Origin of the sequence: Sphingobacterium suaedae (assembly GCF_042684625.1) — a bacterium.
In the GTDB taxonomy this organism is placed as follows: Bacteria; Bacteroidota; Bacteroidia; order Sphingobacteriales; family Sphingobacteriaceae; genus Sphingobacterium; species Sphingobacterium suaedae.
Window position 1 is genome coordinate 103614 of record NZ_JBHULR010000020.1, and the last position, 57671, is coordinate 161284.

General features: G+C 45.3%; 58 protein-coding genes and 1 pseudogene (1 of these 59 only partly in view). 34 read left to right on the forward strand and 25 right to left on the reverse strand.

The genetic code is table 11. The annotated features are described in order from the left end of the window. The 5 genes from ACFSR5_RS18655 to ACFSR5_RS18675 all read right to left on the reverse strand — a co-directional run. The coding region (locus ACFSR5_RS18655; protein ID WP_380905988.1) for a hypothetical protein at nt 1–587 on the reverse strand (587 nt) is incomplete at its 3' end. Between the two features lies 1 nt (nt 588). After that, nucleotides 589–1299, reverse strand: a complete 711-nt coding sequence (locus ACFSR5_RS18660; RefSeq protein ID WP_380905989.1) for a hypothetical protein — start codon at nt 1297–1299, stop codon at nt 589–591. A 151-nt stretch (nt 1300–1450) separates the two neighbouring features. Further along, a complete protein-coding gene (locus tag ACFSR5_RS18665; RefSeq protein WP_380905990.1) occupies nt 1451–2014 on the reverse strand; it encodes a hypothetical protein in 564 nt (187 codons plus the stop codon). 19 nt (nt 2015–2033) lie between these two features. Continuing rightward, nucleotides 2034–2609, reverse strand: a complete 576-nt coding sequence (locus ACFSR5_RS18670) for a hypothetical protein (RefSeq protein ID WP_380905991.1) — start codon at nt 2607–2609, stop codon at nt 2034–2036. After that, nucleotides 2600–3028: a DUF3592 domain-containing protein gene (locus tag ACFSR5_RS18675; protein WP_380905992.1), complete on the reverse strand. Its 429-nt coding sequence runs from the start codon at nt 3026–3028 to the stop codon at nt 2600–2602. The genes ACFSR5_RS18670 and ACFSR5_RS18675 overlap by 10 nt, the downstream gene beginning before the upstream one ends. Before the next feature lie 301 nt (nt 3029–3329). Here ACFSR5_RS18675 and ACFSR5_RS18680 point away from each other — a divergent pair, with 301 nt between their 5' ends. The 13 genes from ACFSR5_RS18680 to ACFSR5_RS18740 all read left to right on the forward strand — a co-directional run bounded on the left by ACFSR5_RS18680 (nt 3330) and on the right by ACFSR5_RS18740 (nt 17769). Further along, nucleotides 3330–4391 carry a tellurite resistance/C4-dicarboxylate transporter family protein gene (locus ACFSR5_RS18680; protein WP_380905993.1) on the forward strand — a complete coding sequence of 354 codons (1062 nt, stop codon included), beginning with the start codon at nt 3330–3332 and terminating at the stop codon, nt 4389–4391. Nucleotides 4392–4505: 114 nt separating this feature from the next. Beyond that, entirely contained in the window at nt 4506–5576 is a 1071-nt protein-coding gene (locus tag ACFSR5_RS18685) for an MFS transporter (protein ID WP_380905994.1), read from the forward strand. A 37-nt stretch (nt 5577–5613) separates the two neighbouring features. Further along, on the forward strand, nt 5614–7830 hold the full coding sequence (locus ACFSR5_RS18690; protein WP_380905995.1) for a molybdopterin oxidoreductase family protein: 2217 nt from the start codon (nt 5614–5616) through the stop codon (nt 7828–7830). Nucleotides 7831–7848: 18 nt separating this feature from the next. Beyond that, on the forward strand, nt 7849–8415 hold the full coding sequence (locus tag ACFSR5_RS18695; RefSeq protein WP_380905996.1) for a 4Fe-4S dicluster domain-containing protein: 567 nt from the start codon (nt 7849–7851) through the stop codon (nt 8413–8415). Nucleotides 8416–8418: 3 nt separating this feature from the next. Beyond that, nucleotides 8419–8940, forward strand: a complete 522-nt coding sequence (locus ACFSR5_RS18700) for a QcrA and Rieske domain-containing protein (protein WP_380905997.1) — start codon at nt 8419–8421, stop codon at nt 8938–8940. Further along, nucleotides 8937–9170, forward strand: a complete 234-nt coding sequence (locus ACFSR5_RS18705) for a DUF6755 family protein (RefSeq protein WP_380905998.1) — start codon at nt 8937–8939, stop codon at nt 9168–9170. Before ACFSR5_RS18700 ends, ACFSR5_RS18705 begins: the two co-directional genes overlap by 4 nt. Before the next feature lie 196 nt (nt 9171–9366). Next, nucleotides 9367–9669, forward strand: coding sequence for a hypothetical protein (locus tag ACFSR5_RS18710; RefSeq protein WP_380905999.1), 303 nt, complete (start codon nt 9367–9369; stop codon nt 9667–9669). Nucleotides 9670–9980: 311 nt separating this feature from the next. After that, the gene (locus ACFSR5_RS18715; RefSeq protein WP_380906000.1) at nt 9981–11591 is read left to right on the forward strand and encodes a fucose isomerase; all 1611 of its coding nucleotides are present in this window, start codon (nt 9981–9983) and stop codon (nt 11589–11591) included. Next, nucleotides 11588–13162, forward strand: a complete 1575-nt coding sequence (locus tag ACFSR5_RS18720; protein WP_380906001.1) for a sodium:solute symporter — start codon at nt 11588–11590, stop codon at nt 13160–13162. The genes ACFSR5_RS18715 and ACFSR5_RS18720 overlap by 4 nt, the downstream gene beginning before the upstream one ends. Before the next feature lie 7 nt (nt 13163–13169). Continuing rightward, nucleotides 13170–14099, forward strand: coding sequence for a dihydrodipicolinate synthase family protein (locus tag ACFSR5_RS18725; RefSeq protein ID WP_380906002.1), 930 nt, complete (start codon nt 13170–13172; stop codon nt 14097–14099). Nucleotides 14100–14133: 34 nt separating this feature from the next. Further along, nucleotides 14134–15408, forward strand: a complete 1275-nt coding sequence (locus ACFSR5_RS18730) for a DUF3748 domain-containing protein (protein WP_380906003.1) — start codon at nt 14134–14136, stop codon at nt 15406–15408. 45 nt (nt 15409–15453) lie between these two features. Beyond that, nucleotides 15454–16668, forward strand: coding sequence for a hypothetical protein (locus tag ACFSR5_RS18735; protein ID WP_380906004.1), 1215 nt, complete (start codon nt 15454–15456; stop codon nt 16666–16668). Between the two features lie 150 nt (nt 16669–16818). Further along, nucleotides 16819–17769, forward strand: coding sequence for a hypothetical protein (locus ACFSR5_RS18740; RefSeq protein ID WP_380906005.1), 951 nt, complete (start codon nt 16819–16821; stop codon nt 17767–17769). 88 nt (nt 17770–17857) lie between these two features. Here ACFSR5_RS18740 and ACFSR5_RS18745 read toward each other — a convergent pair whose 3' ends face one another. Continuing rightward, nucleotides 17858–20092 carry an ATP-binding protein gene (locus ACFSR5_RS18745; protein ID WP_380906006.1) on the reverse strand — a complete coding sequence of 745 codons (2235 nt, stop codon included), beginning with the start codon at nt 20090–20092 and terminating at the stop codon, nt 17858–17860. Nucleotides 20093–20593: 501 nt separating this feature from the next. Here ACFSR5_RS18745 and ACFSR5_RS18750 point away from each other — a divergent pair. Beyond that, nucleotides 20594–21100, forward strand: coding sequence for a hypothetical protein (locus ACFSR5_RS18750; protein ID WP_380906007.1), 507 nt, complete (start codon nt 20594–20596; stop codon nt 21098–21100). 14 nt (nt 21101–21114) lie between these two features. On the opposite strand, the gene ACFSR5_RS18755 is transcribed toward ACFSR5_RS18750, so the two are convergent. Together ACFSR5_RS18755 and ACFSR5_RS18760 are read right to left on the reverse strand one after the other, a co-directional pair. Continuing rightward, entirely contained in the window at nt 21115–22944 is a 1830-nt protein-coding gene (locus tag ACFSR5_RS18755) for a hypothetical protein (protein ID WP_380906008.1), read from the reverse strand. Nucleotides 22945–23025: 81 nt separating this feature from the next. Beyond that, on the reverse strand, nt 23026–24156 hold the full coding sequence (locus ACFSR5_RS18760; protein ID WP_380906009.1) for an MBL fold metallo-hydrolase: 1131 nt from the start codon (nt 24154–24156) through the stop codon (nt 23026–23028). A 169-nt stretch (nt 24157–24325) separates the two neighbouring features. Between ACFSR5_RS18760 and ACFSR5_RS18765 the strand changes: the two genes are divergently transcribed. Both ACFSR5_RS18765 and ACFSR5_RS18770 read left to right on the forward strand, forming a co-directional pair. Beyond that, entirely contained in the window at nt 24326–24736 is a 411-nt protein-coding gene (locus ACFSR5_RS18765; RefSeq protein ID WP_380906010.1) for an Rrf2 family transcriptional regulator, read from the forward strand. Between the two features lie 56 nt (nt 24737–24792). Then, a complete protein-coding gene (locus ACFSR5_RS18770) occupies nt 24793–25632 on the forward strand; it encodes an SDR family oxidoreductase (RefSeq protein WP_380906011.1) in 840 nt (279 codons plus the stop codon). Nucleotides 25633–25643: 11 nt separating this feature from the next. Here the strand turns inward: ACFSR5_RS18770 and ACFSR5_RS18775 are convergent, their stop codons facing one another. After that, nucleotides 25644–27095: an MFS transporter gene (locus ACFSR5_RS18775; RefSeq protein ID WP_380906012.1), complete on the reverse strand. Its 1452-nt coding sequence runs from the start codon at nt 27093–27095 to the stop codon at nt 25644–25646. Between the two features lie 116 nt (nt 27096–27211). Here ACFSR5_RS18775 and ACFSR5_RS18780 point away from each other — a divergent pair, with 116 nt between their 5' ends. Beyond that, entirely contained in the window at nt 27212–27556 is a 345-nt protein-coding gene (locus tag ACFSR5_RS18780; protein WP_380906013.1) for a winged helix-turn-helix transcriptional regulator, read from the forward strand. Nucleotides 27557–27783: 227 nt separating this feature from the next. Continuing rightward, nucleotides 27784–28635: an SMP-30/gluconolactonase/LRE family protein gene (locus ACFSR5_RS18785; RefSeq protein ID WP_380906014.1), complete on the forward strand. Its 852-nt coding sequence runs from the start codon at nt 27784–27786 to the stop codon at nt 28633–28635. 40 nt (nt 28636–28675) lie between these two features. On the opposite strand, the gene ACFSR5_RS18790 is transcribed toward ACFSR5_RS18785, so the two are convergent. Continuing rightward, nucleotides 28676–29047, reverse strand: a complete 372-nt coding sequence (locus ACFSR5_RS18790) for a hypothetical protein (protein WP_380906015.1) — start codon at nt 29045–29047, stop codon at nt 28676–28678. Between the two features lie 169 nt (nt 29048–29216). On the opposite strand from ACFSR5_RS18790, the gene ACFSR5_RS18795 reads away from it, so the two are divergent. Next, a complete protein-coding gene (locus ACFSR5_RS18795; RefSeq protein WP_380906016.1) occupies nt 29217–29897 on the forward strand; it encodes a DUF421 domain-containing protein in 681 nt (226 codons plus the stop codon). Between the two features lie 145 nt (nt 29898–30042). Here the strand turns inward: ACFSR5_RS18795 and ACFSR5_RS18800 are convergent, their stop codons facing one another. After that, on the reverse strand, nt 30043–31317 hold the full coding sequence (locus ACFSR5_RS18800; RefSeq protein WP_380906017.1) for an ATP-binding protein: 1275 nt from the start codon (nt 31315–31317) through the stop codon (nt 30043–30045). Nucleotides 31318–31555: 238 nt separating this feature from the next. Continuing rightward, complete coding sequence (gene xth / locus ACFSR5_RS18805) at nt 31556–32323, reverse strand: exodeoxyribonuclease III (protein WP_380906018.1); 768 nt, start codon at nt 32321–32323, stop codon at nt 31556–31558. A gap of 217 nt (nt 32324–32540) precedes the next feature. Between xth and ACFSR5_RS18810 the strand changes: the two genes are divergently transcribed. The 4 genes from ACFSR5_RS18810 to ACFSR5_RS18825 are packed head-to-tail and all read left to right on the forward strand — an operon-like array spanning nt 32541 to nt 41291. Further along, complete coding sequence (locus ACFSR5_RS18810) at nt 32541–36443, forward strand: response regulator (RefSeq protein WP_380906019.1); 3903 nt, start codon at nt 32541–32543, stop codon at nt 36441–36443. Between the two features lies 1 nt (nt 36444). Then, on the forward strand, nt 36445–36801 hold the full coding sequence (locus tag ACFSR5_RS18815) for a response regulator transcription factor (RefSeq protein WP_380906020.1): 357 nt from the start codon (nt 36445–36447) through the stop codon (nt 36799–36801). A gap of 9 nt (nt 36802–36810) precedes the next feature. Next, nucleotides 36811–37878 carry a HEAT repeat domain-containing protein gene (locus ACFSR5_RS18820; protein WP_380906021.1) on the forward strand — a complete coding sequence of 356 codons (1068 nt, stop codon included), beginning with the start codon at nt 36811–36813 and terminating at the stop codon, nt 37876–37878. After that, nucleotides 37872–41291 (forward strand): sulfatase-like hydrolase/transferase, encoded by a 3420-nt coding sequence (locus ACFSR5_RS18825; protein ID WP_380906022.1) that lies wholly within the window; start codon nt 37872–37874, stop codon nt 41289–41291. The genes ACFSR5_RS18820 and ACFSR5_RS18825 overlap by 7 nt, the downstream gene beginning before the upstream one ends. Here the strand turns inward: ACFSR5_RS18825 and ACFSR5_RS18830 are convergent. The 5 genes from ACFSR5_RS18830 to ACFSR5_RS18850 form a co-directional block, all read right to left on the reverse strand. Beyond that, nucleotides 41288–42529 (reverse strand): YaiO family outer membrane beta-barrel protein, encoded by a 1242-nt coding sequence (locus ACFSR5_RS18830; RefSeq protein WP_380906023.1) that lies wholly within the window; start codon nt 42527–42529, stop codon nt 41288–41290. The genes ACFSR5_RS18825 and ACFSR5_RS18830 overlap by 4 nt on opposite strands. A 172-nt stretch (nt 42530–42701) precedes the next feature. Next, nucleotides 42702–43640 (reverse strand): DUF5777 family beta-barrel protein, encoded by a 939-nt coding sequence (locus tag ACFSR5_RS18835; RefSeq protein WP_380906024.1) that lies wholly within the window; start codon nt 43638–43640, stop codon nt 42702–42704. A 15-nt stretch (nt 43641–43655) separates the two neighbouring features. Then, nucleotides 43656–44204 carry a YceI family protein gene (locus ACFSR5_RS18840; RefSeq protein ID WP_380906025.1) on the reverse strand — a complete coding sequence of 183 codons (549 nt, stop codon included), beginning with the start codon at nt 44202–44204 and terminating at the stop codon, nt 43656–43658. Between the two features lie 11 nt (nt 44205–44215). Next, on the reverse strand, nt 44216–44617 hold the full coding sequence (locus ACFSR5_RS18845) for a c-type cytochrome (protein WP_380906026.1): 402 nt from the start codon (nt 44615–44617) through the stop codon (nt 44216–44218). Between the two features lie 33 nt (nt 44618–44650). After that, a complete protein-coding gene (locus tag ACFSR5_RS18850; RefSeq protein ID WP_380906027.1) occupies nt 44651–45499 on the reverse strand; it encodes a hypothetical protein in 849 nt (282 codons plus the stop codon). A 161-nt stretch (nt 45500–45660) separates the two neighbouring features. Here ACFSR5_RS18850 and ACFSR5_RS18855 point away from each other — a divergent pair, with 161 nt between their 5' ends. Together ACFSR5_RS18855 and ACFSR5_RS18860 are read left to right on the forward strand one after the other, a co-directional pair. Then, nucleotides 45661–46245 (forward strand): RNA polymerase sigma factor, encoded by a 585-nt coding sequence (locus ACFSR5_RS18855; protein WP_380906028.1) that lies wholly within the window; start codon nt 45661–45663, stop codon nt 46243–46245. Continuing rightward, on the forward strand, nt 46245–47426 hold the full coding sequence (locus tag ACFSR5_RS18860) for a hypothetical protein (protein WP_380906029.1): 1182 nt from the start codon (nt 46245–46247) through the stop codon (nt 47424–47426). Before ACFSR5_RS18855 ends, ACFSR5_RS18860 begins: the two co-directional genes overlap by 1 nt. On the opposite strand, the gene ACFSR5_RS18865 is transcribed toward ACFSR5_RS18860, so the two are convergent. From ACFSR5_RS18865 to ACFSR5_RS18885, 5 genes and pseudogenes are all read right to left on the reverse strand, one after another. Further along, nucleotides 47427–47879: a hypothetical protein gene (locus tag ACFSR5_RS18865; RefSeq protein ID WP_380906030.1), complete on the reverse strand. Its 453-nt coding sequence runs from the start codon at nt 47877–47879 to the stop codon at nt 47427–47429. It abuts the gene before it with no gap. A gap of 104 nt (nt 47880–47983) precedes the next feature. Next, nucleotides 47984–48313, reverse strand: coding sequence for a hypothetical protein (locus ACFSR5_RS18870; RefSeq protein WP_380906031.1), 330 nt, complete (start codon nt 48311–48313; stop codon nt 47984–47986). Between the two features lie 181 nt (nt 48314–48494). Further along, nucleotides 48495–48629 carry an iron dependent repressor, metal binding and dimerization domain protein gene (locus ACFSR5_RS18875; RefSeq protein WP_380906160.1) on the reverse strand — a complete coding sequence of 45 codons (135 nt, stop codon included), beginning with the start codon at nt 48627–48629 and terminating at the stop codon, nt 48495–48497. Nucleotides 48630–48686: 57 nt separating this feature from the next. Next, nucleotides 48687–48794, reverse strand: a pseudogene (locus ACFSR5_RS18880) (hypothetical protein); the annotation flags it as partial. A gap of 115 nt (nt 48795–48909) precedes the next feature. Then, nucleotides 48910–49653, reverse strand: a complete 744-nt coding sequence (locus ACFSR5_RS18885) for an SDR family oxidoreductase (RefSeq protein WP_380906032.1) — start codon at nt 49651–49653, stop codon at nt 48910–48912. A 104-nt stretch (nt 49654–49757) separates the two neighbouring features. Here ACFSR5_RS18885 and ACFSR5_RS18890 point away from each other — a divergent pair, with 104 nt between their 5' ends. After that, complete coding sequence (locus ACFSR5_RS18890; RefSeq protein ID WP_380906033.1) at nt 49758–50234, forward strand: hypothetical protein; 477 nt, start codon at nt 49758–49760, stop codon at nt 50232–50234. 5 nt (nt 50235–50239) lie between these two features. Here the strand turns inward: ACFSR5_RS18890 and ACFSR5_RS18895 are convergent, their stop codons facing one another. Next, a complete protein-coding gene (locus ACFSR5_RS18895; RefSeq protein WP_380906034.1) occupies nt 50240–51715 on the reverse strand; it encodes an aminotransferase-like domain-containing protein in 1476 nt (491 codons plus the stop codon). Nucleotides 51716–51740: 25 nt separating this feature from the next. Here ACFSR5_RS18895 and ACFSR5_RS18900 point away from each other — a divergent pair, with 25 nt between their 5' ends. Together ACFSR5_RS18900 and ACFSR5_RS18905 are read left to right on the forward strand one after the other, a co-directional pair. After that, a complete protein-coding gene (locus ACFSR5_RS18900; RefSeq protein WP_380906035.1) occupies nt 51741–52640 on the forward strand; it encodes a DMT family transporter in 900 nt (299 codons plus the stop codon). Nucleotides 52641–52709: 69 nt separating this feature from the next. Then, the gene (locus ACFSR5_RS18905; protein ID WP_380906036.1) at nt 52710–53216 is read left to right on the forward strand and encodes a GNAT family N-acetyltransferase; all 507 of its coding nucleotides are present in this window, start codon (nt 52710–52712) and stop codon (nt 53214–53216) included. Between the two features lie 291 nt (nt 53217–53507). Here ACFSR5_RS18905 and ACFSR5_RS18910 read toward each other — a convergent pair whose 3' ends face one another. Then, a complete protein-coding gene (locus tag ACFSR5_RS18910; RefSeq protein WP_380906037.1) occupies nt 53508–53915 on the reverse strand; it encodes a hypothetical protein in 408 nt (135 codons plus the stop codon). A gap of 208 nt (nt 53916–54123) precedes the next feature. On the opposite strand from ACFSR5_RS18910, the gene ACFSR5_RS18915 reads away from it, so the two are divergent. The 6 genes from ACFSR5_RS18915 to ACFSR5_RS18940 all read left to right on the forward strand — a co-directional run bounded on the left by ACFSR5_RS18915 (nt 54124) and on the right by ACFSR5_RS18940 (nt 56891). Then, nucleotides 54124–54789, forward strand: a complete 666-nt coding sequence (locus tag ACFSR5_RS18915; RefSeq protein WP_380906038.1) for a hypothetical protein — start codon at nt 54124–54126, stop codon at nt 54787–54789. Nucleotides 54790–54807: 18 nt separating this feature from the next. After that, complete coding sequence (locus tag ACFSR5_RS18920) at nt 54808–55371, forward strand: hypothetical protein (RefSeq protein WP_380906039.1); 564 nt, start codon at nt 54808–54810, stop codon at nt 55369–55371. A gap of 146 nt (nt 55372–55517) precedes the next feature. Next, the gene (locus ACFSR5_RS18925; RefSeq protein ID WP_380906040.1) at nt 55518–55760 is read left to right on the forward strand and encodes a hypothetical protein; all 243 of its coding nucleotides are present in this window, start codon (nt 55518–55520) and stop codon (nt 55758–55760) included. Nucleotides 55761–55825: 65 nt separating this feature from the next. After that, nucleotides 55826–56389 carry a DUF4142 domain-containing protein gene (locus ACFSR5_RS18930; protein ID WP_380906041.1) on the forward strand — a complete coding sequence of 188 codons (564 nt, stop codon included), beginning with the start codon at nt 55826–55828 and terminating at the stop codon, nt 56387–56389. A 4-nt stretch (nt 56390–56393) separates the two neighbouring features. Continuing rightward, nucleotides 56394–56618 carry a hypothetical protein gene (locus ACFSR5_RS18935; RefSeq protein ID WP_380906042.1) on the forward strand — a complete coding sequence of 75 codons (225 nt, stop codon included), beginning with the start codon at nt 56394–56396 and terminating at the stop codon, nt 56616–56618. A gap of 84 nt (nt 56619–56702) precedes the next feature. Then, a complete protein-coding gene (locus ACFSR5_RS18940; protein WP_380906043.1) occupies nt 56703–56891 on the forward strand; it encodes a CsbD family protein in 189 nt (62 codons plus the stop codon). A gap of 80 nt (nt 56892–56971) precedes the next feature. Here the strand turns inward: ACFSR5_RS18940 and ACFSR5_RS18945 are convergent, their stop codons facing one another. Beyond that, on the reverse strand, nt 56972–57671 hold the 3' portion of the coding sequence (locus tag ACFSR5_RS18945; protein ID WP_380906044.1) for a DNA topoisomerase IB. It continues 365 nt past the right edge of the window; the window shows 700 of its 1065 coding nt (coding positions 366–1065); its start codon lies off the right edge, out of view — the gene reads right to left on this strand; it ends in the stop codon at nt 56972–56974.

Below are 57671 nucleotides of genomic sequence, written 5' to 3' on the forward strand. Positions count from 1 at the left end.
AGACTCGTTTCTTTATCGTTCGTGTGCGTATATTGAACCAACTGGTTTATACGTGCTTCTATTCCCAATCCCTTTAAGAATTGGTAGCGGCCACCTAGATGTAACCCAGATAAGAATTGTTTATGGTTGGCGAACGGATTTTGTATGGTAGCATTATTCGCTATAACCACTTCCGTTTTCGTTCCACCTTTTCGCGCATCTGCTTCGAGAAATAGGGCGAATTTTTCGCTATCGTACACCGCAGATTGCAGAAAAAGGCCAACATGATGTGTCATCGTTTTGGTCTGAGCTTCGAAGATAATGGTTTGATCACTAAAGTCGATTTGGCTTGTGTATTTTTGGTCAGACCGTCCATACTGATAAAGGGCTCCAAGACTAAACCGCTTGTGAAAACGGTAAGCAAACCGAGGTGTTAACTGTATGTTTTTGTTATCTATCATATTGGTGCCGTTGGTTATCAATCCGGGTTGAACCATGTTTTTGGAAAGGCTAACATCCGTAGAAAAAACAATTTTTTTGTACTGTGCACGTGCTACTCCACCGGAGAAAAGAGCGACGAGCAGAAGGAGATAGTAACTCTTTTGCATGCTATAGGCTGTAAAGAAACGAGATAAAGGAGTTGGACAACGGACTGACGAAGAGTTGAAACGAGGTTTTGTGCTCGTCGCCGGCATAATCTTTATTGGCAAACTTGTTGTGCAAGTTGGCCAGCGAATGCAGTGTAAACTGGGCGTGAACGCGTTTGGCAATACGATAAGAGGCCCCGATTTTTACATCTACGTCCAAGGCTTTCTGATCTGTTTTCCAGGTAGTGACTGTGTTCGAAAGGCTGTTCGATCCTCCATCATTCGATTGGTATTCCCGGCGAATATCGCTGCTGAATTGTATTTTTTGATAGCTTGGATTTAATTCTGCGAAGGCATTCCAACGGCTCTCACCGAACGGACGCACATAATACCGATAGAAGGCGCCAAAGCCATTGATTTTTTCGGAGAATTTGTTTTTGTTGCGCTCGATTGTGTTATACTGGTCGTATACTGTCTCTTGCAATTGGGTCTGTGCGGCCTTACTGAAGCGATAGCTGAAACCGAGAAATGCGTGTGATGAAACGCCTATACCTACTTGCGTATGAAGCTTCGGCGTTTTGAACGTTGAACTATTTGTGGTGTTCTCGTTGACTATATTACTCGTCGACGTGTTCCGATAGGCCCCGCCTATCTCGACCAATACCTTCGACTGTTGTGCATAGGTACAACAAAAATAACCTGCGGCAAGCAGGACGGTTAATAATTTCTTCATAATAACAAATTGATTTGAGGCGCAAAGATACTATATTTTCTCAATTTGTAGAATTTTTATCCTGTCGAATAGGATGCATGGGGACGGGGTGGCTATGACATCCTACTGAAGGGTAATGGGTAGTTTCATTATACCATCAGTTCGAGGTGTATCACCAAAATTTAGCATCGGGTAGCGCATAAAAAGTAGAATCTGCAGCTTTTTGCCAAGGTGCCTGATGGAATTTCCAGCACGCGTCCACGTTGTCGAACCGCTTCTCCATATTCATGCTGCCCCAGGGATAATAGATCGGATAGACGTGGCCGTCGGATCCGGTTAGGTGACCGAAAAGAATCGGCGTGGAAAAACCAGAGACGCCATTTGTATACTGTATCGCTTTTTCGAGCGTAAGGAGCGTGCCAGCAGGGAAGGATAGTATCTGTTGGAGGTCGAAGCTGCCGCTCGCCTGCCCCTCTGCAAGGGATGGCCAGTTGGGATGAAGGCTGTCGGATAGCAGATAAGAATATGCGCTGTTCGGGATTGCTTCGTTTTGCTCTTGAAACAGAACGACATCCCGGGTTAGGGATACGGTTTTTCCCACCCAGGTATCGAAAGGCGGGTAGGTGTCCAACCGGCTGGATTTTGTTTTTGTGGTGACAAAAAGAAGGAGAAGAAAAAGGCCAGCTCCGCCGATAATGACCAAGATGAATATTCCCATGATTTTTTTTGTTTTCATTGCGTTGCTTTTGTCGTGGCTATTGCTCGTTTTGCTGTCGTAAGATCTCTATGGCTCGCGTCAGATCCCGTTCGATCGGTGCCAACACCGCCGGATCTACCTCTAGGAGCAACTGATAGGGCTGCAGCACGGCCTGCTGGTCGTAAAAACTCAAATAAGCCATGACGGTGCGATTATCCCAATAAAAATCATAAAGTATAGCGAGACCGGTGTCGGACGTTGCTTGATAGGCAGCAAGGTCGTGCAGAAGGGCAAGCATGGGTATTATTTCCGTGTAGTTCTCGCTGAAGAACAGGACAGCGAATATCCACTGTGCCCTGGTGGAATCGTAACGCTCGAGGCATCCGTTGCGCGGGTCGTTGAGCAACTGATCGAATACGGCTCGGCGTGTGGGCGTATTGTACGCAGGTATGCGATCGAGATCACGCTTTCCGTACATTTCCCGGGTTTGCCACCATTCCAGCCAGGGGCCGGAGAGGGAATGAAGATTCGGTCTTTCTTGAAAAAACCGCTGCAGGCTATCCGCGGCGATCTGTACAGAAACATAAAGTGTGTTATATTCCGACATGGTATCTGTTTGTATGATTAAAGCCATCCATATTTGAACAGGAAGTATCCAGCGCCTAAAAGAAACATAGGCCATCCGAGGATGAACAAAATATTGCTCCCCAGATAGATGCCCCAAAAGGAAATAATCCGTGCATGTTGTGGATTTCTTGGGCTATAGACAATAGCGATGTGTTCTCCGATTGCATACGCAGGTGGGTTAGAACGCGCATTGGGAACGTAGGTGGTTTCTTTGCCGTTGACCTCGTAGGCCAGTAAGGGAGCATATAGGATTGATGTGCTATTTCTACTGTTTGACTCGAACGATAAATTGTCTCGAACCACTGCATGGGTTTTTATGCCGTTTTTTAGGAACTGCCGTGATGTCGCGAACAGGCGTACACCGAAAACCAGTAAGATCAATCCTAAGAGAACAAGCATGCCGTGAATCATATCTGCCATTTTCATGTCGTTAGTTTGTGCATACGATGTGATGGCCGGATTGCTAACCGGACGCATTCTGTGGGTAAAGATCGGTAAATCGCCAAACAATCGCTAAAAAATGGGTGCTGCCAATCATATACAATATGTTGACATATTGAGCTAACTTGCTGATTGACGTTAGATTAGGTATTTTGATGCAAGACCAAAAATGTCGCTACGATTATGCTGGATTTATTTCTAAAAACGTACAACTATTGCTTTTTTTATATGTTATATTCGTATAGTATTAACCATCTATACCTATGTTGCTTAGAGAACACTAACGATGAACGCACTACAACAACGGATAAAAGTTCTGCTGCCCGCTTATTTTGCTATGGTGATGGCCACGGGTATTATATCGATCGCTTGCCTTCTGGTGGGGTTTAGCCTGTTGGGACAGTTGTTGTTTTACGTCAATTTGATTTTTGCAACTGGACTGCTGGGAGCCTTTTTATATCGATTTGTCGTGTACCGGAAAGAGCTGATCAAAGACTTTAAGAGCTATCAGCGGGGGCCGGGCTTTTTTACCTTGGTAGCGGCATTATGCATTATTGGCAATCAATTCGTACTTTTTGGTGGCTATATCGGGATGGCGGTCAGCATGCTTGCGTTGGCCACGCTCTTTTGGTTTGTGATTGGTTACGGTTTTTTCTTTAACATTACCGTGACCGACGATAAGAAGCCACTGAAAGACGGGATCAACGGCACGTGGCTTGTCATTATCGTATCAATACAAGGGCTGTCGGGACTGATTTCCCTGATTTGGGAACATTTGGATCGAAAGGCAGAGGTGTATTTGTTTGTGGCGCTGTGTCTGTTTTTGCTTGGCTGCGTTTTTTATATCTATTTCATGTCTTTGATCATCTATCGGATCTCGTTTTTCCCCTTAAATGCCATGGAATTTGGAGCGCCTTATTGGATCAATATGGGGGCAACTGCGATTTCCACGCTATCGGGGTCGCTGTTGATCCTGCATGGGCAGGATATTTATTTTCTCCATGAAGTGAGGCCGTTCCTAAAGGGATTTGTGTTGTTATTTTGGGCGGCAGGGACGTGGTGGATTCCTTTGTTACTCTTGTTAGGGGCTTGGCGACACCTGATCAAAAAAGTGAAGGTGCCGACCACAGCTGATGGGTATGATCCAACGTACTGGGCGATGGTATTTCCCTTGGGCATGTATGTGGTGAGTACATGGCGTCTGAGTGAAGCGCTTCAGATTTCGTTTTTGAAAATAGTACCTACTGGATTTATATATGTAGCGTTGTTCGCTTGGGCGGCTGTGATGATCGGATTTATCCGGCAAGCTTACCGTATTTTTATACAGCATAGGATGCCGAAACCGTGAGTGATCGAGTACATGTGCTGCGCTTGAAAAAGATCGCAAAAAAGTAAAACCGGAAGGCCAATCTACGTGTTGTATGTATAGATAAGATAACGTGAAAACCTAATACTTAATGCCATGTCTACCTCGAAACTCATAGATGGCAAAGCCTTTTCGATTGCCTTAGCGGCGACGCTATTTACGTTGATGTTGATCCTCGTCGGCTCGAGAAGGTTGCAAAATTTCGATGCTGCGCTAGTGGCCTATCTTTTTGGTACATTGTTCGCCGTGTTTGGTATTGTGTACCGTTATACGGTCTGGATACAGCGCCCACCTACCCGCGTGTATTTTATGAGTAGTTTCCGGACACTCTTTTCGAAGGAAGGGGCGCGTTTTGTAGGGTACACCTGTACGGATTTTGTGCGTCATATTGTGTTTCAACGATTTATTTTCAGACGTGGGCCGAAGCGAGGCATCGCGCACTTCCTGATGGCGGTCGGCTGTACAATGGCGTTTGCCATCACGATCCCGTTAACCTTTGGATGGATACATTTTACACTGGTGCCTGATTCGGGACTCGATCCGTCTGCTCCGGAAATATACACGGCTCATTTTTTCGGTTTTGCGGTCATGGACTTTCCCGTGAAATCTATTATCGGTTTTTTCACGTTTGGGGCGCTGAATTGGTGTTCGTTGCTCGTCATTATCGGTGCGACGTATTTTTTACAAAAACGATTGCGGCAACCGGGGCTGATTGCTACGCAGACATTCGAAGGTGATATCTTGCCTCTTTTGTTACTTATACTTGTATCCTTGACCGGATTGGGGCTGACACTGGACTACGAATTTATGCAGGGCAGGGCGTATGCGTTTATGGCGGTGACCCATGCATTTTTTGTGATTGTGTTTTTGATCTGGATGCCTTTTGGCAAGTTTTTCCATATTATACAACGACCGGCCCAGATTGGTGCGCATATTTATAAGGAAGCTGGAAAAGCGAAAGGTATGCAGGTGTGCAAATGGACAGGCAAAGAATATACTACGCAGTTGCATGTGAACGACTTAAAAAAAATAACCAAAGAAACGGGGTTTGACTTGGAAAACGAATCGGGCGACTCGATTTTGGATTATAGTCCGGAGGGTAAGCGTGACCTGTTGGCCATTGCGCATTTGAAAGCAAGGGAGGCCTCGGGCGAATTTTTTGGTTAACATACGGCGATTTAGAGACATTTAGATATCCATTTTCATGGCAAAACTACCCCTACCTGTACAGCAGATCATCGACCAATTTGGTCCGACACTTCATTTTCCGGAACCCGAGGGCATCGTGGGACGGGACGAACCTGATCGCGTGGTAGAAACGCACTGTTGCTTTTGTGGAATGCAATGCGGTATAAAACTGCTTGCAAAAGATAATCGGGTAGTGGGCTTTGAGCCGTGGATGGAATTCCCATTCAACGAAGGACGGTTATGTCCCAAAGGTGTACAGCGGTATATGCAGGACAACCATCCTGACCGTTTGACGACACCACTGCTGAACAAAATGGGGGTGGGTTACGTGCCTAGCTCTTGGGATGATGCGATGGAACATACGGTAGCAGAAATACAACGGATCCAGGCGACTTACGGACGTGACGCCTTCGCGATGCTGTCTGGGGTATCCTTGACGAATGAAAAATCGTATATGGTGGGTAAATTTGCCCGAACGGCATTGCGTACAAAAAATTTGGACTACAATGGACGTCTGTGTATGGTATCGGCCGGAGCCGGTAACAAAAAGGCATTCGGGCTTGACCGCACGTCCAATAATTATACGGATTTGGCGCATGCCGAAGTGATTATCGTGACTGGTGCCAACGTATCGGAAACATTCCCAACGCTAACCTATTGGCTGTGGCAGGCGAGGGACAACGGCGCCAAAATTATTGTAGTGGATCCGCGGATGATCCCGCTAGCACGGACTGCAGATATCCATTTGGATATTCGTCCGGGAACGGACTCGGCTCTTTTCGGGACGATCTTGAATTATATGGTCCAGCATGACATGCTGGACCATGCGTTCATTGCCAATCATACTTCGGGTTTTGAAGAGACAATTGCCGCGGTGAAGGACTATACCTTGGAGTGGGGGGCCGAAATCACAGGTGCGAAGAAGGAAAAGATCGAAGCAGCCGCCAAACTTTGGGGGAAAGCATCTACATCATTCCTGTTGCACGCTCGTGGTATAGAGCACCATACGAAAGGTGTAGAGAATGTATTGAGCTGTATCAATATAGTGCTGGCTTCTGGCCGGATTGGAAGACCTTATTGCGGTTATGGAACAATTACCGGACAAGGAAACGGACAGGGCGGTAGAGAGCACGGGCATAAATGTGATCAACTGCCTGGAAACCGGGATATCGAAAATCCGGAGCATCGCCAGTACATAGCGGATGTTTGGGGGATCGACGAGAAGGACCTGCCGGGTAAAGGACTCTCTGCTTACGAAATTATTGAGGCGATTCACCGGAATGAAATCAAGGGGTTAATCTCTATTTGTTTCAATCCGCTCGTGTCCCTGCCGAACAACAACTATGTCCGTGAGGCGCTGGAGAAACTGGAGTTTTACGTTGGCATAGACTTTTTTATGAGCGAAACCATGCGGCATTGTGATGTGATACTGCCCGGATCTTTACACGAAGAGGAAGAGGGTACAGTGACTACGGCGGAAGGACGTGTGGTGCGGATCCGAAAGGTGGTTGAACCGCCCGGACAAGCTCGAGCGGACTCGGATATCCTTATGGAACTTGCGCGAAGGCTGGGAGCGGGCGATAAGTTTGCGTTTGCAGACAGTGAGGCCGTGTTTAATGAGTTGCGCGTGGCCTCGAAAGGGGGAACAGCGGATTACTACGGTATCACTTACGAGAAAATCGAAAAAAATATGGGCGTTTTTTGGCCATGTCCCGACTTAGACCATCCTGGTACACCGCGTCTTTGGGAAGACCGCAAGTTTAAGACTCCCGATGGACGGGCTCATTTTAACCCTGTACAATACCATCCCAGCATGGATCCGACCGACGATGCTTATCCAGTGATTCTGACAACCGGTCGGGTGGTATCGCAATATTTGAGTGGAACGCAGACCCGGCGCATTGGCAAACTGGTGCAACAGTTTGCCCAACCATTTCTGGAGATCCATCCGATGCTGGCGGATAAGCTGGGGATACAACAGCATGAAGAGGTACAGGTAATCACAAAAAGGGGGGAGGCTACCTTTCCGGCCAATATTGTGGAAACCATTCGGGAGGATACGGTCTTCATTCCGTACCACTGGCCCGGCAGGAAGTCGGCGAACCAACTGACCAGTGGTTTTCTGGACCCGATATCTAAAATTCCAGAATTTAAAGTGAGTGCCTGTCGATTGGTGCCGACGGGCAAAATTGCGGACGTGACGAAGGAAGCAATCGATTATAAAAGTGTTTAACAGCTAAATAACGAACATATGATCCCGTACTACAATTTGCAAGAAGAATTTTTCGTGGATATGCAGCGCTGTATAGGTTGCCGCGCTTGCGAAGCGGCCTGTGCCGAATGTGAAACCAATGGACAGGAGTCTATGATCCACGTGAATTACGTGAACCGAAGTGCCAGCATACAGACTACCGTTCAGGTATGTATGCATTGTGAAGATCCGGTATGTGCGAATGTATGCCCAGCGGATGCAATCAGTAAAGATGAATTTGGTGTAGTACATACCGCGAATACCTCCCGGTGTATCGGTTGTTCAAATTGTGTGGTGGCGTGCCCCTTTGGGGTGCCTAAAAAAATGGAATCTTACGACCTGATGATGAAGTGTAATATGTGCTATGACCGCACAAGTGTGGGTAAAAAGCCTATGTGTGCGACGGTATGCCCAAGTGGTGCACTCTTTTATGGGACTCGGGAAGAGATCGCTGCAAAACGTCCAAATTCTAGTCCGGTGAACACGTTCCTGTTTGGAAGGGAGACGGTAAAAACGAAGGTGAATATCATGATGCCAAAAGGAAGTGAAGAACTTCGGGTATTGTAAGCAATGCGTATTATTTCTTTGATTATGAGTAATGAGGATAAACACTGGAAACGGGACTTTCCGATCAACCGATCCGACGCAAACCAGGTAACTCGACGGGATTTTGCCCGTATCTTGGCCGTGGTATCGGGGGGAATGGTCGTCGGAAACGGCGCCATTGCGGCACGGGCTTTTTTTTCCAAGGACAATGAGGTGCAAACGAAACAGCAGGTGTGTACGATCCGGGATATTCCTGTTGGCGGCACAAAATCGTTTGTTTTGGAGCATAGCAGTATTCCCTATATTTTGATACATACCGAAGACGGTCAGTATTTTTCGTACGAGCAGAAATGTACGCATTTGTCTTGTGCGGTCTATTATAAACCGGGAACCGGTAAAATAGAGTGCCCGTGCCACAACGGCTGGTTCGACGTGCAGACTGGCGAAGTGCTGCAGGGTCCTCCTCCCAGACCGTTGAAGAGGCTCGATGTAATCATTGAAGGGGAAGATATATTTGTGCAACAACCGAGAAAGGAACAGGGATGAGTAATTTTAGAACAGGACAAGAGCAAGCGCACCCCAAGAAAAAGACGATGATCATGTCGACACTGATCGTGGTGCTGCTGGTCAACCTACTGATACAGATATGGTTGTTGTATACGGCACTCAATAACGCGCTAGACGGTTATCCAGAAGTAGCATATAGCACCTTCTTTGCATCACTGGTGTTGTTTTTATCTGGCGCCATCTGGTTATATTTTCTGCCTAGAAAATAGATGTAGGTAGGCTTCTGTCTGAGGAATAGTGCACTAAATAGCATGTACGGAGTCCGCGGGGCCATTACGTGACATGGTGCGCCTGTACATGAAAACGAGCACGGCTGCGGCATGGGCTGGAGATAAAGGGACGCATGTTGGAGGAATATATCGGATAATACAGGGAGCACGTTGATTAAATAACTATATTGCTGCTATGAATAGAGAACGGGCGCGAAGACACTTGCAATTTTTGGAGAAACAGGTCCTGCCAACCATCATCGGAGAAACATTTATCTATGCAAAATCTAAATCGGGCAGGAAACGTAAACAAGGATCGGTAACGTTGCTGATTGAGGCCGCGGAAAAAATGGAAGCGTACGCGCAGCAAAATAAAGATCTGGTAGAATTATATGCATTAGCAACCGGCAAGTCGGTACACCTCTGCTATCACTTTCCGTACGAATCTGTGGAACGGGATGTCCAAGAAATGATTGATGTGCTGCATGTGATCCGCTAACTATCTTAGGTGATAATCTCCAGGTGATTGTTACGGCTCTGCTTTTAGGCTTTTCAGTATATCTGTGCCGCCGCTGATCACGGCGGCACGCATGATACGGATCGTCGTGTCTAGGCTTTTAAGCGCGACTCCAAATTAAACACCTCGGGTCTACGTCGAGGTGTTCGCATGCTCACCTATACGATATAAGCGAGATGGGAGTGGTGAGTGCACTATTTATGACAAGATGTTGGATTTTTTGGAAAAGTTATGCGGGAAATGCTCCTCCTTTCTGTTGCATATTTGTGTACCAAATATAAATCAGAAAGCAAATGGAAAATCAAACAGCCTTCCTTGTATCTAGCGGTGATTTGCGGCCATCAGCAAACTTAAGTTGCTGGGCAGCGCAGCAGGCGATGGAAGGGCAGCTAACGAAAGCATTCGAACGGCAAGGGTGGAAGATAAACCGCGCCCATCACGAGCGTCCCGAAAAAGGTCATGGTTTCATCGACTACCAATTTTACGGCATTGAAGTGTTTAAAGGAATAAATCCGGACGCTCCATTGGTGATAGCCGAGAGTGTTTGGCAATATAGTCATCACGTTCTAGCCGGTTTGTTAAGTCATCGCGGCCCCATTCTATTAGTGGCCAATTGGGATGGAACATACCCGGGGCTCGTCGGTGCGTTAAATTTGGTTGGCTCTATGGTTAAGGCCGGTGTGGCACATAGTTTTCTGTGGAGTGTAGATTTTACGGACGACTTTTTCGAGCGAGGGTTGCAGCAATGGTTGGAAACCGGAACAATTGTCCATGATCGTTCTCATGTGCGCCACTTTAATACCGCGGCGCTAACACCAACGGAACAGCAAACCATCGACGTATTTTTAGCGAAGCTAAAACGGGATAAAGTGGTCATGGGGGTGTTTGATGAAGGTTGTATGGGCATGTTCAATGCTATTTTTCCAGATCATCTTTTGCATCCGCTTTATTTTTTTAAAGAGCGGCTGAGTCAGTCGACCTTATATGCAAAGATGTTAACGGTTTCCGACGAAGAGGCCGAGCAGGTGGTACAGTGGTTATTACGTGAAGGTATGACATTCCATTGGGGACAGGCAGAGGACACCGAGTTGACAAGACGACAAACGCTCGAGCAATGTAAGATGTATATTGCTGTTCTGCGGTTGGCCGACGAATTTGGTTGCAACACCGTGGGAATACAGTATCAGCAAGGGTTAAAAGAGCTTACGCCAGCGAGCGATCTGGTGGAAGGACTTTTAAATAACACCCATCGTCCGCCGGTGTTCGACGAACGCGGTAAAGAGCTATATCCGGACGAAGCCTTGCCGCATTTCAATGAAGTCGACGAATGTGCGGCTGTCGACGGATACGTTACCTATCACTTGTGGAGAACGCTTGGCCTCGAGGGAGACAATACCTTACACGATTTGCGCTTTGGCGAAGATTTTCTTATCGATGGACGGAACGAGTTTGTTTGGGTATTCTTGATCTCCGGCGCTGCGCCAGCTTCGCATTTTAGGGGAGGATATCACGGTGCAGAAAGTTTGCGGCAGCCACCTATGTTTTTTAAACAGGGAGGAGGCACGTTACGCGGCATTAGCAAGCCCGGTAGAATCGTTTGGAGCCGTGTTTACATTCAGGACGATGCCGTACATTGCGATATTGGAACAGGGAAAGTGGTGGAACTTCCGCAGGAAGAAACAGAACGGAGATGGCAGATGACCAATCCGGAATGGCCGATCATGCACGCGGTGTTAGACGGCGTATCCCGAGATCAGATGATGAGCCAGCATAAAGCGAATCATATACAGGTGGTTTACGTTGCAGAATCGCACGATCTGCAGTCGGTGATGCGAACCAAAGCTGGTGTTTTAAATGCTTTGGGCGTTCAGGTGCATATCTGTGGTGAAGCATTGGGGCTATGAAAAATTTGCCTGTCATTGATGTCCTGATTATTGTAGCCTATTTGGTGGGCATGGTGCTGGTCGGCGTTTATTTTGCGAGACGCAACAAGTCGGCAGATGAGTACACACGTGCCGGGGGGCGTATTCCGGGGTGGGCAATCGGTATTTCCATCTACGCGACGTTTTTAAGTTCAAATACATTTCTCGGTGTTCCGGGAAAAGCCTATGGTGGAAATTGGAACGCCTTTGTCTTTAGCTTATCCATGCCGCTAGCCGCCTGGTTGGCTACAACGTATTTTGTACCCTTCTACCGAAGTACAGGGGAGGTGTCGGCTTACACGAACCTGGAAAGGCGCTTTGGTACGTGGGCCCGTACCTATGCGGTGGCTTGCTTTTTATTGACGCAACTTGCACGTATAGGCTCTATTTTTTTCGGTATCTCGCTTACGCTACAAGCGTTGACCGGATATGGTATGGAAGTGATCATGGTCGTAACGGGGATATGTATTGTCGTTTATACGGTTATGGGGGGCATTGAAGCGGTTATATGGACGGAAGTGGTGCAAGGCATCCTTAAAACGGTCGGTGCCTTGATCATCATTTATTTAGTCGTACGGGAAGTGCCCGGTGGTATCCCGGAAATAATTTCGCAAGCAAATACGGTGGATAAATTCAGCCTGGGAACTTTCCAGCTTGATTTTGTGCATTCTAGTTTTTGGGTGGTGCTGTTGTATGGCTTTTTTATCAACCTGAACAATTTTGGGATGGATCAAAATTATGTGCAACGTTACCATACGGCGACATCGGCACGAGAAGCCAATAAGTCGGTATGGCTCTGTGTGTGGATCTACGTTCCGGTATCGCTCCTTTTCTTTTTTATTGGAAGTTGCTTGTTCGTTTACTATGAGGCGCATCCCGAAATTATTAATGGCTTAAAAATACAGGCGGCAGCCGAGCGCTTAGGACTTGCGGCAACGGATAAGCAGGTTATTGCGTTGGCGGACCGGTTGACCGCGGCAGATTATGGAGACAAAGTCATGCCGCATTTTATGGTCGAAATGATTCCTACCGGATTGTTGGGGTTGATCGTTTCGGCTATTCTTTCCGCTGCGATGAGTACCATCAGTTCTGGAATGAATGCGTCGGCAACGGTGTTTACCGTGGATATCTACGAACGGTATATCCATCGGAAAAGCACACCTAGAAACAGCTTGAAGGTCCTATATATGGCTACGGTTTTGGTCGGTATTTTAGGCATGTGCTGTGGTATTGCCATGATTGGTGTCAAGAGCTTATTAGATATTTGGTGGACCTTATCCGGGATCTTCGCAGGGGGAATGTTGGGGTTGTTCCTATTGGGGATTCTTTCCAAGAAAGTAACGAATGGAGCGGCGATGATGGGGGTGAGTGTAGGCGTCTTAGTGATTTTATGGATGTCGCTTTCCTCGTTGATTCCAGCAGAAATGGACTACCTAAAGTATCCTTTACACGCGAATATGATTATTGTCATCGGTACCTTAACCATTTGTTTAGTTGGTTTAGCGTGGACCAAGCTGACCGGTGTAAAGGGTATCCAACATTCGAAAAATTAACGTAAAAATGAAAGATAAAAAGAAATTTATTCCTGTAATGCTCATGCCTTTCCACCCGGATCAGTCCATAGATTATCCAGCGTTGGACCGTTTGATCGATTTTTATTTAGACAGCGGTGCAGGTGGGCTTTTTGCCAATTGTTTATCGAGCGAGATGTATTTCCTCTCCAAAGAAGAGATGATGCATTCTGTGCAACATATCGTGGACCGTGTAGACGGAAGGGTTCCTGTTGTTGCGACCGGCTCATTTGGATCGACTGTGGAGGAGCAAGCGGCAGCGGTACGTGCGATTTACGCAACGGGGGTGTCTGCTGTTATTCTGATTTCTGGCTTATTGGCGGCAGAATCTGCTTCGGAAGCTGAATTTCGGGACAACGTATTTCAGTTGCTGGAATTAACGCCGAATATCCCAGTTGGGTTCTACGAATGCCCCATTCCCTATAAGCGGGTTATTTCTGCGCAGCTGTTGGGTGAATTGGTGAACACCGGTCGTGTTACCTATCATAAAGATACTTGTTTGGATATCAGCTTGGTAAAACGTAAACTTGAAGCAACACGGGAGGAAGGGTCATTCGGTCTCTATGATGCTTATATGGTGCACGCAGTGGATTCTCTTCGTGCTGGCTCGGCCGGACTTTCCTGTATTCAGGGAAACTACTTTCCGGAGTTGGTGGTTTGGTTGTGTGCGCATTTCGATGATACAGAAGCAGCTGAATACGTCGGGGAGGTGCAGGATTTTTTCCGCAGGAATATGGACGTTATGCACGATACCTATCCGGCGAGTGCTAAATATGTGCTGCAGAAAAGGGGCCTAGACATGGGGTCGACGTGCAGAAACGGAAGTGTGGTGCCCGACGGTACGGTGGCCGCCGCATTGGATCGTCTATTGGAAGATGCAGAAAACCTACTGGCGAAGCTAGCTGTTCATTCGGCATAAAAGCAGGCTCTTCACCGGAATAAAATTGAAGCTCGTGGATACACAAAAGCAACCTACGCGTTCCATTGTGACGCTTACGCACACTCCGCACGGACATACCTTGCATCATAACCGGATTTTTTCGAAGGATGGACAGTGGTTGGTATTTGACGGACGAAATGAGGAGACCAAGATTGGTGAAACGTCGCTGATCGGTATGGTTCATGTTCGGACAGGCGAAGAGCGGGTACTCTACACGACGGATAATCCATCCTTGTTCGGGCCGGGCGTAGGCGCTGCGTCATTCAGTCCGACACAGGATCGCGTGGTATTTATTCATGGATTAGTAGACGCAGATGAGACCAGTCCGTATGCGATAGGCCGACGTACCGGTGTGGCGGTGGATATTGAACAGCCTCAGCAACCTATTTACTTGGACGCACGCGACGTTAGCATACCGTATACCGCGGGAACCCTGCGAGGAGGTACGCATGGTCATTGTTGGAGCGGCGATGGGCGGTTATTGAGCTTTACGTACAACGATGAGCAAGTAGAGCCTGATTTACGTGTTGTCGGTGTGCTGGTGCCCAGTGAAGCCGATATGTCCGTGGATGAGGTCAAAGGCAATCAGCGGGGAACGATGTATGCCGCGATTGTTTCGGATGTTGTTGCAGATCCTCGACCAGGATCCGATCAGATACAAAAGGCGTTCGATGAATGCTGGGTTGGCGAACATGGCTACATTCAGGCTGATGGAAGTTGCGTTCCCTACGCGGTTGCCTTTCAGGGGAATACGGTCGACAAAGACGGGGCGTCGGTGACCGAAATCTTTATCGTGGATATAGACGTCGAACAGATCAAAGCTGATGTTGGGGCGGTCGGAAGAAAGGGAGAACGCCCAAGCGTACCACATGGCATACGCCAGCGTCGATTGACCCATAGCGGCGGTTTCTCTACTTTACGCTATTGGCTCCGCTCCAGTCGGGATGGCCAATATATTTTCGCGTTGATGAAAGATGTACAATTGTACAATCAGATCGTACGATGTGACGTGCTCAGCGGCGAAGTCGTCTTTGTCACACAACTTACCTCGTCAATATCTTCTCCGTTTAATGTGGATCAAGAAGGTGTTTTGTTTGTTTTTGTTGTTGATAACAAAATCGTTGTATTTGATTATTTAAATGATAACTACATCTATTTAACAGATGAAATGCATGGTTTGGTCGGTGCCCCGTCCTTCTCGCCGGACGGAACCACGGTGGTATTTAATCAATTCGTCCGGTCGGACAATGGCCATTCCTATATTCAAATTAAGCAGGTTAGCTGCTAAGGGCATCTCGTGGGCTTAATGGGGAATGTGGCTAACTACCCAATTTTGGATAGATTTTTGCAGGCTGTGGCTATGGTAAAAAAAGGGTGGCCGTATGGAATATTCCTGCTGCTTGTATCTGGTCAGATTAATGCCCAACAGGTGGACGGTATGTTGGATAAACAAAGACGGAAAACCCGGGAAGTTTTAGCGGCGTGTATAGCGAAGGTGGGCGATCAATTGACGGATACCTCGCGTTCCGCCGTGCAGCAGTTTGCCCTTTTCGCTCCCGTACGTGATTATGTAAGCAGCGACCAAGCGAATTATATCAAGATTCGCACACGGTACCTACAGGAGCTCGAGCCTCCGCCGGAAGCCCTTACACGTCTGACGTACACCGCGCTCCCGGATACGAATTTTGTAGCAAAGCTTTTTCTCAATGCCACCTACGCGGCGGTCACACTTTCCACTTGTTTGAAGGCGGAAGAAATCACAGGCGTTGTTCAAGGAATAGTGCAGCCTCAGCTATTTCAGTCATTCGGAATCAGTGCGTTGGAATCTAACGTTGCTTACGTGTTCGGTCGGCAAATCTTTGCCAAAAAATTGTCGGAAACCGCATGGCAGATCTGGTCGGCAAATAGGGCCTATGGATTCCGTTTTACGATTGACCTGCGTGAGCATGTGGTCAAGGATATAGCCTATTCCGCTTATATGGATCCCGCTTACATGCAAGCAAATTTGTCCTTCGTTGACCGTCGCACCGCTTACGGCTTAGAGCAACTCTACTTGGCGTTGGAACGCACGCGTTGGAATAGCTTCTCCTTCGACCTATTGCGTACTGATGGCGCGGACGCTTGGCAAGATACAGTTGATAGGAAGCTAGGCGATTATTATCAGCGTCATCAGAAGGCCTTTGTAAAGGCACGTCGGGCTGTTTTGGAACGGCTGTCTAGAGAGAAGGAAGAGCCGTCAAAAAGCTGGAATATCGTAGAGAATGTGGACACAGCCTCGTTTAAAGGAACGTTGACACCTTACGCCATACACCCGGACGAGATGGCTTGGCAGCTGTTTTCCCACTCGAATGGATTGGCACGCTTTCAGGTGGATGTGGAAGAGATTGGAAAAAATGCCCTAGTCGGTTTTATAACAACGGCACATCGTGAAAGGGAGAACCGTTGGCATGTCCAGTCTCTGGCATATTCCTTGGGTTTTGCGTATGTATGGGACATCCAGACAGGAGTCGTGTCGGAATTCAAGATGCTGAAGAGAGCAAGCTTGTAATTCCACGCATGCCTGTCTTACGGTGTCCAAATGAATCTTTCTAAAAAAGCTTGCATAAATCCGTTGTATTTTTTATATATTTACAAGTAAGATGTTCATTTTCAATGGATGTAGATGAACCGAACGACCTGTTAATTATAGATTATGCCTGTGTCCAAGACCGCTGTTATACTTCGACGATTTATCATCACGTGTGTTGTCAGCGTGTTATTGCTAGGACTTGGGGCTTGCTCGAAAGAGGAGCAGTCGGTCGCTTTGATCGCTGATAGCCACCGTGAAATAACCGCACATTCTGGATTCGCACAGGCATTGGTTGTTCTGGCGAACGACTGGCGGGTGGATTATGTTCGGAACTCGACAACAGGCGAGATGTTGCTGGATAGCAGCGGGAAAGAGATGTCGTTGATGACGCCCGGTACCAGCGAGGTGGCTGGAGGATGGATCGGCGTGCGGAAAACGGAAAACAGTGACAGCTTATCCATTTGGATGAAAGAGAACTTCTCGAAAACGCCTTTGTCCATTACCATTGGATTGTATGCCAACGGGCAGACGGATCAGATTCACATCACACAATATCGGGGGAAAAGTTATAAACTCGTCAAAAAAATTGTCGAGGAGGTAGAAGGATCAAAAAAGTTTATAGAAAGCACGGAAGGCTGTATCCCGATAACCATAACGAATCCAAGTCCCGACGAGAAATTCTTAAGTATCTCCAATATCTTCAAAGATGTAGAGGGCACCTCGACGTTTGAAAGCGCTGATTACGGGGCATTTGATTGGATCGACAACGAACAGCAAGTATTGATGATGATGCAATTGATGAAAGACGAGGCTGTCGTATGGCACGCTCCTGTACCGTATGCGGAAGGAACAACAACGACTCCTTATATCACGGAGCAGGGGGCAGAATCATCACATATGTTGGCGGTGCGTCCTTTCGGAAGCGTAGATTTGGAGGGGCGTATGACCTATGGCGAGCGGATATGTCGGTATGAATTTACTATTCAGAACGAGGATACGGGATATGTTTTCGATGTGACTGGGTATTGGACACAGCGTGTTCCACTCGTATCGCATACCATTATCAAGCGGGTATATTAACTGAGCTAACGGAAACCCTAAGATGTACAGTGGACGAGGTGCAGTTGCGTGACGGTCTATGTATGGGTAATAAGCCTGTCATGATCTCCTATTCGGAATAACTGCTTAATTGCAGTAGTTCTTCCGGGATATCGGCATTTGGAAAAGACAAATATATAGATGTACCTACCCCGAGTGTGCTGGATACGTCTATCTGTGCTTCCAAACGCTCTACAATGCGTTTGACAATCGCCATGCCTACACCTGCCCCCTCGAAGTCGACTGAATTGGACAGGCGTTTGAAGACCTCATAGATCTGAGAAAGTTCATTGGGGTGAATACCGATGCCATTGTCGGCGATGACGTAGATGACAGCACCGTCTTCAATGAAACTATCGATGCGGATTTGAGGTTTTTCGGCTTTGCTGCTGTATTTTACGGCATTGCTGACTAGATTACTGAAAAGTTGATAAAGAAGCGTCTTTTCGCCGAAGACGGGGAGTGGGTTACCCATCTGGATCGAATCCGGCGTGACTTGGTACCGATGGCTGCAACTTTGTACGATGTCGGCAAGGATACGGGACATGTCCACCCATTCGGGCGTATACTGATATACTTTTGCCCTGGAAAATTCCAAAATCTTATTCATCATTCCTTCCATATTGCTTACGGCATCCAGAATGTTGTCTGTTCCCTTAAGGACAATCGGATGTTCGGAACCTAGTTTCTGCTGAAGGAATTGCGCCATCAGTTTGATGGATGCCAGTGGGTTTCTCAAATCGTGCGTAACCGTATACGAATACGCATCGAGGGCATTGTTAAGTTGAATAAGTTCCTCGTTAAGTTTCGTAAGTTCGTCGGACCGCTGAAGCAAACTGTCGCGAACGACCTGTCGTACTTGTTCCAATGCATTTATCTCCATGGAATTCCAGGGGATACACGTTCCGTATACGGACTGTTTCCAAGCTTGGAATGATTGTCTTGGAGACGGCGTGTAAACTTGACGGGTATCGTCATAACGCATAATCTTTTCGGGGCGGCCTGCCCATTCTTCTTCGATGACGACTTCATTCCGAAAGACGTAGACGCTAAAAGTTTGGCTAGCATCCATATCGATTCGACAAAAGCCTGCAAAGGGAATGCTAAACCCGAATGCATCACCGTGTTCCTGATTGAACTGGTGGTTTTGGTAGACTGCTTGTTTGTGTGTTATGGCGCTGACATAGGTATGCAGTTCATTGACCAATTTGCTGTGTAACTTGGTTTTGAATACGACGGTCCGATCGGGGTGCACGATGGCGGCGCCATCAGCCTCCACCAATTCTAGAAGATCTGGAAGCGTAGTCGATAATGCTTGAAAAACATTGTTGTTCAGCAAGATGTTTTCCTTTATTTTAAGTTCTAGTGCAGCAACTCGCTTGCTGAATTCCAACGCGCGTTCTTTTACTAATGTGAGGTGCCGGTTTGCCGTAAATTCGGTCAAGAATAAACACAACGTTCGTTCCATATGATCCACATGTCTTTCTTGACTATGCTGACAGGCAACTAGTCCCCAAAGCTTGTCTTCTATAATAATCGAGAAACTGAGGCTGGAACGCGCCCCGGCATTTTCTAAATATTGTAAATGCACGGGTGACAATGCCCGTAGATTGCACCCCGATAAATCAAATTCCAACTGTTTCTTGCCGAGTATCGGATACGTTTCGGCGTGTATATCGGATGTTTGACGTGCGTGATGTTTAACGTATAGCGCTCGCGCTTGCTTGGGTATATCGAATTCGGGGAAGCGAAAACCATGATAGGAGCTGGCGTCAGGGATTTTGCTTTCCGCTATAACCTGACCACTTTCGTCTTCCAGAAATTGGTAAATCATGACCCGGTCGTATTTCGTTATCTCCCGGATGTTCGTACATAAGGCCTCCCACAATTCGATACCCGCTCGGTTAATACGTTTAGAGTACGATGAGAAGTTGAGTATCTGTGGTAATACCGCATTTTTTTCTTCGAATTCCAGATAAATATAGTCGTCTTGACGGTATATCCTGACGGTCACGAATTTATCCTGAAAGTTGGTTTCCAAAATCTCCTTGGTCTCCGTTGATTCGACGTATCGTTGTACCAATTCAGTCACCGGTACGCTGTCGGTAGGCGAACAATGTTTGACAAAATCAAAAATAGAACGTCCTAAAAATTGTTCAATGGAAGGAGAGAGCCATTGTTGACAATTGGAGCTTATGCCCACAATATGAAGATCCTGCGATAGTACAATAAGTTTTCCGAATTGCTGTATACGGCCAATTAAATGGATCGGTTCGTCTTCGCAAAGGATTTCGGTTGCTGCCATAAGCGTTGTTTGTAGTTAAATGTACGCTTTTTTTTTGGTATTCCACGCTTCATGCGTTTTATTGCGTGGTAAAATAGGGAAGTACGAATAAACGAGAGCCTTCGTGCAGCGTTGTCGGCGACTTCGTGTATGGGGCGTTACTGTAGGATGATATCCGGCGATTCATTGGATGCAACGTGTCGCTGTCAGGCCGAAACCGATAGCAGTTAATCACTTCGTGCTGAAGAAATGGTTTGGCGGAGGATAGCAGTTTATGGGCAATCGCTTCGTTTTTATTTACAGGCGAACAGGTTGATTCTTATATCTACGTAAAAAATGGAAATAAAATTTTACACGAAGCAAAACAAGTGAAAGATTTCGTCGTTATTACTATAACGCCAAATCTTCTAGCCGATACATGATCCTATCGCGTACGTTATAATACGATGTTGATTTTTGCTTGAGGATCCGTTGAAATAAGCGAGGATGAGCGGGGAGGTAACACATTAATCTAGTACTATTATGAAATGGGATTATAAGCTTAATTTATACCGAAATTATTTCGAATCCACGTATGGTTTGGTCAACTTGCAGTTTTCGGAAAATATAGACAAGCTTCTGGTACGCAACGAAAGCCTACGCGCTGGCCGCCGAGAACTCTATCTTTCTTTCCTACGGGATCATTATCCGCAGGACATTGGTCTGGAAATAGCGCAGTACGACCGCATTGTTTCCTCATTATTTTTGGTGGATCGCCACCGGGCGCAGCAAATCTTCGATCGCTTGCAGATTCGTCTTTTACAATCGGATATCTGGATAGAGGATGAAGACACTATTTTCCGGGCACTGAAAATGGATGAACGGGACGTGCTCCATCAGCTTGACCGGACGCTGACCGAATGGGTGACGGTTAATGTCCTGCCTCAAGAGACGCTTGGATATCCATATATTTGGTTAGACCTTAGCCAGTTTAGTGAGGAGTTGATTGCGAGTGATGTGTATTATAGTATCTTACAGTCGGCCTCGTAGGTGGTTTTGTTGTTTTACAGACCGATTTTCTGAATAAAATCGTCCAGGTCACTTTCTTTCGATAGACCAAGTTTTTGTTTGAGTCGGTACTTGAACATTCGTACGCTTTGTGGTTCAATATGAAGCGCTTGTGCGATCTGTTTTGTGTTCATTTTAAGGTGTATGTATGCACAGTATTTTAAATCTAATCCAGTCAATTTTTGTACCGCGTGCGCTGTAAGCTGATTGAAAAAATTAGGGTGTAATTTCTGAATCTGCTGTTTGATATCTTCGAAAGTTGCGGTATGCAGAAGATCCTCTTTAAATAATTTGTTAACTTGCGCCGGGTTGCTTCCTTTTAAGGAGGCGTGGATCTGCTTCAGCATCTCGTTTTTCTGTTCAAGGAGCAACGAGTTGGCTAACGCTTCTTTTTCCAATTGTTGTCGTTTCCACTCTAATAGCTCTTGTTCTGCTTTTAACCGCGCTTGTTCTTCCTTCTCTATTTGTACCTGTAGGAAGGCCCGCCGTTTCGCATCTTCTTTCTCTCTCTCCATCTTTTTTTCGCGTTCTTGGGCATAACGTAATCTAAAGTGATAGGTTGTAAATAACCCGATGGAGCTTAAAAGTAAGGCGATTGCGATGCCCCCGTATAGGAAGTTCTGTCTTCGGCGAAAGTCTGCAATTTCCGTAAGGTAGGCTACTTGCTCATTTTTTTTATCGGTTTCGTATTGAATTTCCAGCTTTTGTGCATAAAGCAGTTGTTCTTGATCAACAATCTTTTGCTGCAGGCTTTCCGATCGCCGCTGAAAGGTGTACGCTGATCGGTAATCGCCTTTGGCAAAGGCCGCCTCACCTAGAGCTTGGAAAAGACGATGTTCTTGTTTGTAAAGAGGCTGTTCACTTTTTTGAACCACGTTAAGCGCCTGTTGAAGAAGCTCTTCAGCTAGACGTGTGTCTCCCTCTTTTTTTGCAAAATCACTCTTGATGCCGTAAATGTTGATCCATTTTTCGGGCGATGCCTGTTTTTTTTTAAGCAAATCTTCCACGATGGTAAGATATATATTGGCTTTTTTTTTCCGATTTTCGACAGGACCTTCCGCGTATTCGAGAAAATAATTTGCAAGATTGACACATGTGATCGCGTAGGTGTTTCCACTAACGGCATTGCGATGATTACGTTGTATCAAGAACGAACGACGAAGACAGGCATAGATACTGTCCCGTGTGGAGGTCTGCCTACGTTCTTTGAAAGTTGTCGTGTACATGCTGGCCAGGCCGTTGTTGGCATTGGCTAATAAATTAGGTTTTTGAAGTGCATGTGCGATATTCATACACTTTCGGATATATTTCTCCATGTTGGGCCGGTTGTCCCATTTGCTATACGCACTGTATAAGATGTAATTTAAGTGGTACTCGGTGTCGAGATCCGTCATGCCGTTGTCGATATACGTTAAACCATGAAGTGCATCTCTAATGGCATCGCCGGGTTTATCGAGGTAGTTATTTAAGAATGCGCTTGCGCGGAAGGCGACTGCTTTTGCTTTTCTGCTTTGGGCATATGCCATGCTTAAGTCGAGCTTCTTCTTGCCCGCGACTAAACTGTCTTCCGAAACTAAAATACCACTTTGATGTGCATATAAATACGATAAGTCGTCGCCTGTATGTGTCTTCTGTTGTATCTCCACAGCCAATAATGCCAACGCTTCGTTTGGTTTATTTGCGAATTGTAGTCGCTCGACGCTATCCAAAATATTGGCCACACGTGTATTCCATGTTTGCGCAATACCGTTACGCGCCATTGAAAACCAACAAATCATGCCGAGCAACATGATGCTTACTGATCTCCCTTTTGCCTGTACCATCATGCAAAATAGGAAATTATTTGTGACAAATGCCGTGCTACCTTGCCGAATGCATAAAAAATGCAACTAGAATAAGCCGGTGGGTCAATCGTGCTGCCACCAAGGGCTGAAGGTCTGCGTGCTATCTGCCAAAAACACGACCTCCCCAATTTTTGGTGTCATCAGCTGAAAGTTATTATTTTTGGACGCTTGAACGACTTTCTCCATGGGTTCATACCACGGATGACGAGCCAATGCGTATTTCGAATGGTGTACGGTCAATACGTTTTTGGGAGAAAGTTCTTCTATTGCTTGGATTAAATCGTCGGGCATCATGTGTATGTAACGCCAATCTTCATGGTATTGGCCATTTTCTAGGATAGCTAAGTCGATAGTGCCAAACCTACGCTTGATTTCTTGAAAATGTGTATCGTATCCTGTGTCGCCGGATAATAGTATGTTTCCGAATGGACCTTGTACCATAAATCCCGACCATAGTGTCTGATTAGCGGTCAGCCCACGTCCAGAAAAATGCCGAGCTGGCAGCGCAGTTAACTGCATCGTGTCGTTTATCGTGCAGTGCTGATACCAATCTAATTCGTGTATCTTTGCAATCGAAAATCCCCAAGAAGCAAGGTGTGCGCCAACGCCTAATGGGCAAACGACCTTTCTTACCCGATCTTTAATCAATATCATCGTTTCGTAATCAAGATGGTCCCAATGATCGTGCGTAATCAGCAAAACATCAATCGGGGGAATATCCTCCGGCCGGTATAACGAAGTGCCCGGAAACGTTTGGTTGATAAATGATAACGGTGAGGCGGAAACCAAGACCGGGTCTACCAAAATTCGTTGACCATGTAAATGTGCATATAAGGACGAGTGTCCCAACCATACCAACAAATCCTTGTCGAGGGGAAGGTCGTTAAAATCCGTTTTAATAACCGGAATGTCCCGCCGTGGAATTAGGTCTGGGACGTCGATAGTTAGGAATTCCCAAATGCTGGTGAGCCTGGATTTGTCAGTAGCCATTATGGGCGTGTTTCGTTGATTTTGGAACTGTCCATCCCGGTAATTGGGTGATTGTTGAATGCGCGCTGCATGCGCCTGATCGGGAAGACTACCGAAAGCAGGACTGCGCAAAAATAGAAAACTGCCAATAAACACGACAATACATAGGCCAACGCATGCAAAACCTACCACTCGGATCCATCGTTTTGTTCGAGATGTCATCATAGTCACTCTGTTTAATTCCATGCCCACGTGCATGTTGTCACAAATATAAACGTACGGCAGGATATGGATTGATGAATGCAGAAAATAGACACCGGTATGACGAAACTGACGGAATTAATAGTAATAAAGATTATTACAATTAAAAAATAGCTGTATCTTTGTTCCCGAGATGAACAACACAAGGTTTGCGACGGCTATGCACATTTTGACGTTACTGGCTGACCAGCCGGGAGTCTGGTTGAGTTCCGAATTTATCGCGGGGAGCATTAATGTGAACCCTGTCATGGTGCGTAAGGAGTTAATCCATTTGAATGAGATGGGTTTGGTCGAAAGCCGCAAAGGAAAAGAGGGGGGCAGTGCGTTGCGGAAACCAAGTGAGGAAATTTCCTTAAAGGACGTGTATTTGGCGGTAAAAAATACCGAAGTGCTGGGCAAGAAAAACCAGCGGACAAATCCAAAATGTCCGATAGGCAAACAGATGAATGAGAAACTGGGAAACTTGTTTTCCGAAACAGATGATTTGGTACTTAAGTTTTTACAGGAACAAACGCTGGCCGATTTCGTGAGCAAGTTTCATTAGGATTTTTTTTGGATTAAAATGTAATATATTTTGTTACAATATATAGATATATAGTTATGAAAATTGGAATAACAGGAGCTACTGGACAGCTAGGCCGTTTAGTAGTCGGTAAATTAAAAGAACGTGTACAGACTGTTGAACTGGTCGCTTTGGTGCGTACACCGACCAGTGCTGTAGACCTTGGCGTAGAAACGCGCGCATTCGATTATAATGCTCCGTTAGCTTCGGCGTTGCAGGGAATCGATTATTTGTTACTGATTTCAGGTAATGAACTTGGTAAACGTGCGGAACAACATGCGCGTGTACTGGATGCAGCAAAGGAAGCGGGCGTAAAATGGATCGTATACACGAGCTTGCTTCACGCCGATCGTTCTTCATTAAGCCTAGCAACAGAACATATATTGACCGAAAAAGCGCTAACCACGTCTGGCATCCCATTTACTATCTTACGTAATGGTTGGTATACCGAAAATTATACAGCATCGATTCCAGGGGCGGTTCAGGGAGGCGCTTTTCTTGGTAGTGCGGGAAATGGACGTATTTCGTCTGTCGCTCGTGCAGACCTTGCAGAGGCTGCTGCCGTTGTCCTGACAACGGGTGAGCACAGGGGCCGTATCTATGAATTGGCATCCGATCAATCCTATACGTTGACAGATTTAGCTGCTGAATTGTCGAAACAGACCGGTAAATTAATTCCATACCACGACTTAAGCGAGGCGGATTATGCAGCTGCCTTGGTCTCGGCCGGATTGTCTGAAGAGCTGGCACAGGCATTTGCTAGTTTCGATGTAGGTGCTTCAAGGGGCGATTTATTTGACGATGGAAAAGAATTATCTGCTTTGTTAGGTCGTCCGACGACACCGCTGGCAGATGTTGTTCGACAGGCGCTCGTGTAAGGAACTGCCAGCTATGTTCTGTCGCGTACTGCGCGCGTATGGAACATGGCTGTTTTTCGTTGTTTTTGGTTTACGAAAGGTATGATGCTCATGAACAACATGACCAAAAGCAATAGCCCGACCGAGCAAATAGTCGAATAAACATATGCTTTGCTCACGTAATGATCGTGTGTTATAGGCTCTTGGCTGGCATATAGGTAGATTCCGACGACAAATGCGATGCCTAAGCAAATAGCTACTTGCTGAACGGTTAAATAGAGACCCGAAGCGATACCAATTTCCGCTGCATTCATATCCTGCAATGCCAATGTCATTAGCGCGGGTAGGACTGTTCCGCACCCCAGGCCGTAAAAAAAGAATAGGAAACAAATATGGACATAGCATGGATGGGGAGCATCAAATAAATACAAATGACCGATCAGTCCACAGACCATAACGAACAAGCCTATCAAAACCATATATTTTCCGAGTCGGGCCACTAGACGATTTACCGTGAGACTAGCGAGTACATAGCCTACTCCCTGAAAAACGAAAGCGACACCCGTATGGGTCGGCGTAAATCCGTGCATATCCTGCAAATGCAGAGAATTAATAATAAAATAAGCATCTTGCACCATGTAATAGCATACTGCAGTCAGCAAACCGATAAGGAATACTCTTTTTTGAAACGGTCTTAAGTCGAGAATTACATCTAACCCTTGTTTTGATCTTTTTTGTTGAAAAGCGAGGAAAATAAGCAACGACAGGATAGTGATGAAGAGCATGTATAATGTCCAGGATGGCCACTGATGCTCTGGCCCCAAGATGAGGGGAGTTAGCCCACCAATCAAGAGGAGGAACAGCGTCATCATACCGGTAACGTCCATGCACTGTGAGCGAACGCGATCTACTTCTGGTAGACGCTGATAAATAGCGATCCACGCGCCGATACCAATGGGTACATTAATCAGAAAAATAAGTCTCCAACTGTCTGGTATCCAAGTTACGTCAGGAAGAATACCACCCAAAAGCTGGCCAACAACAGAGGCGAGGCCGGCTATGCTTCCATAGAGGCCCATGGCCCAAGATCTACGTGCTCGATTGGTGAATAACACGGGGATAAACGAGATTCCTTGAGGAACCATGAAACCTGCGCTAAGCCCCTGTAACAATCGGCCGGTTAACAAGAGGACAATGGAGTTTGCGCACCCACATAGTAACGAAGAACATGTAAAACCAGCCATGCCAATTAGGTATATCTTTTTTCGTCCAACGTTGATTCCTAGTTTGCCGGCACTGATCAATACACTCGCATATCCGATTACATAAAGTATAATGACCCCTTGTGCCTCGCTATTAGACATACCCAACGCCTGCGTGATGGAGCGGAGGGAGACATTGACGATGAATAAATCAATAACGAATAGAAAAATGCCAGTCGAAAGTAAAAGTATATTAATCGTGTCTTTAAATTTGAGAAACATAAGAAAAAAATATAATTTTATGGTTCAAAGCTATTGTTTAATATGTTTATTATCAAGTAGTTGTGTTTTATGTACTTAGTTAGTTTTTATGAACTATTGATCATTATGAGGGTGTTATGAATGAATTAGAAACCAATATTTTTTACGGTAGCTGTGATTTGACCGGTATTTTTAAGGTAATCGGTGGAAAGTGGAAGGTTTTGCTAATTAGGGCTATCGCACAACAGTGTCCTAAGCGTTTCGGCGAGTTAAGGCGGCAAATGGAAGATTTGGCACAGACCACGTTGACGGTACAGCTTCGGGAATTGGAAAGAGACGGAATTATTTGTCGTACGATTTACGCTGAATCTCCTCCCAGGGTGGAGTATCATCTGAGCGAATTGGGAAAAACATTAATTCCAATCGTCGCCATGTTGGATAGCTGGTGGATCATGTATAAGAACGAAAAAGAGAAAGGTTAGATACCCGTTCGCACAAGTTTGCCATGTCAACGATTTGATAGAAGCTTTTTCTATTGGGCTAACCTTTGGCGTGGACATTATGGTATGCAATAGAAACATGGTGATCAATCTTTGGCTATTGTACAAGTAGAGTAGATTTTTTTTCTCTAGCCCTTAGCGACTGAAAACTGAGGTTTCGTCTATCTATTTTTTGATAGGCTGTTCCATACTATTGTTTATATTTAATCATGAAATATGTCTTATTGATGGTTGGTATATGGGCCAGCCTTGCCGTTGAGGCGCAAAAAAAGGGGGAGTTGCTGTTGGTCGGGGAACATTTTTCATTCACCGAAGGACCAGCAGCGGACGCTGATGGAAATATTTTTTTTACCGATCAACCCAATAACCGGATCTGGACATACACGACGAAAGGAGAACTCGCGCTATTTCTGGAGCCAGCTGGCCGATCCAATGGACTATATTTCGACAATGAAGGGGCGCTTATTGCCTGCGCCGATGAAGACAATCAACTATGGCGAATTTCTACCGAAACGAAAAAAAATACTGTGTTGTTTCGGCATTTTGAAGGTAAGTTACTAAATGGACCAAATGATATTTGGGTTTCCGGATCGGGGATTATGTACCTAACCGATCCCTATTATCAACGATCGTATTGGCAGCGCGGCGGATCCGAATTACCGAATGCCTTGTACAGATATGTGCGTGGCCGATTAGAACAAGTAGATCAGGACTTCGTGCGGCCAAATGGTATTGTCGGATCGCCGGATGGGAAACTGCTCTATGTGGCAGATATCGGAGCCGATAAGACCTTCGTCTATGATCTATCGGAAACTGGAATTCTGTCTAACCGTAGGCTTTTTTGCGCGCGAGGATCTGATGGTATGACCGTAGACAAATATGGGAATGTGTATTTGACGGGACAAGGTGTCTTTGTTTATAACGCGTCGGGAGAGTTGATACACCACCTTGAGATTCCGGCAACGTGGACCGCGAATGTCTGTTTCGGAGGGAAAGAACGGGAGTATCTCTTTATAACAGCGTCCGATAAAGTCTTCAAGATATATCCAACGTGGTGGTAGCCCGCCACATGTTTTGTTCGTTCATTCATGGAGTGGAGTGTTAATCGGCTAGATACATTTTTCGCAGCGCAACCAGGTGTTTGCTAGTTGTTAGGTGTTCCATTTGTTTTCCTTTAAAAGCCATGTATGCAGCTTTTCGTTCGTTTTCGCGCACGAAATATAAGAATAGACGAAAATTGTGTTCCCGTTCCGCTTTATCCGCGCTAGCCTTTTTACGGATATAGGTGGCTAAATCGTCGTCTAAACACAGTTGGATACGATTGTTTGGTAACTGAATAAACCAAAGAAGCGGTCTCTTTAGGCGATCGACGAATATGCCAAAACCTATATTTCCATCCACCATTTCGGTCAGGTATCCGTGAAACCCAAAATCGCCGATAGTAATGTGGTCGACCAATATGAGCTGTTTCATCACTTATGAATTACTTCATGATTTTTGTAGTAATTGTTCCGATCTCCATATGTTATCTAATCGAACAATAGTAAGAGCTTTTCGTTTTTCTTTAAATCTGGAATCAGCCGTTTTGGCCAACGAAAACTTTGTTTACCCATTTTTGTTCTGTACGAAATAGATTACAGGGATGGATTTCGAAAAAATATTTTTAGATGGAGTGGAATGGAATTTCGTCACAGAGATTGTCGGACGAACATTCGTTATGTTTTTGATTATTCTGCTCATCCTGCGGTTGTCCGGCAGAAGGGGGGTACGACAGTTGACCCTTTTTGAGGTAGCCATTATCATTGCATCAGGATCGGCAGCGGGGGATCCGATGTTCCAAGATGATATTCCCGTTGTTTATGCAATCGTGGTATTGGGATGTGTCATTATTGTTTATAAACTCGTGACGTGGTTAGCCTCACGCTTCACGTTTGTTTCGCATTTGTTGGAGGGGAAAGAGATGATTGTCGTGAAAGATGGCGTGTTCGACGTTAAACACGAAAATGACAATAGTTATTCTAAAATGGAATTCTTCGCAGAACTTAGAAATCAGTCGGTTGAGCATCTTGGACAAGTACGCATAGGGGTGTTGGAAGTGGATGGTACCTTGAGTTTGTTGTACTATGATGATGAAGAAGTTCGATACGGACTACCTTTATTTCCTGCGACCTTCAGAGAAGTGGAATCACTGGAGGGGGTAGGACCGTTCGCGTGTATGTATTGCGGATGTGTGGTGCCCCATTTGTCTGAAAAGAAGATGAAGTGTCGACGGTGTACACGTGATCGGTGGACGAAAGCAATCAATACAAAACGCATCCATTGAACCCAAGAGGTATTTCGTTTGATTTGATGCGGAGAACACGCTTGGCAAATAACTTTGGAAGGATTTACAGCGTAAGTGGGCAGACTTCCTTCGGATGATCCCTTTCATGCAGCCAGCACCGATTCGACGCCAACCCTCGTGTCGGTTATGTATTTGTGAGTAGGCGCAGGATATTTGACTTTTCGGTTTCGTCAAGATGTAAGGTATGATCAATGATGGATAATACCTCGACGCGTTTATCCGTTTGTAGGAGCAGGTCAATTAATCCAAGGTAGGCCTTTAAGTAGTCGGGTTTCATGTTTGTAAACAGTTTTGGCTCAGAAATACAAAGTTCTTTCAACAGGTTTATCAACTGTTGTTTACGAAGGTAATCCGATTCTTTTTCCTCGTATTTTGGTAATAACTGCTTTCGTTGAATCTGCGCGATCATTTCTTCGACAACATGTTCCCTTACGTACTTCTTTTGCTTGCGCTCCAATAAAGCGCGTAATTCAGCTGAAAGCTTTTTGAAAACGATATGTTGCCGTAAACCACTGAAGAGGTTCTCTTGTTCATCGAATACGAGTGGCTCGGTTTCGAAGGTGTTAAAAAAAGCAGATTCTACAAATACACTGTGGTGAAAATCTATACCATTATTGTTAAAGCTCGTCAGCTCTTTCGCTACTTCCTCTTGGTGTGTGTTGAGAAAATAGTAATAATAACGGTCTCCAATCGTTTCTTTCCAACGGATAAACGTTACTTTGAAGCGTTCTGAAGTATCCGGGGCGGTTGTCACGTTCCAACGTACGGTTTCATTCTCTAAAATGAGGTGATCGTATGGCAAAGCTTGCCCATTGATATTCAGTTGATACCCTTGATCTTTATTGAGTAATAAAAACCAACCAAATTCCAACGCAAGGAAGTCTAAGAAATCTTTTGACTCCAGTGCATATGCTTGTAGTCCAAATATACCTTCCAATAGTACAGACGTCCCCGTTTGCTGTTGTGGCGCCGTAATTCGGTAGGATTCTTCATAACTCTCTTTTTGGTGACGATCGATAATAATGTCGTATTCGAATACGGTGTCGCCTTCGCGATAACGGGTATTCCACGTAGCCCTGGTCGAAAACAGGGAAAACGAAAAGCGGCCTTTTCCTTTTCTGCCCCGCGTATAGGAACTGCGTTTTAAGGTCGTGCGTTTCATGGAATCGAGAAAGTTCCCAAATGACCGATCCAGGGTGCGAAAGTCGATACCTTCGCCGTCGTCTTCGATACGCAAGGCCGTGAGGTATCCCAGCTCGTTCTTCTCATAACGGATATCAATCTGTCTGGCACGTGCATCAAACCCATTCCATATATACTCGGCTATGGCGTGCTTGTAATCTTTCGGAAGCCCAGCGGATTCTATACTTGCATTGGTAAGATTCGCGTACTTTTTCATGAGATGTTTTTTGGAGTTGAAGTTACGGAATATCTGCGTTGTAAAAAATAGACGTATAAATAGTCCAATCCATCTTTTTAGTGATTCAAATCATTTTCTCTGGGGAGGAAGTTTTCTATGTTTGTGCGGTTAAATTTGGAGGCGGACTGTCGTTTCAGCTGTTTTCTGGGAGGGGGGATTTCCCCCTCTTTTTGTTTGGTTCCTCGTTTATGTCGTCGCAGGTTGCAGATAGAAAAGGCTAGATTTGAATCCACACCGGAGCGTGATCACTTGTTTTTTCCCACCCACGGACGTGACGGTCGATCCCTCCAGCGATTAACTTTTTAGCTAAAACCGGATTCAAAAGTGCGTGGTCAATCCGAAGTCCCGCATCCCGACCGTATGCGTTGCGAAAATAGTCCCAGAACGTGTATATTTTTTCATTCGGAAATAACGTGCGCAGCGCGTCAGTCCAACCTTGCTGGAGAATTTCTGTATACGCTTCGCGTACTTCCACACGAAAGAGGGCATCATGTACCCACTTTTCCGGCTTGTAGACGTCTAATTCGGTGGGAATGATATTAAAATCTCCGAAAATGACAACCGGATCGCTTTGTTCCACCAGCTCTGCGGTCCGTTTCTTGAATCTATCTATCCAATTCAACTTGTAATCGAATTTTGGACCGGGGTAAGGGTTACCGTTCGGTAAGTATATACAACAAACGTGTATTCCTTCTACTATAACTTCTAGATATCGGCTTTGTATATCATCTAGATTTCCAGCTAAGGTGCGGGAGACCTCGTGCATGGTGTAACCTTTGCTTAAGACGGCAACGCCGTTCCAGCTTTTTTGGCCATGCCAAATGGCTTCGTACCCTACGGCACGGATGGCGTCTTCGGGAAATTTTTCTTGCGGAGCTTTCAGCTCTTGTAAGCATACGATATCGGGCTGTTCTTCCGTCAGCCATCGAAGAAGTACGGGCAATCGGCCATTTACTCCATTTACATTGTACGTCGCAATTTTCATGATGATCTATTCTAGTCCCGTGCATTAAGTGCTATACAAATTAACAAAAAATGTTGCATAGATCATCCATTTTTGATTTTTGCAACGATTTTCTTTTACGATTGTTTAGGTAATAAAACGGGTTTGTAAATTCTACGGTTGTCGTTGTAGGACGTGATGAATGTTTTTACTAACTTCACCGGCAATACAAAACCTCATCTATCTAGGACATGCATTTATGAAAAACTATCCGGTTCCGAACCATGAATTGGAACGTATTAATAAGCTGAAGTCTTATGAACTTTTAGGGCTTGGGAAAGACCCTGAGTTAGACGTATTTGCACAGGCCGCTTGTTTGATTACGGACAGCCCTGCCTCCCTCATCGCTATGATGGAGGAAGATACGCAACGTATCCAAAGCTGTGTTGGCATCGAACTCGATCGTGTGGAACGTAGAAATACTATATGCCAGTACACGATCATGAGCAAAGAGGTATTGGTCATTGAAGATACTTTTCTAGACGAGCGTTCATCGTCGAATCCATTGATACGCGAGGGGGATATCCGGTTTTATGCGGGTGTTCCGCTATTGGACGATGAGGGCTATGCGTTGGGCACTATATGTGTCATTGATTTTCAGCCCAAGTCTTTGTCGGACAAACAGATTGATTCGATGAAGCAACTTGGGCGTGCGGTAACGAAGATCTTGCTCGGAAAGAAACGAAAGATTCAGGCTGGCTATTTCTCGGAGATTTTCCATCTTACAAAAAATATGATCTGTGTGTTGGATGATGATTTGCGTATAAAAGAAGTGAATCCTGCATTCGTTGATGTTCTCCGTATAACGCGCGCGATAGCACTTCAAGCATCTTTTTCCACACTGCTAAAGGTACCCGATGGAAGGTTGGAACGCATGTTGAACGACCTCGCTCAATCCGAACAGGGGGCGCAGGAAACGACGACGACGGAAGTCGAGGGTAGTGCGGTTATTATCGACTGGCATTTCAAGTATGATGTTGTCAATAGGGAGATTTTTGCATTCGGTAGGAATATAACGAAAGAAATTGAGGAGCGGGAAAAACTGGCCAGTTCCGAACGACGTTTTCGAAACTTTTTTGAGAACGCGATCGGGTTGATGAGTATGCATGATATGGACGGCAATATTCTGTCTGTGAATGAAAAAGGAAGAGCGCTTTTAAAATATCCGCGAGAAGAAGTAAAGAACCTCAATCTGCGAACGTTGGTGCCTAAGCATCATATCGGCCTGATCGATGATTACCTCCAACGGATACAGCGGCACGGGGAGGATTCGGGAATGATGGTCTTGGAAACCAAAGACGGTGAATCCATTTATTGGTTGTACCACAATATGTTAGAGACGGATGTAGACGGAAGGAAATATGTTGTCAGTACGGCGCTCAATATGACCGAACGGATACAATTGGAAAATGATCTGTTACATACCAAGCAAATCTTAGAGCAAACCAACGCCGTGGCGCAAGTTGGCGGTTGGGAAATAAATTTGGAAGAAGACAAGGTCTACTGGTCCGATTCCACCAAGTTGATCCATGGGGTAGATAAGGACTTCCAGCCCGATTTTGAGACAGCCATCAATTTTTACGAAGCTGAAAGCAGGCCGAAACTGAAAAACCTGTTTGATTCGGCGGTTAACGATGGGCGACCGTACGACGCCGAGTTGCGCCTCAAAAAGGCAAATGGGGAGTCCATTTGGGTGCGGGTAAAAGGCATTCCCGAGTTCGATAACGGCGTGTGCACGCGGATCTTTGGCATTATACAAGATATCGACCGTAGCAAAACCTTGTATGTAGAACTCGCAAAGAAAGAGGCCATGTTGCAAGCGTTTGTCGATTATGTTCCTGCTTCCGTTGCTATGTTCGACCGCGATTTTAACTATGTCTCGGTAAGTAATCAATGGGTAGACGACTTTCACCAAGGGAAAGCAGACCTGCTTCATAAAAATTTGTTCGTCTTATTTCCCGATATTCCTGATGATCGGAAAAAAATTTATGAAGACGCCTTAAAAGGGACATCATATAAGAACGTCGATGAGATTATTCAGGCGGGGGGCGTCGGTGAAGCCCAGCATTATAATTGGGAGGTGAGGCCATGGCACTTAGCGGACGGCAGCATTGGCGGCATCATTATTTTCACGCAAAACATTACCGACTCGGTACAAGTGAATGTAGAGTTGAAAAAGGCAAAAGAACTTGCGGATATGGCCAGTAAGGCAAAATCTGAGTTTTTAGCCAACATGAGTCACGAAATCCGCACGCCTTTGAACGGTGTCATCGGGTTTTCGGATCTTTTATTAAAGACGCCCCTAAATGATGTTCAAAAACAGTATTTAAATTATATAAATGAGTCAGGAAACAGCCTCTTAAATATTATTAACGATATCTTGGATTTCTCGAAAATTGAGTCTGGTAAGTTAGAGTTGTTTATTGATAAATTTAATATCTATGACTTGGCGAATCAAGTTATTAATGTCGTATTGTACCAAGCGCAACGCAAGGATGTAGAGCTCCTCTTGAATATACAGCAAGGTTTGCCTTCCTTTATTTGGATCGACGAAGTTCGTATTAAACAAGTTTTGATCAATCTATTAGGTAATGCGGTTAAGTTCACGGAACAAGGTGAAATCGAGCTGAAGATAGAACAACTGAAAACGGACAAGCCCGGTCATATACGTTTACGTTTCTCTGTGCGTGACACGGGAATTGGTATTCCTCTGGAGAAGCAGCAACGTATTTTCGACGCCTTTACGCAGGAGGATAGTTCCGTGAGTAAGCGGTATGGAGGAACGGGCCTTGGCTTAACGATCTCCAATAACCTACTCAAATACATGGGAAGTAAGCTGCGTTTGGAGAGCGAGGTGGGCGCCGGATCGACCTTTTTGTTTGACCTCGAAGTACCTTTTGAGGAAGGCAGTAACGAACAAAAAAATGATCTTCCTGTAGGTCGGGTGTTGATTGTGGACGATAACGCCAACAATCGCATGATTTTACAACACATGCTGGCCTATAAGGGAGTGGAGTCGGTTCTTGCGGAGCATGGCATGGAGGCCCTACAACTGTTGATGCGCGGAGAACGTTTCGATGTCATATTGATGGATTACCATATGCCTATCCTTTCCGGACTGGAGACTATTGACAAAATAAAAGAATTATTTCACAAACAGGGGGAAGGTATACCGCTGATCGTTTTGCATACCTCTTCCGAAGAACACGAAGTTATTTCTGCCTTTCAGCAAGAAGATCGCTCGTTTTGCCTGCTTAAGCCTATAAAATCGGAGGAGCTTTATCAGGCATTGAGGAAAGCTATACAGCATAATAAGGCAGAAAACGTAGAGACGATGTCATCTGGCATTTCAAACGATTCCTCGGTGTACGAACAGCCGGCTTGTGTGTTACTGGCAGATGATAATCCGGTTAACATGGCGTTGAATTTACGGATGATGGCGTCGATCATGCCTAATGCGCAACTTGTAGAGGTGTCAAATGGAGAAGAAGCTATTGCTGCTTGTTCACAGCAAACTTTTGATATCATCCTGATGGATGTGCAAATGCCACAAGTGGATGGGATTGAAGCGACAAAACAAATTCGGGCCATGGAAGGGTACGGTGATGTTCCGATTATTGGTGTGACTGCTGGGAATGTGCGGGGCGAAAAGGAAAAATGCTTGGCTGCGGGCATGTCGGATTTTTTACCAAAACCAATCCGTCAGCGTGATCTACACGAGGTTCTGCAAAAGTTTATATCGACATCGAATTCGCTTGAAGAAGATTTGGAAACAAACCAGCGCTTGGATCGAACCGCCTTAAACGAGCAGATAGGAGACGATCCGGCTTTTTTAACCTTTTTTTTGGATCTGGTAGTGCAGGAGATTAAAAAAGGACAGCAAAGTTTTCAGGAAGCAAAAAAGTCTGGGGACGTACCCCAGATGAAGCGGATTCTTCACAAGATGCGGGGAACGGCATCAACAGCGGGGCTGACGAAGTTGGCTGAAGTTGCCAGTGAGTTGGAAAATACGATAGAAACCGCACATACAGATACGGCTTTGGTCGAAAGAGAGATCAATATCGGTTTAAGCCTGATTTCAAAACTTTTAAATGCGCAATAATATGTTGATTTTGATAGCAGAAGACGACGAATTAATACTTCGAACTATTGAACATAAGTTGGTTAAAGAGGGACATGAAGTCATTTTAACCAGAAATGGTAAAGATGCGATCGAGACCATCCGCGACTCAGATGTGGATTTGGTGATCACCGACATTATGATGCCGTTTGCCTCCGGCATTGAGATTTTATCCGCCATACAAGGTTTCGAAAAAAAAATTCCCGTACTTGTTCTTTCCAGTATGGGACAAGAGGAGGTTGTGGTTGATGCGTTTGATATGGGCGCTTCCGATTTTATGGTAAAACCCTTTAGTCCGAACGAGTTGATTTTACGTATTAAGCGGTTGATTACTAAATAGCAACTTGTTATGCTGCAGCGGATTACTATTCATGAGCTTATCATTGCGATCGTTATCGTGCTTATTTTGGTGCTGTTGTTGATCATTTTCGTTTTGTTTTATAGTTTTCATAAGTATAAAATTTTACACGATCGGCAAGTGTGGACCCAAATGATTGAGCAGAAGGTTACCGAAGCAATTGTGGAAGGAAACGCCGTGGTTCGATCGGACACGTTGTTCCGGAAGTTCTTGCAGGAACCATCGTTTCGAAGCGTTTTCTTAGCGGTACTCGTCGCTTCGGAGCGAAAATTTTCTGGGGGAGCACGAACCGAGGTGAACCAGTTGTTTCACACGTTTCAATTGGAGGAGGAGGCCTGGAGGAAGATTCGCCAACGAAAAGCATACCTTATCGCTGGGGGCATACAGGAGCTGACCGCTATGGGGGTGAAAGACGCTATTTCGGACATAGCTAAGTTCGTGCATCACGCTGACAGACAGATTTACCAAGAAGCTCAGTATGCGTTGGTACGCTTTAATGGGTTTGACGGGCTATTATTTCTAGACACCGTTACCCGCCCCTTGTCTGACTGGCAGCAACTGCGTCTATTGCGGTCTATTGAAGGTATTCCGGATGAACACCTGAATCGTTTATCGGGATGGATATCCAGTTCAAACGAATCGGTTGTCGTATTTTCGCTACGCCTTATGCGGAAGTTTCGTCTGTTGACCTTTTACGATCAAGTCCTGACGTTGTTAACGCACGCGAAGACAACTGTTCGTGTTCAGGCTGTCCGTACGCTGCAAGCCTTGGAAAATGCGGCCACTGTAGGCCAGCTCATTGATTTGTTTCCTGAACAATCAGAAGAGGTACAGCTTGAAATTTTACGTGCTTTAAAGTTTTCCAGGAGCCGACTATCCATTCCATTTTTGCAACGGCAACTTGTGGAACACGCCTTTGTATCCATAAAAATTTCCGCCGCAGAAATATTGGTTTCTTTGGGACAGCAAACGTATTTGCGGGACATGGCAGCAAATGACGCTACCCCCCCTCAACTCATACATATTATTAAACACGCCCTGCAGGAAAAAACATGGTAGAATTTGCGCATCTTGTTTATGAAATTGTTATCTGGCTGTTTCTTTTGTATTCAGCCGCTATCTTTCTTATTTATTCCTGGGTAGGCCTTTATGCATACGGGGCGGTGTCACGCTATAAAAATGATAATACATTTACCGATTATACGCTTATCGCGACTAACGCCAACGCTCCTTCTTTTAGCTTGATTGCACCGGCCTATAACGAAGGTATGACCATCGTGGACAACGTGCGGTCACTCTTGTCTATTTATTACCATAACCTGGAAATTATCATTGTTAATGATGGAAGTCGTGACGATTCTATGCAGCGGCTCATTGATGCATATGCTTTGGTGCAAGTGCCATTTTTTGTCCAGGGTAATTTGGAGACGAAAGCAGTACGCGGCATTTATAAAAGCAAAAATCCAGCTTTTAAAAAATTAGTTGTCGTCGATAAAGAAAACGGGGGTAAAGCCGATGCCCTTAATGTAGGCGTAAATATTTCTTCAGGAGATTATATCGTTTGTATCGATGTAGATTGCATCTTGGAACAGGACGCATTGCTAAAATTGGCGAAACCGTTTCTGGAACAAATGGACAAACGCGTGATTGCTTGTGGAGGTGTTATCCGGCTAGCCAACAATTGTAAGATTGAAAATGGAAAGGTAGTGGATGTCAATCTTCCGAAAACATGGCTCGGGCGTACACAGGCATTAGAGTATATTCGAGCTTTCGTGTTAGGCAGAATGGCTTGGTCCAGGGCGTCCGGACTTATTTTAATTTCTGGAGCTTTTGGCGCATTTGATAAACAAATTGTTTTGGCATGCGGGGGGTATGACAAGAATACTGTCGGAGAAGATATGGAGCTTGTGGTCCGGATGCGCCGTTATATGGAGGAGCAGCAGGAGAAATACGAGGTTGTGAATATTCCCGATCCGCTGTGTTGGACGGAGGTTCCCGAAGCCAAAGAGATATTAAAAAGACAGCGAAATAGGTGGATGCGCGGGACAATGGAGACACTGTGGAAGCATCGAAAACTGATGTTCAATCCGAATTATGGCAGATTGGGGCTATTTAGCCTTCCTTATTGGTTCTTTTTTGAGTTTTTAGGCCCCCTGGTAGAATTTGCAGGCTACATCGTTTTTTTGATTTTTCTGCTCTTGGGAATTATCAATTGGCCGTTCTTTTTTGCTCTATTTGCTTTGGTCATCTCTTCCGGTGTTTTGTATTCGATCTACGCCATCTTGGTCGATTTGGTGAGCCACCAAGTATATAGTAAAAAGCAAGATCTTTCCAAGCTAGTTGCTACGGCCATTTTGGAACCCTTTTACTTCCACCCAATTGTGGTTTGGTCTGGCGTTCGCGGTGTGGTGGATTATTTCCGTAAGCAGCATGGCTGGGGTGAGATGACGCGTCAGGGCTTTCAGCAAACAGCCGCTGGTGAACCATTTTGGCGCCGCGTAGGAATGCAGTTGGGTGTCGCACTTCGTGCTTTTGGTAGTATTTCATTCGTTTTTCTAATATTGTTTATGTTGGCGGTAAGCGCTGAATGGTGGTGGTACGACCGTCGATTTATTCAGCTGTCCGATACAAATATTGGCGTACCACTTTTCATGGATAACGTGTGGTTTGCTTTTCAATTAATAGGGGTGACCGGACTGGTATTTTTAGTCACACAGTTTATCAGTTTGTTTTGGTCTAAGATACTGTTGAGCGTATGGTTCGGTATCGTGATTGTCGTGCAGTTTCTTCTGTTTCTGTATTTCGCCGAAACACGCAATATATTGGGGGCAGATGTCTTTTATTACTCAATGGCGGAAATACAGCAAATATTGCGGGCAAGCGGCATGCTGAATTTGACCAATTTGGCCTTTCTTTTGGTCGTGTTAAGCATCGTTAGCATACCATTTTGGTTAGTTAGTAAACGTTCGTTTACCCACCTTTATGTAGGCCTGGGCGTTATCTTTGTTGGAATAATCGGTTGCTTTGTTTCGAGGGCCACATCGATTCAGGCTGGCGAAGATGAATTTTTACGAGATGCCGGACGGAGTAAATGGCACTATTTTTTCCAATCGAATATGGCGAACTATGTGGACGAGCATCCTTGGCTGTGGACATGGTTCGGAGGCGAAGATGTGGACATATCGGAGAATCGGGAAGAGTTTCCATTTATGCGGGCGGAGAACACCAAGGATCTTTTAGGGGGGTATTTGCGTTCTTCGCCGGTGGTTCCGAATTTGATTATCGTTATTGTCGAAGGACTAGGCCATGCATATAGCTCATCCGATGGATATATGGGCAATTTTACCCCTTTCCTTGATTCATTGTCGAAGAAATCACTCCATTGGGAAAATAATATAAGTTCCTCGGGGAGAACATTTTCGGTGCTGCCGACCCTATTGGGTTCGTTACCGTTCGGTAGTCATGGCTTTCTGGAACTGGCGCATTTTCCGCCACATTTCAACTTATTTAATGTGCTCAAGAACAACGGTTTTTCTACCGGTTTTTTTTACGGCGGCGACGCTCGCTTTGATTACATGAAGAACTATCTGGAGTTTAGCGGGGTCGAAACACTGGTCGATGAAATGTCCTTTGCACCACCCTATAAGAAGCTGCCTGCACAGCATGGAGAAAGTTGGGGATATGAAGATCAAGCTGTGCTTACAAAGATGCTGGAGGTACTTGGTACGGGCACAGACCCTTATGTTCATGTGGCACTTACGTTATCTACGCATAATCCATTTTTGATTAACAATGCCCGGTATTACGAAAAACAGTTTGACCAAAAATTGTCCATCATGACATTAACCGCAGAACAGAAAAAGTGGGCACTAGAGAACCGAAAACAATTGGTGTCTGTTTTAAATCTGGATGACGCTTTGCGACAGTTTTTTTCCAATTATAAGAAACGCGCCGACTATCAACACACGATATTCGTAATAACCGGTGATCATAGTATGCCGGAAATACCTTTACAAAATAAAATAGATCGTTACCACGTCCCGCTCATGGTATACTCGCCTTTACTAAAGGAAGGGCGTACATTTCGGCACCCCGTCAGCCATTTTGATATTACGCCAACGTTATTGGCTTATTATCGGGCGAATTACGATGTACGTACGCCGAAAACCGTTACGTGGATCGGCCGAGGTTTAGCGGAAGGAATTTCTACAAAAAGTAATGGTGTGCCGTTAATGCAAAGTAAAAACCAACTCGTTGATTTCGTTTATGGAAATTATCATCTTTCTGATGGGCAGCTTTATAAATTAGACGCTCGTATGGAAGAAGAACCTATTGCGGATGCGTCTACGCAGGAGATAATTTTACATCGATTTAATGCTTTTAAAAGGAAGAACAAGCTCTTCGAACGGCAGATGAAACTTCTTCCAGATAGCGTGTTGTCACACTATTTTCAGGCTATACGAAAACCTTAGAAGGTTTTCGTATAGCCTACGATGACGTCAAGCTGGTTTCCCTTCTCATTTGGACGAAACTCTTGGCTATAATAGGTCGATGAAACAGAAAATAAGTTTGTCCTATTGATTGAAAAATTATATTCAGCACCGACCTTAAATGTTTTTAGTTTGTAAGGCGCATTGTCCAAAAGGTTGTTTCTGTTCTCTTCGGGACTCAATCCGCTACCGACGATAAAGCCTATATAATCATTTGCCCCTTTGGTATAGTAGCGCACCGTTCCTGTGTATGACTGCGAAATATTCTCTTCACCTGGTGTAAGATACGTTCGGAAATTGAACCAAAAGTTCTGAACGTACTTCCCGACCGATGCGGTATACATCCAAATGTGGTCATTGAAATAAAGTTGCCGATATCCTACTTCTCCCTCGAAGCTATGTGGTAAATTTGCGTATAGGGAGACACCGGTTCGGTACCTGGGAAATATCCCAACATTGTCCGAATATCCGGCACCTACGTAGAGATAAAACATATTTGACAGTCGGGGATACGCTTCAACCTCAAACTGTACGCCGTTTTCAGCGAACTTGTTGGCGTAATTCGCGCGCAGGATGACTGATCCGATAGGTGTCGTACGTCGGTAATTCAGTCCTACGATATGCCAGTTATGGTCAAATTGTTTGTCAAAATAAACAAAGTTATAGGTCAATCCGACGGCATTCTTGGCCGCATACTCTTGAATGGTCTTCGACAGAGCGCGGCCCTCGGTGTGTTTCGGGTTTAGCTGAAGCAACCGACCGATGGTCTTCTCTGCGTCTTGGAAATTATTGTTGCTATAGTTTACTTTCGTTTTTAAAAGCAAGAGGTCTTGCGAACTCTGATGTAAGACAAGACCGCTATCGATTAATGCGAGTGCTTTTGACGGTTGGTCATGCCAATATTCGAGGGATGCATAAGCCAAAAAGAAATCTTCGTCTTTGACCTGCATTTGTCGTAAATTTTCAAATACAGTCCGAGCAGAGTCAATTTGATCCGTCCAGGTATACAGACGTCCCAAAAAGATGCGGATGTCTGTATAATCAGGGGCTTTGCTCAGGGCTGCCTTGCTTAGTGTAATTGCTTGCGTATAGTCTTTTTGCTCAAAAGCCATATTACGCGCGCGAAGAAAAAGTTCGTCGGCGGTCAGGTCGCTTTCTTGAGCATTACTTATAAAAGGCGATACGAAGAAGCACAGCAAAAACAGGAAAAATTTATACATAGTAGATCGATAGTTAAATAGCGGTTTACGCTTCTAAGTAAAGAACTAAAATTAATAAAATAAGTTTGCATACGGAATGAGTTTGCATCAGTTGCGGGAATATTTTAACGCATTTTGAAAGGAGTGGGTTGGAGAAAATGAGCAGGAAATGTATTCCTGCTTAATTTATGATTTACGTGGATTTTGCGAATGAGAAACGTCGGGATATGCTGAATCCCCAGCGGAACTGACCTTTTCGCCAAGACGATGTGGTCTCGCTGATGAATTGAGATTCTTGAATCGCTGTGGCATTGGTAAAGTTCAGGTGGAAAATATGTCCTCCAGTTTCTAACTCCAGTCCGACCCCCAGTGCATGGTAGTATGGCTGACCTAGCACAGCCTCCCTATATTCTTTCTTTCGACGGTCTCGAAACGGGAAGAAGTAATCCGCAACGACCGCTATCCGGTTACTGATCCGCATGCGTCCGCCTAGGCCTACGGCGAAGAGGCTATTTTGATCGCCAAATGCCGTATAATTGCGGTGTATAAACGTAGGCAACATCGTAAACGAGAACATATGGCTGAAGCGGCGCGCAACGATAAGCTGGCTCACATAGGTCAGCCTATCCCCAAATTTGGCGAAGCTACTTGCTGCCGTTGGATCGTCTGATGCTTTCATCGCGGATGCAGTCACGCTACCGAAGAAAGCTATACTCACGGGCACAGTGTGGTCAAGCGTTTGTTGTAGAAATCTGTATTTGACATTTGTTTCGTACAACTGTGTGATTGAGGTAGCACCTTTGGCGCGGGCAAGGCCGACGTTTAGATTGTCTAAGATGCCATAATCAAATCCGATCCGTATATCGGTTGAGTTATCCAATCCGAAAAAGTTTTTCGCGCCACCTGCGCGGCCGGCTATATCGCCAAATCGATGGTCGACACGGAAATCTAATTCATTGCAATGGATCGTTTCCGGAGTTTTGGCGTTGATTAGATAGCCTGATTTAAACGTAGCCGTGACAGCTTCCGGAGCCGCCGCCGGGAGATCGACCAATGAGTCCAAATCTTGAGCTTGAGGCCGGTAGGGGATGCAGACCAAATTGGCTAGGAGAAGAATGATAGTTGTTTTCATAATGCATGCGGTACGTTAAAGAGAATAAGAAGCGGCAATGTTGATTGTAACGGTCTCCGCTATATTTTGCCCCACCACGGCAGGAATTTTGATGTGATGGTCGGCGAGTTTTATAACGAAATTTGTGGCTGCTTGCAGCGTACCATTCCGAACGATAAACTTTACTTTGGTCGAGCAGGGACGTCCGACACCATGTACATGTAACGTGCCTGTCACCAGCAATTCGTAAGAACCATCTGTCAGTAATTTTTGGGCGTCTGTTATTTTTCCTTTGAATTCAGAAATTGGATAGCGGTGGCTCTCCATGTAATTCTCGTTGAAGTGCTCCTGCATAAGCTTTTTGTCGAAAACGAAGGAATTGTTCCGCACTTTGACAATAATATCTCCGGTTATGATATGGAGAGCAGACACACCAGCCTGACTATGCGCCTCGATATTTTCTAGAGGTGCCTTACTAAAAAACGAAAGGCGTACGTCCTTGCAAACTCGTGTTTGATGTTGGGCGTAGATGTATGTTACTGACCAAAGCAGGAAACAGTGAAGTAGTATGCTTGTCTTTTTCATGAGCCGTGTTATTAATTTTCAGGCATGTTGCGTTCGAACCATGCGGCTAACAACTCTTTTTCTTTGTCCGAAATTGTTCCGCCGAGGGGCATGGTTTGGGCGACGAGTACCGCGTTTTGAATGCGTGCTTTATGATCGCGAATAGACTGCAGATCGGTGTAGGTCCACTTCGCGCTAGCGGACGAGCCAACGGAGTGACAAGAACTGCACTTGCTTTGAAATAGTTGCCTGGCGAAATTTGAAAAGCTGACATTAGCTGTGGTTATTGATTCGTTAGGCGTTTCGGGTGTAGGCGTCGTCGCCTGATCTTTGGTACAGCTAACAAGAGCAATGATAAAGATCATGATGGGCAGGCTCGTTGCGTATATCAGTTGCCAAGGCGAACCCTTCTGTTTTGATATTTTTGTTTTCACGGTATGTATGTCTGTAGTTGTACTAAATAGCTTTTAAGGTTGGAGCGCTGTAATCGTCTCTTGGTTGACAATTGGCCATACTCCGGGGCGAGGAACGCTTACGCCTTTGGTATCCCCACGTTGTTGATCTTGTCCAAAATAGTATAATGGCCATCCACGGTACACAAGTTGAGTTTTCCCATAAACTTGTATACTTCCCATGTCGTCAGCCGGAAATATAGTGGGTACAGGGCCTCCTAGCTGTTGATAAATGGGCCACACTGCGTCGTTACTGAAATCTGGCTTGGTATACGTATTGGTATTCGATCTGTCTGGTGCGAACGCATAGAGCGTTCTGCCGAGGTCATCCGTCATGTAAAACGTGTTTTCAACACCTTCCGTAAGGTCGGCTTTGTACGATTTGCCATCTGCTCCAATGAGCTGTCCGTGTGCAAGCATTACGATGTAGTCGGGCTTGGCTACATACCAGATTTTGTTTACTCCGTCTCCATTTATCGTGCCTGCGGTTTGATCGCCCGAAAAATAATACAGAGGCCAACCTTTATAAGTCGTTTGTTTTTTACCGTCGGCACGAACCGTTTCTCCGACGAAGGCGTTATCGACAGATGCATCTGTACTAATGTCTCCGTCGTAAAATATGGGCCAATTGATTTCACAAGCACCCGAACAAGTGGATTCGCCTTTGGTGTCGTTGGAGAAAAAGTATAGGGTGTTACCTTTCGAATCTGTCAGTATCCGGCCAAACTTACTATCCGTTTTTATTTGTATACCGGTTTTTTGATCAGGCTGTGTGGATTCATCCGTGTCTGAACACGATGATATCAGGGTTGCTAACGCGAGGAGCGAGACGCAAAGAAGTCGTTTTGTTGTGTTTCTTTTCATGACGTTTTTTTGTTTCCTTTGTTATGGTTACGAATGAGGTGGCAGCAAGGTTGCTTGGCCTTTTAAAAAAAAGCCGAAAAAAAAACTACTAACCGAGGCAACCTTTTCCGCACAAACAACGTATAGACAATCGACAAAAGAACGTTGAAGCAATAACACGCGTGGCAGAACAAGAGCTGGACGAAATAACCATACAACTTGTACGGGGATGTATTAATGGGGATAGACGATCTCAAAAAGATCTCTATCGGATGTATCATGCTTTTTCGTTGGCGATTTGTCTGCGCTACGCGAACAATCGACAAGATGCTTTAGGGATTTTAAATGAAGGATTCTTTAAAGCTTTTCACCACCTTTCAACATTTGACTTTCAGCGTTCCTTTGTATCGTGGATAGGTAAGATCATGACAAATGCCGCCATTGATTTCTATCGGTCAAGTCTTCGTTTCAACAATACGCAAGACATTGCGGATTATGCGCATGTTATTGCTGACCATGATCCAATTGATGCGCATCTGCATTATCAGGATTTGTTGGAAATGATCCAACAACTACCACCTGCTTACCGCACGGTTTTCAACTTGTACGCAATAGATGGTTATACGCATGAGGAAATCGGTAAAATGCTGGGCATTGCGGTTGGTACATCCAAATCTAATTTGTTCAAGGCACGGGCTCGTCTAATGGAAATGATCACAACATCAACAAACGGCGTAGTGCAAAGAGTTATAAAAAACGATACGTGATGGAGAAGGAGAAGAATTACCTTGATGATCTGTTTAAAAAAGGACTGAGTGCACCCGATATCTCCTTTGAGGAAGCACACTGGGAGGACATGGAGCGTCGCCTGGTTCGCAAAAATAGATATCGTAAAATCCGACTAATAGCGCTAATTGCAACCGGATGTGCTGCTATTTTGGCATTGGTTTTTGTTGTGAAAAAAGGAGTCGTGACGCCTCCTGATGCAGGGAAAAATGAACAAATGAGCCTACATGAACCCGTATTGTCACCCGATGAAGCGCCTAATTATGGCGCTGAAGATGAAGATCGTGATTTACGTACGGTACGGAAAAAGCCTACTGCGCAGGATGATCGACATGCGGGACTTGATCTCCCCGTTACATCGAAGACAAACCTATCCCATCAGCCTGTACCGGCTCCGTCGGTAGATTCGACGTGGCGCGTTTCCCTTGACGCGCGTCTGATGCCGGTGCATCGCATCGCCATTAACGGGAAGGCTGAAAAATCGTTGCCACACGGCCGTACGCATCAATTCTCTGAATTTTCGGAGACAGATTCGGATCCTTCCATCCGGAAAGAGAGGGTGTACAATGGTTCTGTCAACTCACTGACTCTCCTTGCAGCCCCGGATCTGACCCGTGTTCGTGGAGCTAGTGACGCTTCCTGGAGCCAGCATATCGGTGTACTATATACACGCCGACTGACACGGCGTGTGAGCGTTTCTGCCGGCGTCTTATACGCTCGAAAAAATTATACCTCGCCTTACGCCCTTTATAATCCGAAAAGCCCTCCGAAAATGGATGTGATGCCGGTCGACGTAAGGGCCGCTTGTGATGTCTTGGACGTACCCATCCTTGTCAATTTAAATGTGTTACATCGAGACGGCGTTAAGATATCGGTCAGCACCGGTTTGTCAAGTTATTTTATGCTTCGTGAACGGTATGACTTCTCATATGCACCTGTTGGAAATTATGGTGCATCGTCCACCAAGACGTATGAAATCCAAGGAGAGAATAAACATATTTTGGGCGTAGCTGATTTTTCCTTGTCCGTCGAAAAAAACGTCGGCAAAAAATGGAATGTCGGATTACGTCCGTTTATTCAAGTACCGCTTACAGGCGTAGGGTATGGGCAAACCAAACTGCAATCCACAGGAGTGGCCGTGACCGTCGGTTTAAAATTATAGTTACCCTGCTTGCGCATGCATTAACAGGCAATTATATAGCGTAGTTATGTGATTGTAAACCATGTATTGTTGTTCAGCCTGTTGCCGCAAGAGGTAAGCTAGTGAAGCATGTCGTTCATTTACTTGTCTGATCGCTTCCGCATATAACCGTTTTGCCGATTGCTCGATCGCTCGGCAGTGCTGGAATATGCTATGGGCATCTGGACCCGTTATACGCGATAAGTTTTCGATAGGTACAACTTTCGGTTCTGGGTTTAAGGCACTTGATAAGCCCGAGCCACTATAGGCACGCAATTGCGCTAAAAACAAGCTACTTTCCTCCATATATTGCTTGAAAACGGTTTGCAGCTGATCTTCGCCGCATCGTGCAAGAGCAGTCATTCCCCATCTGTATATTTGCGCACGGTGTTCGTTAAGCACGCACAGGTTTTCTATGATTTTATCGGTTTCCATATTCTCCTAACGCGCATGTTGCGCCAATCGTTTGAATCAGCTTCCAAAACACGTGTTTTTAGGAGGCTTTGACGTACAAGTGCGCCAGACGCGGTGTTTGTACGTTATCTGGGCTTGGAAGAGTCGGTTTGCTTTAGCTCTGCCACTAAATCATCAAATTCTGGAAGGGTTTGATGGTCTTTGATATGTTTGTAGGTTGTCGGAATATAATCCAAAACACTTTCGGGAATAGCGATTTCGCCATTTTTAATATGCGCAACATTTACAACGACTTTCACAGGATCGTCGTCTTCGCATACATCAAACTCTTCGATATAACCCTGCGGAACCCAATAAACAAAATAGCGATCCTCATTCAAGCGTACCGTTCCAAAGTAATCACGATGAATAACTTCTCCGTTTTCTTCTAGTTTCTTACGTATTTCCTTTTCCATGCGTACAAGCGTTATCCATATAAGGAACGTCGTATACCACCGCTTGTTTTAGATTTTTCTTTTTTGTGTTTACATGCCTATCGTATGTTCCGATAGCGGGATTATTCAGGAACTTTTGTAGCTATCTGATGGTATGCGTTCTACTAAAATTTTTTGGCAAGCCTTACTATAGGAAAACCTACTAATTGTCCATTTTTGCGAACGTTACGGGAGTGTGTATGTGTTCGATTTTTTCAACAATATGACGCACTTCTTCGCATCCGAATCCCATTTTTACCACCAAGAACATTGCTGTTAGTCGATGTTTCCGGATCATCAAAGGCACCCTCTTTTCTATCTTGTTTAGCGTAAGACGTAGCGGTTTATAGGTCTGATAACTGACTAACCCTTTCTCCGCGAGACGTTTTGTCATGCTGTTGACGGTAGATATTTTTGTGTCTACCAGTTTGCTGATTTCATTCGTAGCCACGTCACCGGAAGAATTCGCGACTGTAAAATAGTGCTTTCAAATAGTTCTCTTCGGTACAGGGCATCATTCGATTAAATTACGAAATCTTCCCTCCGTTTCGAGAAAAACGTTTCGTTCAACTGTTTGCTCATATAAATTGACGCAAGGGTTTAATTTGTATGTTTACGATGTTTGTCCTCCTCGGTTGCTGAAGTATGAAATGCACGGCGTCGGCAATGTCTTCGGCCTTTAGCATTTCATAGCGTTGTTGCCGTTCACGTTCTTCTTCTGGCGTGGTTGGTTGCATATCGCTTCCGACGGATCCGGGTTCAATAAGCGATACGCGGATATTGTGTGGGTTAACTTCTTTTCGGAAGGACTCTGTGAAACCTTGGATACCCGCCTTTGTTGCAACGTATGCCGAACTGTCTTTTTCCCGCACGTCGGCACTCATGGAGCCAATATGCACAATATCGCCTTCCACGCCTTGCTTAATCATCTCCTGAGCGGTAAGTCGAGCGAGTTCCATATACGCCCACAGGTTGGTTCGCAACAAATAGTCCAGACTAAAATCGGCGTTCGAGAGCACGCTGTTATAAGCTAAGGCAGCATTGTTGATCAGGATATCTGGACAACCGTGTGTTTCCAAAAAAGATGTGAACATCTGATAGAGTGATTTTTCATCGGCCAGATCCAACAAAATTCCTTCTAATATACCGCGTGGATTTCCTTTTCGGTTATCTGCAAAGACGTCTTCCATCTTATCTGCATTTCGGCCTACGACGACGACATCGTATCCTTCTCGTACGAGTAACAATGCGGTGGCTCTGCCAATACCGGCAGTACCTCCGGTAAGCAATACTTTTTTCTGCGATGTGTTTTTATCTTTCATCGTGATTTCTTTTTCGTTTCTGTCACTTCCTAAGAAACGCAACTTTTTTGTTTTGGTTTCCTAGGGGAGAACAAACGTTTTACATTTCCCATTGTTTAGCATATATGGAACATCTAGAACGAATACAGCGTTATAACGAGCGTTATAAATTTTTGAATGGACAGACCTCCTATGGATTCGATTTTAATCCGGAGCGTCTTATCATTCGGAATTTTGCTTTACGGACCGGAGATCGGGGTATTTATGAAGAGTATCTGACAACGAGATTTCCATCGGAAGCATCCTTCGAACTCGAGCAATTTGATTTGATCAAAACAAACTTATTGCGCTTGAATACGTACGAAGCGGAGCGTTTTCTGAAAGATCAGCGAATCAATTTACTACGGTCTGATATCTGGTATCAAGAAGACGATTCGATATTCACGGCTTTGCGTGTGGGTGAAGAAGATATTCTCCTGTTGACGGAAGGTATGGATACCGAGATTATTGAAAATCATGTCTTTCCTGAGGTTGTACTAAACAGACAGTTTGTATGGCTCGACACGACACAGTTAGCCGAGTTTAGCCAATCATCCCCTTAGAATAATTATAATGCCTTAGCTAGGGCGCCCAGTTGTTTTAGTTTCAGACGGATGTGATCCGACCATGGTAAGCCGATACACAACCGCATGCAATGCTGAAACTGTTCCTGCAAGGTAAAAATTCGGCCGGGCGCAATGCTTATGCCTTGACGGATGGCGAGGTCATGCAGGCGCCGCGTATCGATATGAGGAGGCAATTCTACCCAAAGAGCTAGCCCCCCTTGAGGATGGTTGACGCGTGTGCCTGCCGGGAAATTTTCTGCTATCGTCTGTGCGTATCGCTGATAGTTGTCCGCTAGTGTGCGACGGAGCTGCCTTAAATGTTTGTCGTAGTTACCGGTCCATAAAAAATTCCCGACCGCTTCTTGAATGATGGAGGTCGATGACAAGGCGTGAACCAATTTGAGCTTCATAATTTGCGGTAGATAGTTGCCGGGAGCAATCCATCCCACGCGGTATCCCGGGGCTAGTGTCTTCGATACTGAACTGCATAACAATACGTTGCCTCCTTTGTCAAAAGCTTTACAGCACTTTGGGCGTATAGGACCAAAGTGAAGATCGCCATAAATATCGTCTTCTATCAATGGGATGGCATGTGTCGCCAGCAAATCGACGACCTCTTGTTTGTGCGCGTCTGGCATGCAACTTCCCAATGGCGTGTTAAAATTGGGAATAAGCAAGCATAGATTTATTTTTGAGACGACCTTCCGCAGTGTGTCTATGTCAATTCCGGTGACCGGGTGCGTGGGTAATTCCAGCACCTTTAATCCGAGGCTTAACGCCAACTGGAATATTCCAGGGTAGCATGGGCTTTCCATAGCTACTGTGTCTCCCGGTCGTGCCAAAGCCATCAAGCAAAGCGATAGCGCATTCATTCCGCCGTTGGTCGTGACGATATCTTGCTCACTCAGTCTTCCCCCCCAAGATGGCGAACGTGCAGCAACCGTGCGTCGTAGCTTCACATTCCCTTGCAACGGTTCATACTCGGTGCCACCTTCATGCAGGGTCGTCGTCGCCCGTATAATTTCCTTTTTCAATTTTGCTAAGGGCAATAAATTTCCAGAAGGTACGCCTATAGAAAATAACGTCAAGTCTTCGTTGCCGATATTTCCATAAACTTTCGTTGTTAGGTCGATAGGCTCTTTATCGTTTGCGATTAAAGAGGGACTGCTACTTTGGGGAAGGGGCAGTTTGGACGCTAGCTGTTGGCTAACAAAATAACCCGATTGGGGTCTCGTTTCAATTAGAGAACGGCTTTCCAACTCCAAAAAGATGCGCTTGGCTGTATTCATACCAATGCCATGCAACTGGCAGAGTTGCCGAACCGAAGGTAAACGATCTCCGGCCTTTATATTTCCGCTTGTGATCTGGAAAGCGATCCTGTTCGCTATTTCCAGGTATAAGAACTCTTTTCGCATAGCCGTATAACTGTGTCCATTCAAATATATAAAACTGATACTGTGTTTGTTTGTTTTCTCCACTTAATTTTGTTAAAAAGCATGACAGATGAAGATAGCAGAACATAGAGATAGCTCGGAGACGGCTCATGGTTCCGTTCGGGGATGGATTAACGGTTTTATTGGCGTACTGCTGTTTAGCGGTTCTTTACCAGCGACACGTGTTGCGGTTCTTGAACTTGATCCGATATTCTTAACAGCAGCGCGTGCTGCCATTGCGGCGATATTAGCCATCATGGTGTTATTTATTTGTGGTCAAAAAAGACCGAAACGCAGCGAAATTTACTCGATAGCGGTTGTTTCCGTTGGATGTGTTGTTGGATTTCCATTGTTGTCTGCCTTGGCCTTACAACATGTTACGTCGGCGCATTCGATGGTATTTGTCGGTTTATTGCCACTTGCAACAGCCGTGTTTGGTGTTCTTCGTGGAGGAGAGCGACCGACCCTCTTGTTTTGGATATTTTCAATTTTAGGCGGTCTTTTGGTGACAGGCTATGCGATCGCGCAGGGCAGCACGTTTTCGCCGGTGGGCGATGCATTAATGATCGCAGCTATTGTCGTGTGTGGCTTAGGATACGCAGAGGGAGCACGGTTGGCAAAGACGCTTGGCGGGTGGCAAGTTATATCGTGGGCATTAGTTCTATCAGCACCGATCGTCGTGGTGTTGGCCATTCTCTATTTACCAACGTCTTTAATCGCTATACGGATCGATACCTGGATCGCGCTTGGCTACGTTTCTTTTTTTAGTATGTTTATTGGTTTCATATTTTGGTATAGGGGGTTGGCATTGGGCGGGATTGCATCGGTAGGGCAGCTTCAACTGTTGCAACCCTTGTTTGGCTTAGGTTTAGCGGCAGGACTATTACACGAGGAGGTCGGATGGGAAATGGTCGTGGTTACCCTTGGGGTTATCCTGTGCGTTGCCGCGTCGAGGCGCTTTGCACGCTAACGCGCTTGGTAGCGGATGTTCGACCTATTATCCGAACACATACGACAGAATATATGTAATTTTACGTTTATGGACTATATATTAAGAAAAGCAGTGACATCCGACCTATCCATTATATGGGAGATCGTGCAGCAAGCTATACAGCGTCGCAAAGAAGAGGGAAGTAAGCAATGGCAAGATGGTTATCCCAATCCCTCGGTAATAGAAGATGATATCAATAGGGGCGTGGCATTCGTTTATCAGAATGACACCGATGTTGTGGGTTACTGCGCGATATTGCAAAACGACGAACCGGCGTATGCAAACATTGAAGGAGCTTGGTTAACCCATGGTGACTTTTTGGTCATCCATCGAGTCGCGATCTCCGGCAATTATCTAGGAAAAGGGTTGGCGAAGCGAATGTTGGAGGCCGTTGAGGAACTGGCGAGGGAACGAGGGGTACCAAGTATAAAAGCAGACACAAATTTCGATAATCCTGCTATGATGCATGTTTTCGAAAAATTAGGTTATCAGTACTGTGGAGAAGTAATGCTACGCGGGGGCACGCGACGTGCCTACGAAAAGGCAATTGTATAGTCCCGCTGTCATCGCTGGGAACTGTACGATGAAGAGTATAATCTCGTTTTCCCAAAACAATCGTTTTGGGAGACCTTACGTCTTGGAAGTTCTGACGTGGTGGTTCAAACCGTGCGCAGATCGTGGTAAGTTGAAAGGCCAAATGGGGTTATCATTGCTTTGCTAGTTAAAAACGCACGCAGGAGCACATAGTTGGCCGTAGTGGCGCCGTTATTCAAAAAGGGGGCAAGTCCGTTTTGAAATGTCGGGAGCGATAACTCTAATAAGCACAGTGTACTAACGACAATAGTACTAGTCGCAGACCTGTTGCATGTGCACCGCAGGGGATTCGGTGTTTTTAAATCGATTCGCTTTTTTGAGAACAAAATACGTAAAACGTTGGTAGGCTTCCTTAATGAGTGCGCCCATAAACAACAATTGAATCACGGCATCGATTAGGTAGGCAGGCGATGACGTATGCATGCCCGCGTATCGCAAGTCGATCACAGTGAACGCTAGCGCTGTACAAAAACCTAAGAATGAATAGCGTTTAATTATTAATGCTAAACCGATTGCAACCGAAAGTAATCCGACGAGTTCGACAAGCCACAGATCCTGTTTCCCACCGGTGACCTGTAAAAAACTAATCCTATGTACGACGGGCCATACCCCAGCAATTACGTAATAATATCCTTGTATTAAACTGACTCTTCTTTTCATGATGTTATCAAATTTTAATGTACAGTAAGAACTGGGAACACGTTGTGAAGTTCAAGAAAACATGAATTGCCGTATTTTTCGAGGATCCTTTTAGGTTACGATGGCGGTAAGAGTTAAAAACACGTGAACCGCGGGAAAAACACGGAAATTGCAAATGGTACAATCTAAATCTATATTGACGTGTTCAAATAGCATACAACAATCGATTATGAAAATGAACCGAGTAATTACCAAAAGGAATGAGACACTAGCGAATGAGCTAACTCGTATGCTTGCGTTATATGCGGGGCAATGGCTTTTGCGAAGGGGGAGAAATCGAAAAGTAGGCCCATTACGCCTTCTTTCGGGTGGTGCTCTTCTTTTCGTAGGCGCCACCGGCAGACTTCCGTTCGAAGGACTTTTACGTCGAGCAAACAAAAATCATGGACAGGTCAATTGTCGTGTAGAAACTCGTATACAGCAACCTCCTGCGTTGGTCTATGCGTATTTTCACGATTTAAAAAATTTAAAAAAACATATCCCATGTGCGGCAGCGATAGAAGCACCTGTTGCGGCGAATGAAGGCTGGCGTGTGCATCTGAATATTTTGGGTATGACATGTGCGTGGCAAATATTCGTGGTGAAAGCGGAAAAGAATGAACTGATTGGCTGGAGCGCCCACGAAGAGACCTTCATTTATCATACCGGAAAAATAACAATACGGGAAGGGGATCTACCTCAGCAATCTGTGGTGGATTTCGTGTTTAGTTATACTCCTCCTGGTGGTAAGCTTGGTCGAGCGTTGGCGCGGCCATTGGATCACGTCATACAGCGGTACGTGGATGGGTTTATTCGGTCTGTGAAATTAGCCTTGGAAGATCGTGCTTACCGGTAGCTAAAATCTCGAGTTGACATGAACATATGGGGTTATATAGTGCAAAGCCGCAAACGGATCGTGATTTGGAAGATTGTCGCTTTACTGATGACGCCGATGCTGCACGGGTGTTTTTCTTCCGAAGTATCGAGCGAGCGGCAAGAGGCTGCTTTGAGGGAACTGGTATTACTTCGCACGGAAGGCTTGGCCTTAGCCGAATTTATTGGCACCAAATCGACTAAACCGGAAGTGCTCTCGTTGTGCGACACCATCAGGCGATATTATCAACATACACATCCTGAGTTTTTACGTATTTGCGCGGGTCGAAAGATCACGTTGGTGCCTGCCGATTTTGAGCATTTATGGAATGCCATGCTGGCTCGTTTTGATACCAGTCAACTTCCTTTGGAGCAATTGAGTTTACGCCTGTGTGAGGAAAACCTCCGGGCGTCAATCGGCATGTACGAATCCATTCTACGCGAACAAGAATGGGAGGACATCTGCTATTTTTCGTTTATCGCCTTACCCGACCTCTACACCCAGCGTGATGCATTATCGAGCTTACGCCGGCAGGTAGAGGCTACTTCCTCGCCTAGTAATTAAAGCGCTATATTCGATCGTTTCGTCTATCGAAAGATACGTACCCTTCACCGTAAAATACCTGTATTTACCTTTATGCCAACCATTTGCGTCTGGTCTCATTCTATTCATGACAATAAGTATGGTTTAATAGATGAATTTTACGACGTATGGAAAATTTACAAAAAAATGTCGATGCCAAAGAAGGGCAAATGACAAAAGAAATTGAAAGTAAGACCGCACAAATACCTTCAAAAGTGTATTTATGTACAGCGTTGGCTGTGATGGCCGCGTCGGCCACGCTAAAATGTATGGGCCACAAACATACCGCTTTATTTGTGGGGCAATGGGTAGCGCCATTTCTGCTCTTTGGCATTTACAATAAGATCGTTAAAACGCAAGGACATGATTAATCCAGGGACAAGCGTATGACGGTTGTATACCCCATACGTTTGTCTTCTAACTAAGACATGAAAAAATGAAAAAATATTGGAACCGCGGTGTGATCGTGCTAGGTATGATCATCCTATCCTTTTCTGCTTTTGCACAAACAGACAGTACGGATCAAGATTTTGTGACGAGAGCTATTCATGCGAATCGGTTTGAAGTAGCGGCGGGTAGCCAAGCGATGGAGCGGTCGGAGGATGCGGCAGTCAGACAATACGGGCAAATGCTCGTGACTGAGCACACGACCGTTTTAGAAGAACTGGAGAAGGCAGCGGTGGCAAAAAAACTGATGCTTCCAGACGCTATGGAGGAAAACCATGCTTCCATACTGAAATCGTTGGGAAGCCTTACTGGAAATGACTTTAATAACGCGTTTAAGGACATTATGATCAAGTCTCACGAGGATGCGATCGCGCTGTTTACACAAGCTGCCTCAGGACTCCATGATTCGGAGCTTAAAAGTTGGGCATCCGATAAGATTCCTGCTCTGAAAAAGCATCTCGAGCAGGCCAAAGCACTGCAGGTTGCACCTAAGACGGACCCGTCTCCTTCTCCGGCAGCAATGGCTGATTCTGTAAAAATTCTAAAACTTTAAACATATGGCAACGAAAGTAGAAAACGAAAAAAACGGCATCGGGGAGAAAAGAAAGAAAAAGCATGGTGACACGTATCAGGAATTGGGCTCTGTTGTTGAAAAAACGGAACGTACAAAAGATGGGGACGCGGAGGCCGGAGTCGATGGACAAGCCGAACAATTAAATGATATGCCAAACGATCCTACCGACAGGCCGAAAGAAGTTGTGAAAAGCAAGAAGAATACGTAGTATACGTATAAGCACGGTTTTTAAAAATCAGTGAAACGAAATAGCAGTTGACACGGTTCTATTCATATACAAAAAGGAGGAAAAATGAACAAATTAACATGGAAAGGCCGCTGGAACGAATTAAAAGGAAAAGTAAAGCAAGAGTATGCTGACCTAACCGAGGATGATCTTTTGTATGCCGAGGGAAAGGAAGATGAATTGTTGGGTAAACTGCAGAAGAAGACAGGGAAAACGAAAGAAGAGGTAGAAGATTGGCTTAACAATATGAATTAACCATTCGGATCCACATGATTCAATAATTAGTTTAGTTTTGGGAAGTGCCAGCAAAAATGCTGGCACTTCCATTTTTATGGCTATTGACTAAGTAGTGAAAATAGACGCTTCTTAAGTCGTTCCGTTGTTGGTGGAGTCTCCTTGCGATTGCAATCGCGGATCCATCGATCTAAACGGCCCTCTTCATAAGCTGTTAAGAGCGCTGGATGTATGTAATGACTACGCGTTACAGCCCGCGTATTACCCAGTGCTTCAGCAACACGATCGATGACGGCTAAGGTATTTTTTTTGCGTTGTACTTGATTGACAGCAAGGGGGAGCATGGTCAAATGTGCCAATGCCAACACGCATCCATTCCATGTACGAAAGCTTTTGCATGTGACGTCTAGACACATAGCATCTTTCAAGTACATATTTAGATCGCCAGATTCCAGTTGCCGGACCTCGCCATACCCATCGTAATATTGAAATAGTCGTTGTCCGGGTATTTCACGCACTTTCAGAAGCATGTTGACCAGTTTTTTCTCTGCGAGATACGTTTGCTGCAGAACGCCCTTCTTCCCCACGAATTTGAAAAATATCTTGTGTGCAGAGACTGGTTTGGCATGTTTATTCCGTAATGTAGTTAAACCGAACGAGCCGTTCTCCTTTTCGTAACTTCTGTTGCCCGATCGAAAGGAAGTTTTGTCCATGATCGCTAGAGCCAACGCACAAACTTTGTCCCGATCCCATCGTTTTTTGCGTAGATCGCGTTCTATTTTTTTCTGAAGTTGCGGCAAC

Coding starts and splice junctions, on each gene's coding strand:
- ACFSR5_RS18660 (WP_380905989.1), bottom strand. CDS start 1,299: ATGAAGAAATTATTAACCGTCCTGCTTGCCGCAGGTTATTTTTGTTGT.
- ACFSR5_RS18665 (WP_380905990.1), bottom strand. CDS start 2,014: ATGAAAACAAAAAAAATCATGGGAATATTCATCTTGGTCATTATCGGC.
- ACFSR5_RS18670 (WP_380905991.1), bottom strand. CDS start 2,609: ATGGCTTTAATCATACAAACAGATACCATGTCGGAATATAACACACTT.
- ACFSR5_RS18675 (WP_380905992.1), bottom strand. CDS start 3,028: ATGAAAATGGCAGATATGATTCACGGCATGCTTGTTCTCTTAGGATTG.
- ACFSR5_RS18680 (WP_380905993.1), top strand. CDS start 3,330: ATGAACGCACTACAACAACGGATAAAAGTTCTGCTGCCCGCTTATTTT.
- ACFSR5_RS18685 (WP_380905994.1), top strand. CDS start 4,506: ATGTCTACCTCGAAACTCATAGATGGCAAAGCCTTTTCGATTGCCTTA.
- ACFSR5_RS18690 (WP_380905995.1), top strand. CDS start 5,614: ATGGCAAAACTACCCCTACCTGTACAGCAGATCATCGACCAATTTGGT.
- ACFSR5_RS18695 (WP_380905996.1), top strand. CDS start 7,849: ATGATCCCGTACTACAATTTGCAAGAAGAATTTTTCGTGGATATGCAG.
- ACFSR5_RS18700 (WP_380905997.1), top strand. CDS start 8,419: ATGCGTATTATTTCTTTGATTATGAGTAATGAGGATAAACACTGGAAA.
- ACFSR5_RS18705 (WP_380905998.1), top strand. CDS start 8,937: ATGAGTAATTTTAGAACAGGACAAGAGCAAGCGCACCCCAAGAAAAAG.
- ACFSR5_RS18710 (WP_380905999.1), top strand. CDS start 9,367: ATGAATAGAGAACGGGCGCGAAGACACTTGCAATTTTTGGAGAAACAG.
- ACFSR5_RS18715 (WP_380906000.1), top strand. CDS start 9,981: ATGGAAAATCAAACAGCCTTCCTTGTATCTAGCGGTGATTTGCGGCCA.
- ACFSR5_RS18720 (WP_380906001.1), top strand. CDS start 11,588: ATGAAAAATTTGCCTGTCATTGATGTCCTGATTATTGTAGCCTATTTG.
- ACFSR5_RS18725 (WP_380906002.1), top strand. CDS start 13,170: ATGAAAGATAAAAAGAAATTTATTCCTGTAATGCTCATGCCTTTCCAC.
- ACFSR5_RS18745 (WP_380906006.1), bottom strand. CDS start 20,092: ATGGCAGCAACCGAAATCCTTTGCGAAGACGAACCGATCCATTTAATT.
- ACFSR5_RS18750 (WP_380906007.1), top strand. CDS start 20,594: ATGAAATGGGATTATAAGCTTAATTTATACCGAAATTATTTCGAATCC.
- ACFSR5_RS18755 (WP_380906008.1), bottom strand. CDS start 22,944: ATGATGGTACAGGCAAAAGGGAGATCAGTAAGCATCATGTTGCTCGGC.
- ACFSR5_RS18760 (WP_380906009.1), bottom strand. CDS start 24,156: ATGATGACATCTCGAACAAAACGATGGATCCGAGTGGTAGGTTTTGCA.
- ACFSR5_RS18765 (WP_380906010.1), top strand. CDS start 24,326: ATGAACAACACAAGGTTTGCGACGGCTATGCACATTTTGACGTTACTG.
- ACFSR5_RS18770 (WP_380906011.1), top strand. CDS start 24,793: ATGAAAATTGGAATAACAGGAGCTACTGGACAGCTAGGCCGTTTAGTA.
- ACFSR5_RS18775 (WP_380906012.1), bottom strand. CDS start 27,095: ATGTTTCTCAAATTTAAAGACACGATTAATATACTTTTACTTTCGACT.
- ACFSR5_RS18780 (WP_380906013.1), top strand. CDS start 27,212: ATGAATGAATTAGAAACCAATATTTTTTACGGTAGCTGTGATTTGACC.
- ACFSR5_RS18785 (WP_380906014.1), top strand. CDS start 27,784: ATGAAATATGTCTTATTGATGGTTGGTATATGGGCCAGCCTTGCCGTT.
- ACFSR5_RS18790 (WP_380906015.1), bottom strand. CDS start 29,047: ATGAAACAGCTCATATTGGTCGACCACATTACTATCGGCGATTTTGGG.
- ACFSR5_RS18795 (WP_380906016.1), top strand. CDS start 29,217: ATGGATTTCGAAAAAATATTTTTAGATGGAGTGGAATGGAATTTCGTC.
- ACFSR5_RS18800 (WP_380906017.1), bottom strand. CDS start 31,317: ATGAAAAAGTACGCGAATCTTACCAATGCAAGTATAGAATCCGCTGGG.
- xth (WP_380906018.1), bottom strand. CDS start 32,323: ATGAAAATTGCGACGTACAATGTAAATGGAGTAAATGGCCGATTGCCC.
- ACFSR5_RS18810 (WP_380906019.1), top strand. CDS start 32,541: ATGAAAAACTATCCGGTTCCGAACCATGAATTGGAACGTATTAATAAG.
- ACFSR5_RS18815 (WP_380906020.1), top strand. CDS start 36,445: ATGTTGATTTTGATAGCAGAAGACGACGAATTAATACTTCGAACTATT.
- ACFSR5_RS18820 (WP_380906021.1), top strand. CDS start 36,811: ATGCTGCAGCGGATTACTATTCATGAGCTTATCATTGCGATCGTTATC.
- ACFSR5_RS18825 (WP_380906022.1), top strand. CDS start 37,872: ATGGTAGAATTTGCGCATCTTGTTTATGAAATTGTTATCTGGCTGTTT.
- ACFSR5_RS18830 (WP_380906023.1), bottom strand. CDS start 42,529: ATGTATAAATTTTTCCTGTTTTTGCTGTGCTTCTTCGTATCGCCTTTT.
- ACFSR5_RS18835 (WP_380906024.1), bottom strand. CDS start 43,640: ATGAAAACAACTATCATTCTTCTCCTAGCCAATTTGGTCTGCATCCCC.
- ACFSR5_RS18840 (WP_380906025.1), bottom strand. CDS start 44,204: ATGAAAAAGACAAGCATACTACTTCACTGTTTCCTGCTTTGGTCAGTA.
- ACFSR5_RS18850 (WP_380906027.1), bottom strand. CDS start 45,499: ATGAAAAGAAACACAACAAAACGACTTCTTTGCGTCTCGCTCCTCGCG.
- ACFSR5_RS18860 (WP_380906029.1), top strand. CDS start 46,245: ATGGAGAAGGAGAAGAATTACCTTGATGATCTGTTTAAAAAAGGACTG.
- ACFSR5_RS18865 (WP_380906030.1), bottom strand. CDS start 47,879: ATGGAAACCGATAAAATCATAGAAAACCTGTGCGTGCTTAACGAACAC.
- ACFSR5_RS18870 (WP_380906031.1), bottom strand. CDS start 48,313: ATGGAAAAGGAAATACGTAAGAAACTAGAAGAAAACGGAGAAGTTATT.
- ACFSR5_RS18875 (WP_380906160.1), bottom strand. CDS start 48,629: ATGATCCGGAAACATCGACTAACAGCAATGTTCTTGGTGGTAAAAATG.
- ACFSR5_RS18885 (WP_380906032.1), bottom strand. CDS start 49,653: ATGAAAGATAAAAACACATCGCAGAAAAAAGTATTGCTTACCGGAGGT.
- ACFSR5_RS18890 (WP_380906033.1), top strand. CDS start 49,758: ATGGAACATCTAGAACGAATACAGCGTTATAACGAGCGTTATAAATTT.
- ACFSR5_RS18900 (WP_380906035.1), top strand. CDS start 51,741: ATGAAGATAGCAGAACATAGAGATAGCTCGGAGACGGCTCATGGTTCC.
- ACFSR5_RS18905 (WP_380906036.1), top strand. CDS start 52,710: ATGGACTATATATTAAGAAAAGCAGTGACATCCGACCTATCCATTATA.
- ACFSR5_RS18910 (WP_380906037.1), bottom strand. CDS start 53,915: ATGAAAAGAAGAGTCAGTTTAATACAAGGATATTATTACGTAATTGCT.
- ACFSR5_RS18915 (WP_380906038.1), top strand. CDS start 54,124: ATGAAAATGAACCGAGTAATTACCAAAAGGAATGAGACACTAGCGAAT.
- ACFSR5_RS18920 (WP_380906039.1), top strand. CDS start 54,808: ATGAACATATGGGGTTATATAGTGCAAAGCCGCAAACGGATCGTGATT.
- ACFSR5_RS18925 (WP_380906040.1), top strand. CDS start 55,518: ATGGAAAATTTACAAAAAAATGTCGATGCCAAAGAAGGGCAAATGACA.
- ACFSR5_RS18930 (WP_380906041.1), top strand. CDS start 55,826: ATGAAAAAATATTGGAACCGCGGTGTGATCGTGCTAGGTATGATCATC.
- ACFSR5_RS18935 (WP_380906042.1), top strand. CDS start 56,394: ATGGCAACGAAAGTAGAAAACGAAAAAAACGGCATCGGGGAGAAAAGA.
- ACFSR5_RS18940 (WP_380906043.1), top strand. CDS start 56,703: ATGAACAAATTAACATGGAAAGGCCGCTGGAACGAATTAAAAGGAAAA.